Below are 54862 nucleotides of genomic sequence, written 5' to 3' on the forward strand. Positions count from 1 at the left end.
GCTGCTGGCCTCTTCTACGACTGTCGGGAAAAAGCGGAACATAACGGCCAGAGGAATTGTGATTTTCTGGCTCACGTGCATGCGTTCCATGGCGGCTATGAATTCGCTGACGGTGGTTGTGGAAACAACATACATACCAGTCATGATTCCCGGCATAAAACGAAGAACGATTCCGCACATGGCAAGAATCAGAAAGTTTAGAAGGCCTTTGCAGTGCGGCATGAGCAGCGTGGAAAAAGCATAGGCTAGTGAATAAAAGATTACCGAAAATAAAACCGGTTTCCATTTACCGGATGCCAGCAGCAGTAAAAGTGGCAGGTAATTTAGGGCTACACGGAATTCTGCGGCGGCATTTCCTCCTGCGTTTCCAAGAACGAAAACTGAAACAAAGACCAGCAGACATAATTTTGTTCTTGGATCTAATAGTGTTTTTTTATTTGATGATTTCAGGATTTCCATAGTGTTATACCGGGGGTGTTGCGGGGGTGTCCCCCGCTAGAAGGGGTAGGTGGCAACGAAGTGCCACCGAGGGGGATGCTTCCCCCTCCTTATTATACAATTCCGGCCTTAGCGAAATGTTTCTTCAAAATCTTACGGCCAAGAAGACCACCAAGAATTCCAAAGACAAAACACAAAAGAATATGAACCGGGAACATCCAGACTGGGAAAAGCTTTGTAAGAGCGTCAATGTACTCCTGACCAAAGTCCTGTCTTGTAGACCAGTATTTATCTGCAAAGAAGAAAAGCGGAATATAGTTGCTTACAATCCAGAAGCAGAAAACTGCGTGGCAAAGAACAGCACATTTTGCACTCTTGTATTCGCCCTTCTTCAAAATTAATTCTGCAATGAGGCCTGAAAAAATACCGATTACAAAAGCGTAATACGACATTCCTGTGAGCCACATAAGAAGGCCCATAATGATTGTCATAATCCAAACCATGCCGAACTTTTTTACTTTTGTAAGAAAGAGCATGAAAGGAATACCGCCGAGCAAAGGCATAAGAATTGAATATGATGGCATGAAGATTGGGATAAAGCCCAGCATTGCAAGAGCCATAATTACTACAAAATAAATTGCGGCAAAAATACCGATGTTAATAAGGTCTTTACCTTTAAGCTTTTTTGAATCGTCCATAAAAATCTCCTTTTATCATAAAGTTAGTAAAAACTAACAATATAGGTTAGTGTATACTAACAAAATATTAATAATTCGTCAATTCATTGTAAAATTGTGTTATTTACAAAAAGGGTGAAATTTGCTTGTGTTTTTGACACTATTCAATTTTTTAAATAAATTTGACAATTTTACTCGCTACTGTTATATTTAAGTTAACAAGCCCCCGCACACTTGCATTCGCAGTGACCCATGCGGGGTTATCTTTTTTAAAGGAGTTTTTCTTTGGCAAAACCAATTTACACTAAACCTGCACTTAAAATACAAGATCAGGCGAAACTCCTTTACAGTCGTAATCTATCTGGAATAAAGACTTCTGAATTATTAAAGGAACTTGAGCGTACAAGCTATTATCGTATTTCGGGATATGCATTCCCATATCAAGATAAATTAAATAATGATCGTTTTATTATTAATAATGCTTGGAAAACAATCTCAGCAGATTATAAACTTGATGAAAAAATAAGACATTTACTTTTTGCTTCAATTGGTAAGATTGAAATTACATTGCGAACACAACTTATTTATCAAATGTCTATTACTCATGGTGCAAACTGGTATAGTGATACATCTCTTTTTCGCGATACAACGAAGTTGTTAAAAGACCATGCTGATTTATTGAAAAACTGGAACCGTTCTAATGATTTATTTGTACAACATTACAAAAACAATTATGATACTTCAAAAGAGCCTCCTGCTTGGATGATTTTTGAAACGACAACCTTTGGTTCACTTTCACGTTATTTTGAAAATATCAAATATAAAGATATTGGAAAAAATGCAATCTGTAATTATTGGCACATAACAGACCGTAAAGATTACGATACGTTTTCAGGCTGGCTTAAGAATGTAAATACAGTTCGTAATATCTGTGCACATCATTCACGACTTTTTAGTAGAGTATTTCCATATAAAGCAATGCCACTTTTACGATGTGCAGATAAGTCTTTTGTGATGAGTTGGCCAAATAATACAAAGGTTTATGCATCAATTTGTATAATCAGAAATCTGCTATCGATATGTAATCCAGAATTCAAATTTGAAAAGAAGTTGAGAAAAATACTTCGAAACGTATCAAAAACACAACTTAATATGATGGGCTTTCCTTCAGATTGGAAAAAGTATTTTTGATTAAATCATCTCCAGAAAATTTTCCAGCGCCGCAATCTGTTCTTTAGTCAACTTTTCTGCCTTTTGGATTAATGTATGATATTTTTTATAAAGGCGAGCCTGGGCTTGTGTTTCATCTGAGAAATCTTTTTGATTTTTAGGATTAGTTTCTTTACCAGTTACAAGATATTCAACACTTACTCCGAGGGCGGCTGCAATCTTTACGGCGTTTTCGGCGGAAGGACTTGCAGATTTTTGAACAAGATAATGATTCAATGTATTAAGGCTGATTCCTGTTTTTGCAGCAAGCTCTTTTGTTTGAATATCTCTAAAAGTCAATTCATCTTTAAGATTTTCTCTAAATCCCATAAAAATTATTCTAACCTTTTTTGATTAGTAAACTGTGTTTAATTGCAAGATAAGATTAGTGATGATATAATAAATCAAATATGGTTAAGAGAAAAAAATCTAATCATTTATTTAATTAAAAAACTTGTTTTTATTATTTATCAATATAGAAATGCTATGTGGATAATTAAAATATTTGGTTTGTCCAAGAATCTTAATCTTAAAAAATTTGAAAACTAACTCCGGACAAACAAATATAGAAAAGTAAAGGAATTTTTGTATGTCAAAAAAAAGCATTGAAGAAAAAATTGAAGATATTGCTAAGAAACAATTAGCATCATTACATTATTATACAAAAACAGATTTTATTAATTCTGAAATTGAGAATGCCTTGAAATCAGCTCCCTCGAAATCAGGAGGCGATGGACCAAACTATCCAGATATAAAATTGCTTCTTGAAACAAAATCATTAAGACGTATTCCTGTCATGATTGAAGTAAAAGGTACTAAAGGCGTTTTAATAAAAGAGGCAAATGGAGTAATAGAAAATACGAAAAAAGATGGGACTCCGAATGTAAATAATATAAAAAAATTTGCTGTAAATGGTGCGGTTCATTATGCTAATGCAATTATTTCTTTTTCCAATTGCTATAATGAAGTGATTGCGATTGGAATGAATGGATACGAGGAATCGTCTGCTATAAAAACAGAATTTGGTGTTTATTATGTTTCTAAAGATAATTATGGGATTCCAAAGAAGATAGATGATTATTCTGATTTGTCTTTTTTATTAAAAGAAAATGAAGATTTGTTAATAGACAAAATTGATAATTTAAAGTTGACATCAAATGAAATAGAACAGAAATCGAAAGAGTTTGAAAACGAAATTGAAAAAAGATTAAATTCTTTAAACGAGATAATGCAAGGAGTTTTACAGATTTCTGTCGGTTCTAGGGTTGAATTAGTTTCAGGAATGATAATGGCTGGACTTGGCGTAGAAGGAAAAGTAATGCCGTTGGAAATCAATGAGTTAAAAGGTGAAACAGGAAAAAACAATAATGATGGATTTACAATTATAAATAAAATAGGCTCATTTTTAGAGGAAAAAAATCTTCCATCAGAAAAAAAGGCAATGATTATAAATGATCTTTCTAGAGTATTTATTTATTCTGATTTATGGAAACCAATTGATGGGGAAAGTAAATTAAAAAGTGTATATACTATTGTGAAAAATGAATTAATGCCTATTTTTACTTCTGCAAAACATTTAGATTTTACTGGAAAATTATTTAATGTTTTAAACAAATGGGTTGAAATACCTGACAGTGATAAAAACGATGTAGTTCTAACGCCTCGTTATATTACAGAATTAATGGCAAAATTGGCTCAGGTAAATAGAAAAAGTTATGTTTGGGATTATGCTGCTGGATCTGCAGGATTTTTGGTTTCTTCCATGAAGTTAATGATTAAAGATGCAGAAGAAAAAATTAAGAGCCCAAAAGAATTAAAGAAAGCAATAAAAAAAATTAAGGAAGAACAACTTTTAGGTATAGAAAAACGTTCTGATATATATCTTCTTGCAGTCTTAAATATGATTCTCATGGGAGATGGCTCATCAAATATTGTTCATAAGAATAGTTTAACAGAATTTGAAGGTAATTATGAACAGGGTGAATTGAAAGGAAAAGCGTTTCCTGCAAATGTCTTTTTATTAAATCCTCCATACTCAGAAGATGGAAAAGGCTTGAATTTTGTAAAAGCAGCTTTGGAAAAAATGAGTTCAGGAAAAGCTGTTATATTAATCCATGAGAGTGCAGGAAATGGACAGGGATTGCCGTATACAAAAGAGTTATTAAATAACAATACTTTATTAGCTAGTATAAGAATGCCAGATATTTTCAAGGGAAAGGCATCTGTACGAACAGCGATTTTTCTTTTTGATATTGGCATACCACATAATAAAAATCAGATTGTAAAGTTTATAGATTTTTCGAACGATGGTTATGCAAGATTAACAAAAAAGAAAGCAAAGAATCAAGATGTTAATCTACAAGACGTTGATAACGTTCAAGGTCGTTATGAAGAATTAGTAAATCTTGTTTTGTATGGAAAGCAATACTTAAATATTTATTCAGAAAATGAATATATCGAAGATACTATAACTTTTGAGGGAAATGATTGGTGTTTTTCTCAACATATAAAAGCAAAAGAAAAACCTGAGATTAAAGAATTTGAACGAGATATTAAAAACTATTTGACATGGAAAATTTCAAATATCATTCAAGGAAATATTGATGATAAATTAAAATTGTCACTTTTTTCAAATACTACACTTACAAGAGAGGAAAAGAATGCAATAGAATTGTATATGAATGAATCAGTTCATTTTGAATCTTTTGAAATTGGTAAAGATTTATTTGATATACATCCAACTGCGGCTTATAAATTTACTAATAGAGTTTTGCATAAAACATCTGGGACAGTACCTGTTCTTGCTAATTCTAGTGAAAATAATGGAATAGGAAAATTTGTCGATCTTTCTCCTACTGAAAAAGGAAATATGATAACATTTTCTGATACTACAGATACAAAAACAATTTTTTATCAGCCATATGACTTTATTGGTTATTCTCATGTACAAGGATTGTATGCTTTATATCCAGAAGAACATAAATGGAATGAGAATTCTTTATTATTTTTTGCGACAAGTTTTAGAAATCAAGCAGACAGAAAATTTGATTACGTTATGAAATTTAATAGAGATATTGCAAAAACTATGTGTGTCTTATTACCTTGTAAAAAAGATAATAAAATAGATTTTGATTTTATTGATAATTTTATGAATGGTTTGAGAAAAACAGTTATATCACAAGCTTTTTCAAATGATAAAACAAATTATCACCAAAATCCAAATTACGGTGTATTAAAAATCGCAGAATCATAACTTCTTATATTTGCAATTATGCGTTAGCGCTGTGCAGGGCAGCGAAGCTGGCCACCGCAAGCGAGGAAGTGAGCTTTGCGAACGGACGAGTGCGGAGGCTGGAGCGAAGCGGAACCCGGAACATAGCGACCGCCGTGGCTGAAGGACACGGCGGGAACGCCATATTTAATCTAAGCAGTTTGTTTACTAACCATCAGCGCATATTCGCCGTTGGCCGCAATCAGCTCATCGTGAGAACCACTCTCCACAATCTGACCATTCTTAATCACAAGAATTTTATTCGCATTTCGGATTGTGTTCAGACGATGTGCAATTACAATCAGAGTTTTGCCGCGGCAAAGTTCGGAAATTGCTTCCTGAATAAAGTGTTCGTTATCGGCGTCTACGCTGGCAGTAGCTTCATCTAGAATTACGATTGGCGCATTCTTGAGCATACAGCGGGCAATAGAAATACGCTGCTGTTCACCGCCACTCAAATCTGCTCCGCCTTCACCAATCACAGTATCAAAGCCGTTTGGCAACTTCATGATAAAATCATAACATCGGGCTTTTTTTGCAACTTCAATAACTTCTTCGCGGGTAGCGTTTGTTCTACCCATTGCAATGTTATTGAAAACTGTATCCTGGAAAAGATAGACTCTCTGGAATACCATTGAGATATTATCCATAAGATTTGCGACTGGAACATCGCGGATATCTGTTCCACGGATTTTTATAGAGCCATCTTTTACATCCCAGAAGCGGGCAAGAAGATTTGCGATTGTAGATTTACCGCCGCCGCTAGGACCAACAAGGGCAATCATCTGGCCTTTTTGTGCATCAAAATTAATACCGTGTAAGGCTTCCTTATCACCGTAGGCAAAACTAACATTCTGATAAGAGATTTCCGGCAGACCTTTGCGAGCTGCTTCTTCCGAAGACATCAAAGTATCTTTACCTTCATTTACAATTTCTGCCTTATCAAAAACACTTTCAATACGGTCCAGACAGGCATCAGTTACTGTAAGGCGGGCAATGTTTCCGTAGTAAGCTTTTATTGGCGCAAACAAATCAAAAGCAAAAAGCACCATTCCAAGAAAATATTCATTAGTCATCATACCCTTTGAAGAGAGCAGTGCGGAAACAAAAAGTGTAAGAGCAGTTACAATTCCATAAGAAATTAGAATAGACGCCCACCATGGAGCATAAGCCATTTCAAAACCAATTGAGTTTTTACAGCTTTCTTCAAAGCTCCTGCTCACTTCTTTTGATTTTTCTCCAAGCAGATTAAAGGTCTTGATAATTCCAATTCCCTCCGCAAACTCCAGAACTGCACTGGTCATTTTTTCTGCGGTTTTCTGCTTAAGCATAGAATGTGAAATTGAAATTCTTGTGGTAATGTTTCCAAAAAGAATTACGAGCAGGAGGCAGGCAAGAGCAGTGAGTCCCAGCTTCCAGCTCAAAAAGAACATAAAGGCAATCATAAGTCCCTGCGAAATCATAATGCCAACAAGCTCTTCCAGAACCATCATGCAGTTCTCTTCGATAAAGTTCATGTCGGTTGCAAGAACGCTGCTCACCTTACCGATGTTTCCCTCGGTAAAGAAGCCCATGGTAAGCTTACGGAAGCGGTCGCCCATTTCCATTCGCTTGTCTGCAAAAACCTTAAAGCCGGTAGCCGACTGAAGACGGTCCGTTATATTTTGCATTACAGCCTGAAGAATCACACAGGTGAGGATAATCAGTCCGTAAATAAGGCAGCTTTTTTTAGTCATTCTGCCAGCCATAAAATCACAGGCCAGAAAGAAAGAAGCCATAAGCGGCGACTTCATTACAAGGCCTTTTAGAAAGCCCGGCAGGTAAGACACGCGGATCGGAACCTTGTATTTTCCGCAAAATTCCACCAGCCGATGCATCATCGAAATCATAGATTTATTTTGTTTTTTCATTTTAAATCCTCCACTCAGCAGCTTGAGTGCTTGCGGCCCACAGCTTCTGGAACTCTTCGCAGTTCTTCATTAATTCTTCGTGTGTACCTTCGGCAATAACATTACCTGCTTTAAGAACACAAATCTTGTCTGCATTTTTGATTGAAGAAAGCCTGTGAGCAATTACGATTACAGTTTTATCTTTTACAATTTCTGCAATCGCAGCGTTCATCTTTTCTTCATTTTCTGGATCCATAAATGCGGTAGCTTCATCTAACACAATAACCGGTGCATTTTTCAAAATTGCACGGGCAAGAGAAATACGCTGTCGCTCTCCACCGGAAAGCTGCTTGCCGCTGTCTCCTGCCATTGTGTCAATTCCCTTTGGGAAGCGGGCAAGGAACTCGTCGCACTGGGCACGGTGGGCAGCGTCTAAAACTTCCTCGCGGGTGGCTGTTGGCCGGCCTATCAGAATGTTTTCGTAAAGGCTGGTATTAAAAAGAAACTGTTCCTGAGCTACATAAGAAATCTGATTGTTCAGGGCTTCGATTGACATGTCGGTAATGTCCTGCCCGCCGATTTTTATGCTGCCAGAATCCAGGTCGTAAAAATGAACAAGGAGTTTTGCAAGGGTAGACTTACCACTTCCGGATTCACCGATGAGAGCGGTGGTTGTGCCCTGCTTGAGGGTGAGATTGATTCCATGCAAGACCTCAGAATATACGGTGGTTGAGCTTGTCGAAACTACTGCAGACTTTTCTTCATTGGTGGTTTCGACGGGCTCAACCACCGCAGATTTCTTATAACTAAACTTCACATCCTTAAACTCAATATCATAATTCTTTCCTTCAAAGCCGTGAGTTCCCTGCTTTATTGCGTCGCCATTCATCATCTTTTCGAGCTCGGCAATTTTATAATCCAGCTGAGGAATCTTTCCGCCAAAGCTGAGGGCACGAAGAATTGAAGAACCAATCGAAAAGGACATGCACAAAACTAAAAGCAGTTGGCTCAAATCAATTGTACCGTTCAAAACAAGAAGGGCTCCAATCGGCAAGGTAAAAAAAGCCAGACAAGGAAGTGTTGAATTATAAACTGCCATCCATGGCCAGCAGACCTTATACCAGGCCAGCGTAAAATCACGATAGCCGCGAACTGCATCCCCAAATCGGCGGAAGGAATCTCCGTCTTTGTTGAAAACTTTAATGGCCTCCATTCCGTTTACATACTCGATGATTGTGTTGTTCATCTTTTTTGCAGACTCGTAATAAGCGCCCATTTTTGACATTCCGGCCTTCATCATCATGGACATTGCAAAAACGCCGACAGGAATAATTGCGAGAGTCAAAAGTGCAAGGCGCCAGTCAACTATAAACATTGCGATTATCACGATGAGGGGAACTAAAAGATTTGCAATTCCCTCCGGAATGGCGTGGGCAAGGAGAAGCTCAATCTGGTCGATGTCGTCTGTAAAAACGCGCTTTATCTGACCAGTTCCCATTTCCTTGATGTTTCCCAGAGGCTGATTTTCGAGCTTTGACTTTAGAGAGATGCGAATATTTTTCAGCGTGTTATAGGCACTCACGTGAGAAAAACATAAGCCTGTCGTGTAGGAGATTGCATAAAAAGCAAGGCAGGCAAAAATCAATAAAACACGAACCACCACAAAATGAAAGTCCGGCAGCTGATGTCTTGTAAGCGGAAGTATCAGCTGATACAAAAAGAAATAGGGTGCTACGTTGGCAATAATTCCAAGCGTTGTCAGCACCGACGCAATGACCGTATATTTTTTATATTTACCAATATACGGCGCTACAGATTTTAACATAGGGCCTCCGAAATAACTTTTTATTGTTAGTAGTGACTAACTTGTATAGAGTATAATTTATTGCAAATGTTGATTTCTACTAAAAATCGGGAGAAAACTAACAGTTTTCAGTAACAGGGGTTTTCATCATTGAATATTTTTTTGGTGAAAGCCCAAACTTTTTCTGAAACTCTTTTGAAAACCAGCCCATATTGGTGTAGCCGCTCTGCAGGGCTGCTTCCGAAACATTCACTTCTTTACTGGAAATAAGGCGGGCTGCATTTTCCAGACGCTGGTCTTGTATATATTGATGAATTGATGTTCCGTATAGAGAACGGAAAAGACGGGTAAGTTTGCTTTCGCTCATGGAAAGATTTATTGCGAGCTGGTGAACTTTGTAATCGTCTGCCGGATTAAATTGAATACGATGATGCAGGGCTTCTATCTGAGCAATATCAGACTGGCTTCCTTCTGCCATATCTTTATTGCGTTCTATCAGGGAAGTTTTGTTATAAAAGATTCCGTGCAGAACAAGTGCTATCAGTTCAATCAATTTTGCTTCGACGTAAACACCCTTGAACTCGTGATATTTTTCTGCACTGTCAATCTCTGAAAGAACTTTGAACATGTCTGCTGTTATTGCAGTCTTTGTTACATGGGTCAGAAAAAGAGATTTTCCCATTTCGATTTTATCCGATTCAAAATAGCGGGAAAGAAGAGTTTCAAAAAAATCAGTTGTCATCTGAAGACTCTTAAACTGAAATTTTTTATCTCCCTCATAATTCATAGAGGTTGCGTAATTCTTATTTCTGAAAACGCAAACCTCGCCCGGCAGCATGCTGACAGCTTCATGCGCGCTGTCTACCTGCCAGTCAATTTTTTGGTTGATGTTGAAGATAATCTGAATCTCATCTTTCCCGAAATTATCCGGACGACTTGCAAAAGTTTTATCCTTAAAACTTAGATTCCAGTCATAATAAACAATCTGATTACGACATTCCTTGCGTAACAGCTTAAGATCGCCTATCTCTCTTGGAATATAGGCGCTGCCATCAAAGAATTCATCTGGAGAAGAATTATAAACGTTTGGAACGATAATCTGATTGTTCATTCCGTAACCTTATTTTTTCTTTCCCTGATTTGCAACTGCATTCATCTTTGCGGCAATTGCTTCCTGGTCGCCAAGGTAGTAGTGTTTGATTACCTTGAAGTTGTCGTCGAACTCGTAAACAAGTGGGGTACCGGTTGGGATATTAACTTCGAGGATTTCTTCCGGTGTAAGGTTGTCCAGATACTTTACCAGAGCGCGGAGGCTGTTTCCGTGGGCTGCTATGATTACTCGTTTTCCGGCCTTCATCTGTGGTTTGATTTCTTCGAGGAAGTATGGAACTACGCGGGCAATTGTTGTCTCAAGACTTTCGTTTTGTGGAAGGAAGCTTGGATCTACATCGCGGTACATTGCCTGATTTTTAGCAGAGCGAGGGTCGTCATCTGCGAGTACCGGTGGCTTTACATCAAAAGAGCGGCGCCAGATTTTTACCTGATCTTCGCCAAACTTTTCTGCTGCTTCTGCCTTGTTCTTTCCCTGAAGGTCACCATAGTGGCGCTCATTCAGCTTCCAGGTTTTGATTACAGGAAGCCATTCTCTGTCCATCTCACAAAGGATTCCATTAAGGGTGTGGATTGCACGTTTCAAGTAAGAAGTGTAGCAGATATCAAAATCGTAACCTTCTTCCTTTAAGAGCTTGCCTGCTGCAGCGGCTTCACTGCGTCCCTTGTCGGAAAGTTCTACATCTGTCCAGCCTGTAAAAAGATTAAGCTTATTCCATTCACTTTCGCCGTGGCGAACTAAAACTAATTTTGTCATTTCTTTTGCCTCGAAAAATAATTTAAAAATTTTATGAGTTAGTATTGACTAACTTATAAATACAATATATATTCTGAAGCAGTTAGTCAATACTAACATACTGAATGATAAACGAGGTAATTTAATGAAAGTAGCAGTTATATACGCCAGTACAACTGGTAACACAGAAGCAATGGCAAATGCAATAAATGAAGCTTGTAAGGCATCGGGTGCAGAGGTAGTTTTTGGAACAGCAGACAGTGCTGATAAGGCAGCTGTTACAGGATGTGATGTAATTCTTCTTGGAAGTCCTGCAATGGGCGATGAAGTTCTTGAAGACACTATGGAAGAATTTTATACAGGAATCGAAGGTTCTCTCAACGGAAAAAAAGTTGGAATCTTTGGTTCATATGACTGGGGTGATGGTCAGTGGCTTCGCGACTGGAATGACCGCTTGACTAATGCAGGTGCAGTAAGTGCCGCAGAACCTCTTATGGTTCATCTTACTCCAGAAGAAGCAGATGTAGAACAGTGCAAGGCTTGGGCTGCAGCTGCAATAAAATAGGCTCTTATAAAATAAATATATTTTGAGCCGCCTGGTTTATGTCATGGCCAGGCGGCTTTTTCTTTTGAGGATTTAAAAATGAGTTTCGATCAGATAATAATACAATCAAGTTCACCAACCTTTTGTAATATAAAACCCGGAAATCTTTTCTTTGTAAAAAATGAAGATTTTGAAAATGATAAGTATGAGTCCTGGAAAAATACTTTTTTCAAACAGGGACTTATGTTTTTTTCGGCTCAAATATCAGAAACTTCCACAGCCATTCTTCTTCTGAATGTTTGCTGGTGTAGAAAGATTTTAGATGATGTCTTTGTTCAGGCTTATTTATCTGAAAAAGGTTATCATACAGGAAGCGTCTTTGAATTCGTAGAGGAACTGCTTTCCCGTATGATTGAGAATGAAGGTTTTCCTCATGAGGTAGGAGTAATTCTGGGATATCCTGTAGAGGATGTTATTGAGTTTGAAAATCACCAGGGGCACGACTGTAAATACTGCGGTTGCTGGAAATCTTATTCTGATGTAGACAAGGCCAGAGACTGTCACTGCAGATTTACTGAATGCAGCAGGCTGTGCAAAAAGTGGTACGACGAAGGCTATTCTATTAATCAGATTATTACAAAATATCAAACCTTAAAAACCGTAGCCTAAAAAAATCCGCCTGATTTCAACGAAACCGGGCGGATATTATAATAGGACTTAAAAATCTTTAGGGTGTTTATCTTAACTTCTTATAACCGTAAACTGCAGCCTCCCCCAGCTCTTCTTCAATGCGAATCAGCTGATTATATTTTGCCATACGGTCTGTACGGCTCATTGAACCTGTCTTAATCTGGCCAGAGTTTGTTGCAACTGCGATATCTGCAATTGTTGTATCCTCAGTTTCTCCAGAGCGGTGACTAGTTACTGTTGTGTAACCGTGGCGGTGTGCCATCTCAATTGCTTCAAGAGTTTCTGTAAGTGAACCAATCTGATTTACCTTGATGAGGATTGAGTTACCTGCTCCCATCTTAATTCCCTTTTCAAGGAACTTAACATTTGTTACAAAGAGGTCGTCTCCTACAAGCTGGCAGCGGTCGCCGATACGGGCAGTAAGCTTCTTCCAGCCTTCCCAGTCGTTTTCATCAAGACCATCTTCAATAGAATCGATTGGATACTTTGTGATGAGTTCTTCAAGGTAAGCAATCTGCTCGTCGTCAGAGAGTTCCTTTCCGTTTGGATCTTTTGGAGTTCCGTTTGAAAGCTGCTTGTAGTTGTAGAAGAACTTGCCGTCGCGCTCAACACTGAACTCGCTTGAAGCACAGTCCATGGCAATCTTAACATCCTTACCAGGCTTGTAGCCGGCGTCCTTGATAGCCTTAACGATGCTATCGAGAGCGTCATCAATTCCATCAAACTTAGGAGCAAAACCACCTTCGTCACCTACAGCAGTTGAAAGTCCGCGCTTTTTCAAAAGCTTAGCAAGAGCATGGAAAACTTCTGCACCCATGCGAATTGCTTCCTTTTCATTTTTAGCACCAACCGGACGAATCATAAATTCCTGGAAGGCGATAGGAGCATCAGAGTGAGCACCACCGTTGATAATGTTCATCATTGGAACCGGAAGAACATGAGCGTTTGCACCGCCAATATAGCGGTAGAGTGGGATGTTGAGAGCCTTTGCTGCAGCCTGGGCAGTGGCGAGGGAAACACCAAGAATAGCGTTTGCGCCAAGCTTGCTCTTTGTAGGAGTGCCGTCGAGCTTGAGCATCTTCATATCGATTTTGCGCTGTTCAAAAACGTTGTAGCCTTTGAGGGCTGGAGCGATAATCTTATTTACATTTTCTACAGCCTTGAGAACACCCTTTCCACCGTAGCGGTCCTTGTCGCCGTCGCGGAGTTCAAGAGCTTCGTTCTCGCCTGTGCTGGCTCCGCTTGGAACTGCGGCACGGCCAAGCACTCCGTTTTCAAGAATTACATCTACTTCAACAGTAGGATTTCCGCGTGAATCAATTATTTCGCGGCCAATTACATTTGCAATTGCAACTTTGTTTAACATGATATTACCTCGTTATATAATTTGACAGTTAGCAACAACTAACAGATTGAAATAATACCATTTTATTTTTATGTTAGCAACCACTAACTAACATGTGGCTTTTTGAAAAGCTTTAATTGCGCCTTTTGAGTGAATGCGGACAACCCGGTTGCTGTCGTTTTCAGAGATTTTTGAAAGAAGATCAATGTAAGGGGCTGCGAGTTCCGGCTTGCGTTTCCCGAGAACACGAAAAATTTCCGGCGCTTCCATACGCACTTTGTCGTCTGGGTCCGCAAGGAGTTCTGCGAAAATACCCATATAATCTTCGTAAATATCCGGTGTATTCGTAGCGATATTTTCTGAGGCCCAGATAAAGTTTAATCGGACATTCGGTGCCTCATCTTTTGCAAAACGGAATAAATCATTCCAGTAAGCTTTGATAAGACTGAAATCCGCACGACCGATTCTTCCCAGAGCGTTGAGAGCGCGTTCGCGGAGCAGCGGGACAGGGCTGTTCAGAAAATCAGAAATTGCCGGGACCCACTTCCCGATTTTCTCCGGATGCTGCAGTCCCATCTCGCCAAGCAGCCACAAGGCCTTAGCCTGGATTTTTGTGGAATCGTATTCCAGTAAGGCTGCGACATCAGAAATACTGTTCTCCCATGCTGCTTTGTTTTTTGTAAGTTCTCCGAGTTTTTTATAGAGTTCAGTTTCATCGTCATGCTGAACTTGTTTCAGCATCTTTACTTTAGATTCCGAATTATGTTCGGAAGGACAGTCCTTTATATTTTTCATAGCTTACTCAGTGTTTCTTTTTCCATTTGAATTATCTGAATCATCCGGTCGATTGCACAGATATCGATGTAGGGGACTTTTGAAGCTAGCATTTTGTCACGGTTTTCAATTGTTCCTTTTTCGTATTCATCAAGAAGTGTCGCTCTTTTCATTTTTTCTTCTTCAAGTTCTTTTTTCGTAAGAATTCCCGAATACATCACTGCAAGACAAAACCATACTGAATCAAAATCAACCCTTTCAAAAAGTTCGCAGATTGTAGCTTTCAATTCAGAGCGGCCGGCTTCGGTAAGGCAATAAACTGTTTTGTTATCCGCTTTGCCGGTGTCTTCAATATAGCCCTTCTTTTCCAGCCGCAGGCAGCTTTCGTAAAGCGTGGTCGCTCCAATTGGATGCCAGTACTGCATGTTCATATTGTCAATCATTTTGAGCATGTCGTAAGCATTCATATTACCCTGCAAAAGCATTCCACAAATTACGATTGAAGTTTTAGATAACATAATAATCGCTCCGAATATGTCATTATCGGGCTTGACCCGATAATCTCTTTTTAGAAATAAAAATCCATCCAACAGACAGAACTAAAATTATAAGCGCAATAATAAAAGATTCTAGATTTTTGATTTCCTCTCCCGCTTCCGATGAAACAATTACATCCCACAAGGCGCCCACACCCCAGAAGAAAGGAAATATAATCAACAGATTTTGGGTGATGTAATAAACTGAACAATACATGAGACCCACAAAAAAGAGATGCAAAAACTCCGGCTGGAAGCCCGCATGATGAAAAGAGTAAAAGGCCGCCGTCAAAAGAATCGCAGGAATAATTCCAAAGGCTTTTTCAAAGCTCGCCCGAAGGTAGCCGTAAATAAAAGTCATTTCAAAAATTCCCGCAACCAGAATATAAGTGGCGGCATAAAGATTTTTAATTTCGAGAATCCCCGCTGGTTTTTCATCTTTCAAAAACATGGCAAGAAGACCAGCCGCAAGAAGAAAATCAATCAAAAGGCTCAAGGCATTTTTTTGGCCTGTAAAACCAAGGGCTTTTAGGCTTCCGGCCTTTTTACCGACATAGAGCGAAACAAAAACGATCCCAAGACCAAAAATCATAAGCAAGTCGCGAAGAATAAAAGACATGGCTTTATCAATTAAAGAGTCCCCGCCAAAGAGAAGCATAATCAGGCTAAGAAAAATCATAACTGCACTCGCTCCAAAAGCGACAGCAGTATCTTTTGTGAAATTGAATCGGACAAATCTATTCATAGGAGTCTCCTGTGGGGTTAAAATACTACGTATACGTAGTAAAGTCAAGGCTTTATGCATGAAAGCGTCTTGAGTCGATGTGTTTATTCGAGAAAATCTGTATTCATACGGATAAATACTAATACCCACTTAATTTTATCCGTACGCAAAAAAGGGATTTTTACTAAAATTTCCCGCTATGTAATTAATAAATACGGATAAAAACATAGTTTGAGTGTAATTTATCCGTAAATAAAGCCGGAAACCAACACAAGAATGAATAAAAATCAAAAATTCTACGGATAAAATCCATCACTTACTGTATTTTATCCGTATGAATCTCAAAAAATAGCGTTAGTTTTGACTAACTATTATAAAGTGTATATAATACAAAACAGATGCTGAAACAAGTTCAGCATGACAAGTCGTTTACGAATGACAGCTCAGCATGTTAAGTCGCTTATGTGGAGGTCTTATGAAAGAATACGTCTGGCTTTTTCCGATTATTTTTATGTTTCATGACATGGAAGAAATAATCGGCTTTAAATACTTTTTACGACAGAACACCGCAGAACTCCAGCAGCGCTTTCCTTTTATCCTCCGCCGCTACAAAGATTTTTCGACAGAAGGCTTTGCCCTTGCTGTTTACGAAGAACTCATTTTATGCATTGCAATTTCCGCCCTCGCATATTTTATGGACCGCAATTTTCTCTGGTATCTCTGGCTGGGGGCTTTTCTTGGCTGCGACCTTCATTTTTTTATTCATCTGATTCAGGTAAGCATTTACCGCCGCTACATTCCGGCCTGCATCACAAGTTTAATTTGCCTTCCTGTAAACACCCTGATTATCTGCAAATGTCTTTTATGCATTGAAGATTCTGCACTCTTTGCCGGAGCCTTTATGGCACTCGGCGCAATCCTTGTTTTTGTAAATATTTTTATTGCCCAGAAGCTGATGGGCTGGTTTACAAAAAAGACAGCATAATTATAATATTTCCTATGGAAATCAGAGATAAGCGAATAGATGATGGGAAAGCCTTTGACTGGGGAAAGACCTCAAAGGAATATGCAAAGTTCCGCGACATTTATCCGGAAGAATTTTATAAGAAGATTGTGGACCGCGGCCTTTGTGTAAAAGGACAGAAGGTTTTGGACCTTGGAACAGGAACCGGTGTTGTGCCGCGCAATATGTATAAATACGGCGCTCAGTGGACCGGTACAGATATTTCTCCGGAGCAGATTGAGCAGGCAAAAGTTCTGGCGGCTGATGCCGGAATGAAAATTGATTTCATTGCCGCGGCAACAGAGCAGCTTAATTTCCCAAAAGAAAGCTTTGATGTAATTACAGCCTGCCAGTGCTTCTGGTATTTTGACCACGAAAAGGTTATGCCGGTTTTAGCTGATTTGCTTAAGCCAAAAGGAAAGCTTGTAATTCTTTATATGGCATGGCTCCCGTATGAAGATAAAATTGCCGGCAAGAGCGAAGAGATGATTTTGAAGTACAGCCCTAAATGGTCTGGCAGTGGAGAAAAGCGCCATGAAATCTGGATACCGGATGTTGCTTATAAATATTTTGATAAAATCGACCACGAAGAATACGACCTTAATGTTCCCTTCACAAAAGAAAGCTGGCACGGCCGAGTAAGAGCAAGCCGTGGAATCGGCGCTTCACTTAATCCGGAAGAGCTCGCCCGCTGGGATGCAGAACATCGTGCTCTCCTCGACGAAATCGCACCCGAAAAGTTTGATATTTTACACTACGGCGCAATCACAGTTTTGCAGAAGAAATAGTCAAAAATTCTGGAGGATTTAATAATGAGAAAAATTGGACTTGTTGGTGGCACAGGACCGGAATCTACTTTAATGTATTATAAGGAACTCAATTCTCGGATAGACAATTTGACTGGCGAAAAGGCAATGCCTGATATTGCAATTGAAAGCGTAAACTTTCGGCGTGCCTGGGAATATGTTTGTAATAAAGATTACGAAGCACTGTCTGATTATCTTGCAGAAAAGGTAAAATGTCTGGAAGCTTCTGGCTGCGAGGTTATTTCTCTTACTGCAGTTACAATGCATATTGTTTTTGATGAAATTGTGAGAAAGTCGGATACCAAACTATCGTTAGTTAGTATCCCAAAGACTGTCGCTGAAGAAACTGTAAAGCGTGGCATCAAAAAAATAGGCCTTCTTGGAACTATTTTCACAATGGAAGAAGACTATATGAAAAAGGATTTGCTTGAAGCCGGTGTAGAAGTTTTCGTTCCGGATAAATCTGAACGCGAGCTTATTGCAAAACGAATTTTCGAAGAACTCGAAAAAGGAATCGTAAATGAATCTACACTTGCCGAGTTTGTCCAGATAATCAATAAGATGAAAGAGCGCAACGGAATCGAAGGAATTATTCTTGGCTGCACGGAATTGCCGCTGATTTTGAATCAGAATAATTGCCTGCTTCCTTGTCTCGATGCAGTGGAAATCCATATCAAAAAACTCATAGAACTGGCTTTATAAAACAAGGAAGAACATTAATGAATATTGGAATTATAGGTTATGGAAGCATGGGGAGCATGCTTGTTGAAAAATTATCGAAAAACAAGGATAACAGACTTTATGTTTATAACAGAACTATTGAAAAACTGAAGAGTCTGCCTCCTGAAATTTATATCTGCTCAAGCAATTCTGAACTGGCATCTAAAGTTGATATTGTCATTATGTGTGTGCGTCCCCTTGATATCAAACTTGTGCTTTCTGAAATTGCTGAATCTGTACAAGCTGACACATTGATTGTCTCTTTAAATGGAAGTGTGTCTTTTGCATCTATGGAGAAAATCATAAATCATAAAATGGCAAAAGTCATTCCAAGCCTCACCGCTGAAATCGGTAAATCTCAGACTCTGGTCTGCTTTAATGAAAAGGCCGGCGAAGATGATAAAACAAATCTCAAGTCTCTTTTTAAATGCATGGGAGATGTGATTCTTCTTCCTGAAAATGAAATGGGAATGGGCTCAGAACTTGTTTCCTGCATGCCGGGCTTTATTGCTTCTATTTTTGATGTACTGTGTTCAAAAGCCCGCGAGCATACTTCTATTTCGGAAGACCAGATTGCTTCAATGGTTTTAAATACTCTTTGCTCAACCGGCGAATTAATGCTTATAAAAAAGATGTCCTTTAATGATGTGGTTACCAGAGTTGCGACAAAGGGCGGTATTACTGAAGAAGGAACTAAAGTTGTTTACGAAAAGTTCCCTGCAATTGCCATAGACCTATTTGAAAAAACTCTTGAGAAGCGCAGACAGACAGCCCTAAAAGCTGAAGAACTGTTTTTGCAGTAGGCAACACATTTACAAAAAGAAAAATCAACATTCTTCCGATAAAAGATAATTTATTTACGCGTTTATCGGAGACTTGCGTCTTCTTTTGTCCCTGATATTTTATTACAACCCGATAAAAGCATTAGAAAATCTATTTTTATCGGAACCATAGTCCGAATATTCAAATAATTTTTCTGAAAATCTTTTGTCTGCGTATGTTTTCTTATAAAATAATCCGATAAATACAGGAGATTTTTTATTTTTATCGGGAGTTAATATTTTTTCCCAAAATTTCAAAATATTTTCTTCCGATAAAAACAAAGATATTTACGTTTTTATCGGAATCCGGGACAATTATAACTTCAAAAATTCTAAAACTTAAAAGAAAAGCCCCTTCACAAAAATCTCAATTCCAATGCCAACAAGAATAAGTCCGCCCGCCAGTGTTGCTTTTGCGCCGAGTTTGTCGCCGGCCTTTTTGCCAATCAGCAACCCTGTCATACAGATTGCAAAAGTAACGCCGGCGATAAGCAGTGAGGCAACAAGTGCCATCAGTAAACCATAATCTGCAATTGTAAAGCCGACAGAAAGTGCATCAATTGAAGTTGCAACGCCCTGAATCAAGAGGGTAGAGATGGTGAGCTTTGCGGCAACTTCAGCAGCCTCGTCTTCTTCCCCATGCACCGCTTCCCAAATCATCTTGCCGCCAATCCACAAAAGCAGGGCCAGGGCAATCCAGGGAATCAAAACTTCAAATTTTGAAAAATACTCAACAATCGTGTGAACGCAAATCCAGCCAATCATAGGCATGGCAAACTGGAAAAAAGCATAAACGCCGGCAATAAAACACATGCGGCTTTTTTTCATTGCGGATTCACTTAAGGCATTTGCAATTGAAACTGAAAAGGCGTCCATGGCAAGACCAACGCCAAGCAGAACGCTGTTTACAAAAAAGATAAGATTCCATTCCATAGTAAGAGTCCTTAAACATGAGTCTCGCTATTTAAGGCAAGCCAGGATCGAAGTGCCAGCCGGCAATTCAGATTCCAGTATGTTGACTTGTTACGTTTCTGAAAATCAGAAACGCCAGCTACTCCCCCATGGAAGTTATTTGAAAGATGTTTTTGAATTATCGCAAAAATCAGCCGACAGGTCAACATTATATGAAAAGTAAATTGCAGAATAAGCAGGACACCCGCGAAATGTTAGTCAGCGGAAATGTCTTTAAGACAATGCTCACTCTGAGTGTACCGGCTGTGCTCGGTATGGTTGTTATAGGGCTCTATAATTTTATGGATGCCGTTTTCGTAGGCCAGATGGTTGGCCCTGTTGCAATGACAGCAGTAAAAGTTTCTTATCCTTTTACTCTCATCAACAGTGGAATTGCAACTTTGATAGGTCAGGGCTCTGCTTCGGTTCTTTCGAGAGCAATCGGTGAGCGCGACAAAGATACCGTTGACCGCATAATGGGAAATCTTATTTCATTTGTAACACTTCTTTCTGCAATCGTAATTGTAGTTGGTTTGATTTTTACACGTCAGCTTTTGACACTTGCCGGAGCAGAAGGCGAAGTTCTTGAGCAGGCAATCCGCTACCTCCGCATAGTATTCTGTGGTTCTCTTTTTGTAAACCTCGGACAGTCTACAAACATGATTATGCGCGGTGAAGGCAAACTCAAAAAAGCAATGATTATTATGGCAACCAGCGCCATCCTCAACATCATTCTTGACCCGATTCTTATCAAAGTGCTCGGTGCAGAAAATGGAGTTCTCGGAGCTGCCTTTGCAACAATCATTTCTCAGTTTGTTTTGATGTGCATGTCTTTCTTCTATTTTATCAAGAAGAGCGACACAGTCCGCATTCACAAAATCCGCTTTGAAGGAAAGCTTGTAAAGCCTGTACTGGGAGTCGGCGTTTCTGCAATGCTTATGCAGGTAATGTCCATGGTTCAGCAGACAATCCTTTACAATACAGCAGCAAAGTGGGGCGGCAGTGAATGGCAGACAATTTTGGGTGCAGCCCTCAGCCTTCAGGCTTTTGCCTTTATTCCTCTCTGGGGAATCAGTCAGGGCTTCCAGCCGGCAATCGGTACAAACTACGGTGCAAAGCGTTTTGACCGCGTTGGTGCCTTCACCCGCACCTTTATGATTTCTGCAACCGTCGTGGCTCTTCTCTTCTACGTTCCTATTATGTGCTTCCCAGTGAAGATGCTTTCAATGTTTATTACAGATGCAGCCATCGTTCAGACTGGTGCGCCAATGCTCCGTGTAATTTTTGGCGCCTACATCTGCTACGGTGTTCTGATTCTTTCGATTACTTTCTTTCAGGCAATCGGTAAGGCCGGAGGAGCTTCAATTCTGGCCCTCGCAAGACAGCTTGTTCTCTTCCTGCCACTCGTTGTGATTTTGCCGCATATCGCAGGCTTTGGTGTAAAGGGCGTCTTCTATGCCCAGCTGATTACAGACCTTGTAGTTCTTCTCCTTGCAATTATCCTGATGATAAAAGCCTTCGCCGGATTTAAGAAAAATTAGAAATATTTGGGCGCATCCCTACTTGGTGGTTTCGACAAGCTCAACCACCACTCCGGGTCGGGCGTTCCGCTGTTCCGCTGGCGCTCCAGCCTCCGCACTCGCTCACTAACTAACGTTAGTTCACTCGCTTGCGTGGGCCTCCTTCGGCGCAGCTCCATGCCCTTGCGCAGGAATCAATTAAACTTAAGAAATAACTGTATAGCCTGTGTCGCTGATAATTTTCGATAATTCAGATTCTTCCAAAGAATTCTTAGCCCGCACCAGTACACTTTTCTTTTCGAGATTAACTTTAGCCCACACTCCATCTTTCGAGTTCAATGCATTTTCGACCCGGCGGGCGCAGTTACTGCAGTGCATACCGTCCACGTTGAGATTGTAGGTGTAAGGGTAGTGGGCCTTGTTTTTATCTTTCACTTTGATTTTCTTTGGCGCAGCATCGTGGGTGCCACAGCAGGCTGAGCCGTATTTAATTCTTTTTCTGATGCTGAGGATTGCGCATACCACGATGATTGCTAAGACAAAAATTACGATTGCTGTTCCCATATTATTTTATAACCTCCCACATGATTCCCATATTCTTAAAGCCACCTTTTGGCATACAGGAATCGCAGTGTGATTTTCCCTTTCCGTGTGAGCAACCGGCGCAGGACGTACAGTGTCCCGAACAAACCGGTGCCGGCTTTTTGCCCGCCGTGAGCAGAGTCTCATCTTGCGGATAAGAGGTTGCAACCCGGCGGATTATTTTTGAACGTTCCAGAAAATCGATTTTGCGCAGAATGTCGTCAGTAGTTGTGCCTAACTCGCCGGCAAGCATTTCGATAGTTCGAGAACGTCCGTCAGTTAATAAGTTTAACAGTTCTTCCATGAAGACCTCAAGCGTTAGGGATTGTAGGGGCGCGAAGCGTTCTGGGGTGCCAACCCCAGAATGAAGCGAAAGCGGAACCCCGCAAAGCCCGACCGGCCGCCGAAGGCGGACGGGAACGCCCTACCAGATCAAAAGTCCAATATGATAAGCCACACAGGCAATGAGGAGGGCACCGAAAGTATAATAAAGAGCAATCAGACTTGTCCACTTTGCGGAGTGAGTTTCCTGATAAGTTGCGGCAAGGGCAACGATACAAGGCATGTTGAAAGTAATTGCAAAGATGAAGGCGAGAGCTTCAGGTTTAGAAACATTTGACACAAGCAGCTCGTTGATGTTTGCAACCGCACCGCCAGCAACTGTGCTTCCAACTGTAATCATGCTATGGTCTGTAAAGATCGTACTGAGAACTCCAATTGCACCTTCCTTACCAAGAGAAGAAACAATGAAGGCCATAAAGGTTTTCCAGCCAAGACCAAAGATTTTTGTAACTGGTTCTATTGCCTGTCCAATCTTATACATGATGGAATTATCCATCTTTCCAGAGCTTGTGTAAGTGAGCAGCCAGAAGACAAAGGAAACAAGAAGAATTACTTTGAGTACGCGGAAGAAGGTGTCCTTTGTGCGGCCAAGAACGTAGCGGAAAAGGCTTCCCCAGCGTGGCTTGTGATATGGAGGAAGTTCCATAATCATACCGCAACGGTCTTCTTTTTTAACGAGAGAACGGCCGAATACTTTTGAAGTAATCCACATGTGAAGAACCATTACTACAAGAATTGCAACAATTACGAGCGGTGCACCGGCACCAAACCAGACGGTAGAAAGCATTGGAACAACGGCCCAGGCAGCACCACAAGGAATTGCCCATGCAAGTGCGATGGTCAAAACCTTCTGACCCCAGTTATCAATTACACGGGCACCTGCGGCACCACCCATTGTACAACCAAAGCTTACGAGGAATGGCATAACTGATTTTCCCTGAAGTCCCAGTTTAGACATTGTGTTGTCGAATACGTAAGAGATTCGGGCCATAACGCCGACTTCTTCCAGCAGACCAAATACCAGAGTTACGCCAAATACAAAGCCCAGCATCTTAAAAATAAAGCTGAGAGAGTTGATGATTACATCGCAGATGATTGCAATGATAAAGGCAGGGCAGCCTATTGCATTCAGACCTGAGCTTATCGGACCTGCAAGTGCACCCACGGCGCTACCAATTCCCATAAATGGAAGCGCTGGTATAAACGACGCAATAAGTCCGAACAAAACTGTAAGAACTACAACAGGCTTTCCCCAGATGCGGTGAGTTATCATGCGGTCAAACTTACCGAGAGTTCGGGTTTTCTTTTCTGATTTTACAGATCCGTCAAGGAGAGAATCAATCCAGGCAAATTTCTTTTCGCCTGTAAGCAGAACTCCGTTTTTGATTTTTGCAACAGCAGTTTCGAATGCTGTTCGTTTTTCTCCAATAAGTGCATTTTTGATTTTTGCAGTTACCGGGGCATCTCCTTCAATTGCCTTTGCAGCCAGCCAGATTTCTGAATATCCAGGAATCACGTTTGCAGGAATCAGATTTTTAATTTCACTATATCCATCAATGGCTTCAAATTTAGAATCAATAAGAGAAGCGTCTAAAACTGTTTTATTTTCAATAGCACGTTCAAGAGCAGAATAAAAACTGTCGTATTTCTTTCTGTCTGGGGCAGAGAAGAGAACAACCGGAATGCCAAGCTTCTTTTCAAGAGCGGCGTAATCAATCTGCTTTCCCTGTTCTTCTGCAACATCATAAAGATTCAAAAGCAGGAAGCATGGAACTGTAATGCCGGAATAATCAGCCAGCATGTAAAGACTGCGCTCAAGCTGAGAAGAGTCTGCGAGAATACAAACTACATCTGCTTTTCCGCTTGCAATATAATCACGGGTAATGATTTCTTCATCTGAGTTTGCACTTAGACTGTAAGTTCCTGGAAGGTCGGCAACCAGGTACTTTTTACCGTTGTGCTCAAAAGTACCTTCTTTCTTTTCTACAGTTTTTCCAGGCCAGTTACCTACATGCTGCTTCATTCCAGTGAGAGCATTAAATAAGGTAGATTTTCCTGAGTTAGGCTGACCGAGCAGCGCAATTACTGTTTCTCCATTATCTGTCATACGGCTTCCTCCACTTCAATGTCTTCGCATTCATTACGGTTAAGAGCAATCATTGTGTCTCTTGAATAAACGAGCAGTGGACGTCGCTTTTCATTTTTTACTACGGTTACTTTGCAACCGGGAGTAAGCCCGATAGAAGTAATTCTGCTTACAAAACGGGTATCGCCATTAATACGGGTGATAATACCGCTGCCTTCTTTTTCAAGCTCTGTCAGCTTCATATCTTTTTGCCTCTCTTATTAGTTAGTACTAACATAGAAGTTAGTTGACAATAACATTACTATAAAATATTGTTATATTCAACTAACTAAAATAGGAAATAGTTATGAATACGATGCCTGCAGATAAACTTTTTCAAACCTATATGGATCTAATAAGCAAAAGAGAAAGTGAAGAAATCTATCGGTTGAATGAACCTATAGGCGAAGGCATAATGAGGCATACTCATATTGCCAAAGGTATAGAACTCGTTTATTCCGAACTTGAAAGTTATAGTCCGAATTATCAGGCAGAAAAAAAAGAAGTTGATGGTCTGGAAATCATGTATATTGTCGATGGACACGGTGAATTTGAACTGCAGAACAGACAGTTTGCCAGTGGTGAAAAAGGCGATGTTATGATTTTCAACTGCAAAAGTGCGGTAAAAAAAGCAATTCTTGGTAAAAGCGGAATGAATTGTATAAGTATTATTCTTTTTACCGAGGATACAATTTCATTCCTTAATACTTTTCTTGGAACCAGAGACTTCAGCTCTACTAATTTTTTTAATGACATAAGAAAGAGTGACAGTGCAGTATCTTTCCCTTGCGGTGAACTACTGGAAAAACTTTTTCTGGAAACTATCAGACTGCCTGGAGCCTTTTCTAAATATACTGTGAGGCTTGCTGTGATACATGCAATTATACTTTTAATTCAGAAATTCAGAGATAAAGATGGGGTAGATGTTCGTTTAAAAAATGATAATCCGGATGCATATTTCAGTGGCTCCACTGGACGTAAGGTTCAGAATGTCCGCCGTATTATTAATTCGAATCTGGAAAAAGAAATCTCAATTGAAGAGCTTGCCAGCAAGGTTAATCTAAACCGTACAACTCTTCAAAAAGTTTTTAAGGAAATCTATGGGCTTACTGTAAATGAATATCGTACCAAAGCCCGCCTTCAGTTTGCCAAAAATCTGCTGGCATCTACTGAGCTTTCAATAACAGAAATTGCCGGCCGGTGTGGTTATGCAAATGCAAGTAAGTTTTCAGAGGTTTTTAAGAAAAATGAAGGGGTACTTCCTAAGGATTGGCGAAAATAATTTTATGTTAGTTATAACTAATTTATTGACAAAATATCCGTATAATTATATTATCCTCCGCGTTAGTTATAACTAACACAGGAGTTAAAATGATTAAATCTAAAAAATTGGTGATTACAGCCGCTTTGTGTGCTTTCACCGCAGCTATTTCATTTGCACAGGAAGTGTCATTTGAAAACAAACTTTCATCAGAAATTGTAAATATCAACATTACAGAAGATGATACAGATTCCGCTTTTGCAGGTTTTGAAAACGAAACAAGTGCAGAATATTCTTCTGATAACCTTGATTTTGGACTTACTTTGAAGTTTAATCTTGCAAAGGAAGATGATGATTCATTCTCAATTGGTAGTGAAGATTTTATTGATGATTATTTTATTGAATTCCGCCCAATTGATTTGCTTGGAATTGGTTTTCATAGAGGATATTCAGTAGCAGGTTCATATCTTCCATGTCTTGATGCCGAAATTGAGGCAGCAAATATCGGAAGCGATTTTGGATTATTTGTACGTCCGATTGAAGGACTTGTTATTGCAGGTGGTATTGATTTCATTTCTTATTTCGGTAGAGATGGAGAAAAACCACTCTTCAATGCAGGTGCTGAATATACTCTTGGAGAAACAGTAGCATTTGGTGCTGCAGTACGAAATATAGCATCAGATGACCGCTCTTTTGGTGCCTATGCATCATTTACTGGTCTGGAAAATTTTACAATAAATGCTGGTTTTACATATAATGGTGCAATAGAAGATTATAATATTTCTGGAAATCTTGTAAATGCAGCACTTATTTATACAAACGATCCATTAAGTATTTCTGCTGATGCAGTATTTGCTGTAGGCGGAGATGAAGATGAAGCTAACGAACTTTACACTGCTGCAAATGTTACATATCAGATTACAGAACCTTTATCTGTAAATCTTTATGGATACTTTACAACAGACTTTGATAATGATGATTCATGGTGTGTAGGTGTAAATCCTTCAGTAGATTATCAGTTGACTGAACACAATACAATTGGTGGCGGTGTTTTTGTAAATGTTATGAAATCACTTAAATCAATTTCTTTCCCGGTTTACTGGAAATATGCTTTCTAACAATTCATAAATGATTAAGTCCTGACTTTTCCGGCTGTACCTCTCGTGCAGCCGGTTTTTTTTATAAAAAACTCCATTCTGCACAATTCACTCCAATCTGCAATTTAATTTTCTGAAAATAGATAAGTTAGTCTTGACTAATTTACAACAGATTTTTATCTTAATTTATTAAGTTAGTAAGTACTAACATTATAAGAGGTTTATATGTCTAATAACAAAAGTAATCGTCCTGTACCTAAAAAGACAGCAACCTTTAAGGCAGCTCACCGCGGTCTTATCAGCTGGATTTTTTATTTTGCAGGAAGTAAAAAAGGGCAGTACATCGTTAGTGTATTCTTTGCTCTTTTAAGTGTGGCCTGCTGTATTGCACCATATTTTATAATTGCACGAATTGTTCAGCAGCTTATGGCTGGGGTTCGTGACTGGCAGCTCTTTTTGAAGGAGTGTGGTATTACAGCTCTTTTCTGGTTTGGCAATGTGCTTTTTCATGCAATTTCTACAAGCATGAGCCATATCGCAACCTTTAATTTGCTTGGCAACATCAGAAAATCAATGTGCGACAAGCTCACACGTCTTCCGCTTGGAACTGTTCTTGATATGCCGTCTGGCGCGCTCAAGAGTACAATTATAGAAAGAATCGACAGTATGGAAACAACGCTCGCTCATATTGTTCCTGAATATACTTCGAACATCATTTTGTCAATTGTTCTGGTTGTTTATCTTTTTGTTCTGGATTGGCGTCTTGCCCTTGCCTGCATGGCGGTTCTGCCCGTGGGCCTTATTGCAATGTGCTTTATGTTGAAGGATGGTGATAAACGTTTTAAGTTTGCTCTGGATAAGACAAAGGCTTTGAACGATACTGCTGTTGAATATATTAACGGTATTGAAGTTATCAAGGCTTTTGGAAAATCTAAGTCCAGCTACGAGCGTTTTGTTGTCGCTGCTCAAGAAGGATCTGCCTGCTATGTTGAATGGATGCGTGACTGCATCTGGCCTCATGCCGTTGCAACCGTTGTGACTCCGACTTTGCTTTTCTCACTTCTTCCAATCGGCGGCTTTATGTTCCTGAAAGGTGCTATTGATGCTTCACTTTTTATCACAGTGATTGTTCTTGCAGTCAGCGCAATTCAGCCATTTTTGATTGCCTTTACCTATCATGATGATATTGCAAAAGCCGGCGCAATTTTCGGCGAGGTTGGTGCCATCATGACTCTGGATGAACTTGAGCGCCCGGAAGTTGATGTTAAGAAGCCTGCCGATAACTCAATCGTACTAAAAGATGTGCATTTTTCTTATCATAAACAAAATGAACCACACGGATTCGAAACGTCTAACGACGTTTCTGATAATAAAAAAGATTTTGCGTTAGCAAAATCCAATCCGTGTGGCAATGAAATATTGCATGGGGTTTCAATGAGTTTGCCACAGGGAAGTTACACCGCCTTTGTTGGACCAAGTGGTTCCGGAAAATCTACAATTGCCCGCCTCATTGCTTCACTATGGGATGTTGATTCAGGCAGCGTAGAAATTGGCGGCGTTAATATCAAAGATTTGTCTCTTCAGGAATACAACAGCCGCGTTGCTTATGTCAGCCAGGACAACTTCCTCTTTGATATGAGCGTTCGCGAAAATATCCGTCTTGGCCGTCAGAATGCGACAGACGCCGAAGTAGAAGAAATTGCCCGCAAGGCCGGCTGTTATGATTTTATCATGTCGCTTGAAAATGGCTTTGATACAGTTGTTGGCGGCAGCGGTGCTCACTTGAGCGGTGGCGAACGTCAGCGAATTGCAATTGCCCGTGCCATGATGAAGGATGCCCCAATCGTAATTCTCGATGAGGCTACAGCTTATACAGACCCTGAAAACGAAGCAATCATTCAGAAGTCTGTTGCTCAGCTCGTAAAGGGAAAGACATTGATCGTTATTGCTCACCGTCTTTCAACAGTAAAAGATGCAGATAAACTCTATGTAATCAAAGACGGCGTAATCGACAGCGAAGGAACTCACGAAGAGTTACTGGCTCAGAATGGTCTTTATAAAAAGATGTGGGAAGCTCATATCGAGTCTAAGGATGAATAATTATGTTTAGTACATTGATAAAATTTTTCAAATTCTGTGATGAAGAAAACCGTAAAAAGTTTACAGGTTCGATTTTTGTAGGAATCTTGAACTCGCTTTTTATGGCGTTTAGAATTGCTGCGGTAGCCGTTATGCTCCGCGGAGTTATTGGTACTGCTATCGAAGGTCAGCCTTTTGAAACAAAAACAATCTGGCTTTCCTTCGGCATTATGTGTGTTAGTATGATTGGTGGAATCATCACCCGTAAAATAACTGCAATGTGGCAGTGCGAAGGCGGCTACAGAACCTGCGCAAAAAAGCGTATCGAAATTGCCGAGCATCTGCGCTATCTGCCTATGGGTTATTTCAACGAAAACAGTCTTGGTGAAATTACGTCAGTTACAACTAACACGATGGAATCAGTTGGTGACGTAGCAACCCGCGCAGTTATGATGGTTTTCCAGGGCCTGCTCGATACTTCACTTATTATCGTGATGCTCTTTTTCTTTGACTGGAGAATTGCCCTTGTTGGCCTTGCAGGTTTTGCCCTTTTTGAGTTTGTAAACTTTTTCATGCGCTTTGCAGTAAAGAATATTTCTGCAGATAAGATTCGTGATGACGCTGCAGAAATCGGAAAGGTTCTTGAATATATTCAGGGAATCGCAGAAGTTAAGGCTTATAACCTTGTTGGTAAGCGTAGCCGCGAGCTTAACGACGTTATCAACCGCAGAAAAAAGACTCTTGTAAAAATGGAGATGCGCTGTATCCCGGTTTCAAATATTCAGTCTCTGGTTGCAAAGCTTAGCGGCGTTGCCATGATGATTACTTCTTTGTACTTTTATCTTGCGGGCAGTATGACCCTTGCAGACTGTGCAACAATGCTTGTTTGTTCTTTCATGCTCTTTAATGCTCTTGAAGCCGGCGGAAACTATTCTGCACTTTTGAGAACAATTGATCTTGGTGTTACTAAAGCAAGTGCTATACTTGCACTGCCAACTATGAACATTGACGGTACAACTGAAAATAATAAAAATGATTTTGCGTTAGCAAAATCCAATCCGTGTGGCAATCCTCTCATCCAGGCCAGCAATATCGACTTCGCCTACGACAAGCGCAAAATCATCGACAATATTTCCCTCTCAATTCCGGAGCACAGCACTACTGCCATCGTCGGTCCAAGTGGCGGCGGTAAAACAACCTTCTGTCATCTTCTTGCCCGCTTCTGGGATGTAGACAAGGGAAGTGTCACTCTGGATGGAAAAGATGTCCGCGATTACAGCATGGATAACCTTATGAAAAACTACAGCTTTGTTTTCCAGAATGTTTATCTCTTCCACGATACAATCGCAAACAACATCCGCTTTGGCCAGCCGGAAGCTCCGATGGAAAAAGTTATTGCCGCTGCAAAAAAGGCCTGCTGCCACGACTTTATCAGCCAGTTGCCGAACGGCTACGACACAGTAATAGGTGAGGGCGGTGCAAGCCTCTCTGGCGGCGAACGTCAGCGTATCTCAATTGCCCGTGCCATCATGAAGGATTCTCCAATCATCATTCTTGATGAAGCTACAGCAAATGTAGACCCGGAAAACGAGCGAGACCTCATGAAAGCCATCGCAGAACTCACCCGCGAAAAGACAGTTATCATGATTGCCCATCGATTAAAGACTGTTCGCAATGCAGACCAGATTGTCGTAATAGACAAGGGCCGCATAGCCGAGCAGGGTAAGCACGAAGAACTTGTCGCAAAAGGCGGAATCTACGCGAGATTTATCGACTCGCGTAAAGAAGCAGTTTCCTGGAAATTGTGATATAATTAATCTATGAATTATATTATTGCAAAAGGACTTTTAATTCCTTTTTTAGGAACAGCACTTGGTTCAGCTCTTGTTTTCTTTATGAAAAAGGAGCTGGACTCTCGTATTCAAAAAATGCTTTCAGGTTTTGCGGCCGGCGTTATGGTGGCCGCATCTGTCTGGAGCCTTCTCATTCCGTCAATGGAGATGTCCAGCGACTGCGGCAGACTGGCCTTTATTCCGGCAGCAGTGGGATTCTGTCTTGGAATGATTTTCCTTCTCATTCTGGATAAAACTGTTCCACATATGCACCTTGATGAAACTCAGGAAGGTGTAAAAAGCAATCTTCAAAAAACTACAATGATGGTACTTGCCGTTACCCTTCATAATATTCCGGAGGGAATGGCCGTTGGTATTTTGTATGCGGGCTGGGCTTCCGGTTCTGCCCAGATTACCGAGGCTGGTGCTCTCAGTCTTGCTTTGGGTATTGCGATTCAAAACTTTCCTGAAGGTGCTATCATTTCCATGCCGCTTCATTCAAAGGGGCTGTCTAAAGGAAAAGCCTGCTGGTACGGAGTTCTGTCTGGAGTTGTTGAGCCTGTAGCCGGCTTCCTCACAATTCTTCTTGCCAGCCTTGTTATGCCGGTGCTTCCATACTTCCTGAGTTTTGCCGCTGGTGCTATGATTTATGTCGTAGTAGAAGAGCTTGTGCCTGAAATGTCAGAGGGCGAGCATTCTGATTGGGGAACAATTGCCTTTATGCTTGGCTTTGCTTTGATGATGATTCTGGATGTTGCCCTTGGCTGATTAGTCCGGGCATCATTTTATTTCAAATGACTTTTAAGAGCCTCAATGTAAGCATTTGCATAGCGGGAAAGATTCATAGACTTTCTCGTGATGTAGCCTACGGTCATATGTTCCTTGCAGTCCAGAGGGCGGGCAATAATTTCAGGACCGTTAAGTTCATGGCTGATAATACCTGAACAAATAGTGAATCCATCAAGACCAATCAAAAGATTAAACAAAGTGGCGCGGTCTCGTACCTGTATGCTTTTCGGGCAGTCAAAATCAATTTCAGTAAGAGGCTCTTCTGCAAAATAAAAGGAATTAAAATCCCCCTGCTCATAAGTCAGATATGGAAAATCCACGAGGTCTATAAGTTTAATTTTTTTCTTTTTTGCAAGCGGATTTTTTTTAGAAATAAATACATGCAGTGGTGCAGTAAAAAGAGCTTCAAATGCAAGATTGTTCTTTTTAATTAATTTTGTGATTACGTTTTCATTTCGGCTTGAAAGATAAAGTACTCCGATTTCACTTTTCAAGTGTGCGACATCTTCAATAATTTCATGGGTCTGAGTTTCCCGTAAAGTAAAATTATATTCATTTCCGCCAAAGGTCCGTATCAGGTCTACAAAAGCATTTACAGCAAAAGAATAATGCTGGCAGCTTACAGAAAAAATTGTATTTCCTATGGATGCATTTTCAGATTTAAAGCGATCTTCCAGCAGGCTTGCCTGTTCAAGTACCTGTCGGGCATAAGATAAAAATTCATCGCCTTCATTTGTAATTGTAACACCTTTATTTGAACGGGAAAAAATAGTAATTCCCATTTCTGCTTCAAGCTCACGGATTGCGGCGGTAAGGCTTGGCTGTGAAACAAAAACTCGTCTGGAGGCTTCTGTTATGTTACGGCTGTCTGCAACTGCAACGACATATTTTAACTGTTGTAAGGTCATGGAAATATGATACCAAAATTGATAAAAAAGCGCCATAGTTAAAAACTATGACAAAGTGTTTGAAAATAGTATTTTTCTTGAGCAAAAAAAATCTATATACTTGCCATTATTAAACATAGTAAAAAGGTAGGTAAATCTATGGCAGCAAAAACATCAGTAATCGGTTTTCCAAGAATAGGAAAAAATCGTGAATTAAAATTCGCAAGTGAAAAATATTTTAAAGCAGAAATCTCTGCAGAGGAACTTGAAAAAACAGCAGAGGAGCTTCGTGCTTACGGCTGGAAAAAAATGTCTGAAGCAGGAATTACTTTTATCCCTTCAAATGATTTTTCTTTTTATGACAATATGCTTGATACAGCCTTTTTGCTGGGTGCGATTCCTGAACGTTATAAGGCTCTGGGCTTAAGTCCTCTTGAAACTTATTTTGCCGCTGCGCACGGTTACCAGGGTGGAGCAGGAGATGTAAAGGCTCTGCCTATGAAAAAATGGTTTAATACAAACTATCATTATATTGTTCCGGAACTGACTGATGATATGAATATTACAGTTAGTGAAGATAACAAGGCCCTTTCAGAATTTAACGAAGCAAAGTCGCTTGGAATAAAAACTGTTTCTTCTGTAATCGGTCCATATACTTTCCTACATCTTGCAACTTATACAGGAGAAAAGAAAGCTGAAGATTTTGCGGCAGACTTTGTTAATGCTTATGTTCAGCTGACAAAATACCTTTCTGCGGCAGGTGCAGAGTGGATTTCTTTCGCAGAGCCGGCTCTTGTTTTTGATGTTACAGATGATGAAAAGTCTTTGTTTGTATCAATTTATAAAAAACTTATTGCAAAACTTCATTCAGATGCAAAAATAAAAATCAGCCTGCAGACTTACTTTGGAGATATACGCGATGTGTATAAGGAAGTATGTCAGCTTGGCTTTGATGCAATAGGACTAGACTTTGTAGAAGGAAAGAAATCTTTTGAGCTTGCAGAGAGCAGCTTCCCTGAAAATACTCTTTTACTTGCAGGACTTGTAAACGGAAAAAATATCTGGCGTGCAGATTATCAGAAAAAAAATGAAGTGCTTGCAAAGCTTTCTGAAAAGATAGAGAAAGATAATATCGTTATTGGAACTTCATGTTCACTTCTGCATGTTCCTTATACAACTTCATCGGAAGAAAAACTTGAACAGAACATCCTTGAACATTTTGCTTATGCAGAAGAAAAAATCATTGAGTTGAAGGAACTTGCCTCTGGAGATACTTCGGCATTCGAAGCAAACAAAAAATTATTTACAGGCCAGCGTGTGGAAAAAGATGAGTCAGTTCAGAAAGCCCTTTCAGAAATTACAGAAGCAGATTTTGTGCGTAAACCTGATTTTGCAGAACGCGAAAAAATCCAGCACGAAGCATTTAAACTTCCTCTTTTCCCAACAACCACAATCGGAAGTTTTCCTCAGACAAAAGAGGTCCGTGCAAATCGTGCTGCCTATAAAAAAGGCAGTATTACACGCGAAGAGTATGTAAAGTTTAATCAGAAAAAAATAACAGAATGCATAAAGCTGCAGGAAGAACTTGGACTTGATGTTCTTGTTCACGGTGAGTTCGAACGTAACGACATGGTTGAATATTTTGGAAGTCAGCTTAAGGGATATATATTTACACAAAATGCCTGGGTTCAGTCTTATGGAACCCGCTGTGTAAAACCTCCTGTAATCTGGGGTGATGTTAGCCGTAACAAACCAATGACAGTTGAGTGGTCTGTATATGCTCAGAGTCAGACAAAGAAAATCATGAAGGGTATGCTTACAGGTCCTGTAACAATTTTGAACTGGTCTTTCCCACGTGAAGATATCAGCCTGAAAGAGCAGACACATCAGATTGCCCTTGCCATTCGCGAAGAAGTTTTAGATCTGGAAAAAAACGGAATCAAAATCATTCAGATTGATGAAGCTGCCCTCCGTGAAAAGCTTCCGCTCCGTCACTCAGACTGGCATACAGAATATCTGGACTGGGCTATTCCAGCCTTCCGTCTTGTTCATTCAAAAGTTCAGCCACAGACACAGATTCACACTCATATGTGTTACAGCGAGTTCAACGATATCATCCGCGATATAGACGCAATGGATGCAGACGTAATTACCTTTGAAGCAAGCCGTGCAGATCTCAAAATTCTTGATGCACTTAAAGAAGCAAATTTCAGAACAGAGGTTGGACCCGGAGTTTATGATATCCATTCGGCACGAGTTCCTTCCGTTGAAGAAATTACGGAAGCCCTCAAAAAAATGCTTGGTAAAGTTCAGAAAGAAAAGCTCTGGGTAAATCCGGATTGTGGACTCAAAACCCGTGGTGAAGAAGAAACTGTAGCAAGTCTTAAAAATCTTGTTGCTGCTGCAAAAGCATTGAGGGCAGAGGCATGAGAATATCTGATATTCTAAACAGCAAAAGAGTCTCTCTTTCTTTTGAGGTATTTCCGCCAAAAAAGAAAGAGGCTCTGGAATCAATCAAAAAAACGGCAGTGTCTCTTACCCAGCTTAAGCCAGATTTTATCAGCGTAACTTTTGGCGCAGGAGGAAGTACAAAGGGCTACACTGCAGAAATTGCAGAGGCAATAGAAAATAACGCTACTACTTCGCTGGCCCATCTTACCTGCGTGCGTTCTACAAGCGAGGCACTGAAAAATACCATTGATGATTTGAAGAGCAGGAATATAAAAAATGTTCTTGCACTGCGGGGAGATTTTCCAAAGGATGCAGTAACAGGTGAAAATATTTTTCCATCTGGTTATAAGCATGCTTCAGATCTGGTAAAGTTGCTCAAGCAGGAAGGAATGTGTGTCGGCGGAGCCTGCTATCCTGAAGGACATCCGGAAAGCCGCAGTCACGAGGCAGATATTGAACAGTTAAAATACAAGGTTGATGCCGGTGTCGATTTTCTGACAACACAAATGTTTTTTGATAATGACATGCTCTATTCATTTTTGTATCGTCTGCAGTCTGCCGGAATTCATGTTCCGGTGCTTGCAGGAATCATGCCGATTACAAATGCAAACCAGGTAAGCCGCATGATTGATTTGTCGAACGCCTTTATTCCCCGCAAGCTTCTGGCAATCTGCGACCGTTTCCGTGACTCTCCGGAAGCAATGATGCAGGCAGGAATTGCCTATGCGACGGATCAGATAATTGATTTGATTTCAAATGGGGTTCGCGGAATTCACATTTATACAATGAACAAACCGGAAATAGCGCAGGCGATAATTCATAATGTTGATGATATTATTAAAGCTATAAATGATTAATGCTCTTCGCAGGGAATGCCCATCATGTGCATCATTCCATAGCGGGTAAAGGCTTCAATATTTTCTATGTATTGGAAAGCAGCCTTTTTTGACATTTTATGAGTAATAATTTCTACAAAGGCATTGATGACGGTAGATGCAATAAAATGCACCGTCATCTTGTCTATTTTTTTTGAGGAAATCTTGTTCTTATACATCCAGCCAAAAGTTTCTTCGCAGTTTTTAGTGTATAGTTCGCAGATTTCTTCCTGAAAGTGTTCGTGAGTAGAGCCTGAAGCTTTTGTAAGCAAAAGAGTAAAGGTGTCGAAGTTATCAAAAATATAATTTAACAGTTCATTAGTTGATTCTTTTTCCTGATCAAAATGTTCCTGTGAAACCAGATTGTCCAGGTCAAGATGATGCGAAGAATCAGCCAGCATAACAGTTTGAGTCGTAAAAGCGATTGCCTGATCTACAAGGGCACAAAAGAGGGCATCCTTATCCTTAAAGTGGCGGTACATGGCGCCGGTAGTGAGGCCTGCATTCGCTGCAATTGTACGCAGGGAGGCATTTACAAAGCCCTTTTCGAGAAATTCATTTTTAGCGCTTTCCAGTATTTTTGCCTTTGTTTCAGCAGCCGATTCGCTCATGGGCCTATTCTATATCGGAAAATCAATAAAAGTCAACAAATTCTGATAACAATGTTATCAAAATTCACGAAATTCTATTGACAAGATAACACTGTTATCATTAATATCTGTTAACGATAACAGTGTTATCTAATAACGGTGTTATCAGAAGGAGAATAATGTGAAAGTCACTAAAATTAATGACTGGTTTGAAAAATTTGGACGCTTCGAAGTAAAGCACCGCTGGGGCTTTATTATCGGACTTTTGATTGTAACAATAGTATGTAGTCTTGGCCTTCCACGTCTTAAGCTGGACAATGGAGAAGAAGACTGGTTTGACGACTGGGAAACAACAAAAGTTAACCAGGATCACTTTGAAAGTATTTTTGGTTCAACCGACAGCCTTCTGGCTCACATTAAAGCAAAAGACGTTTTTGACCCGGAAGTTTTACAGATGATAGACGAGCTTGGTGATGAGCTTTTGAACAAGGTTCCTTATGCGGGAAGTATTACTTCTTTGATGGAACTTTCTCTTCCAATTGGAACAGAAGACGGCTTTGAAGTAACAAGTCCTTTTGAAGACGGCGTTCCATCTGATCCGGCAGAGCTTGCAGAAAAGAAGGCCTTTATTATGAGCCGCGAGTCTATCGTAAACAACCTTGTAAGCGATGACTGCACGGAGACCTGGCTTATTGTAAATCTCGAGCAGTATTCAGAAAACCTTGATCAGGCAATGAACAAAATTGCTCCACCGGCAATGGCAATCTTTAATGACCCTAAATACAAATCAGATAAATGGGAAATCCGTCCGGCAGGTCTTTCTTACACAGAATATGAAGAGGAAAAGGCAATTGTATGGCAGTGTGTAAGCCGAATTGCCTTAGGCTTTATCGTAATGCTGATTTTTCTGATTGTATTTATTCGCTCTTTGCGTGGTGTTGTGGTTCCTTCAATTGCAACACTCGGAGCCCTTTGTACAACTCTTGGTGCCTCTGCCTGGATGAATATCAAAGGTAATAACACAATGATTCTTGTAACAGTTCTGCTTTCTATGGCACTTGCAGTTGGTTATGCAGTTCATTACATCAACTCTTTTAAGATGCACTTTAGAAAAACTGGTCAGCGCAAAGAATCAATTGTTATGGGAATCAGAGATTCCGGCTGGGCTTTGTTTTTTACGGTAGTCACTACAATGGCAGGTATGCTTTCCTTCCTTTCTGCAAACATCAGACCAATGCGCTGGGTTGGAGGAATTACCGCTGCTGCCGTTTTTGCAGTTTTCGTTTTTGAAATGATCCTGCTTCCATGTCTTTACAGTTTTGGAAAAGATCAGGAGCCTGACCCTGACTTCGTAAAGAATGAAGGCTCTACAAACTCAGACCTCCGCGTTGAAGCAATGGGAAAATCAATTCTCAATAAAAAGTGGATTACAGTTGTTGTTGGAACTGCGGTAATTCTTGCTGTAATTCCTGGCATTTTCAAAATCAGGGTAAATATGAATTATGCTGATATGATGGGTGAGCGAACCCCTTACATTCACCGCCTTATGGAAATTACCCGCAGCCAGCTTGGAAGCCAGTATTCTTATGAAGTTCTTGTTGAGTATCAGGAAGAAGACGCACTTAAAAATCCAGATGTTCTTAAGAATATGGATGAAATGGCAGCCAGAATTGGTACTTTGAGTTCTACAAAGGTTTCTAACGGCAAGCCTCGCGTTTCTTCTGTCACAAAGGTTGTAAAGGAGATGAACCGTACTTTGAATGGTGACGATCCTGCGGCTTATGTTATTCCTGATGATCAGGACCTGGTAAGCCAGGAAATGTTCCTTTATGAGATTTCCGGCGGCTCAGATTTGTACGACTATGTAAGCGAAGATTTTAAGGCCGGCTACCTTCACATAGAGCTCAACGGCTATGACGGAGAAGAAATTGTCCGCAATCTTGAGGATGTAAAAAAATGGTGTAAAGAGCTTTTCCCTGATGCATCAAATGCAGGTGTAGTAGGTGAGGTTGTTCAGTATGCTCAGATGAACGGTAAACTGGTTCGTGGTTCCATCAAATCAATTGGAACTTCGCTGCTGGTAATTTTATTTCTTCTGATTCTTGCTTTCACTTCTTTCCGTACAGGCTTTATCGCAATGATTCCAAACGTTGCGCCAATTGTTATTATCGGTGGAATTATGGGATATGCCTCTGTAAATCTGGATATGATTACTGCAATGATTATGCCTATGATTCTTGGTATTGCAGTAGATGATACAATCCACTTTACAAATCATATCAAGTATCACTTTGAGCTTACAGGAAACTATCGTTCGGCAGTTTTGAACTCATACCGTGAAATCGGAAAAACAATGATTATGACAACAGTCATCCTCTGTGCAATGTTCGGAATCTTCCTTACAAGCACAATGACAGTTCTCGTAAATATCGGCTGGCTCTCAATCGTAGGTCTTGGCAGTGCTTTGATTGCTGACTATACATTGACACCAGTGCTCTTGTTCATTACTAAGCCATTTGGCAAGGAGACTAAATAAATGAAAAAACTTATCACAACAATTTCGACAATTTTACTCGTCGGAGCTCTCTTCGCAGAGACCGGCTACGACATCATGAAAAAAGCAGATGAGGTTGCTGAACCAAAAACTTCCTCTTCAACTGCAACTCTTACAATCCACTCAAAGAAAGGTTCAGACCGAATCCGCGAAGTGATTATGAAGAGCAAGGACTACGGTGACGTTGAAAAAAGCGTAATCGTTTTCACAACACCAAAGGACGTTGCTGGAACCGGCTACCTTACCTTTGATTACGCAGAAGAAGATAAGGATTCTGATAACTGGCTTTACATGCCTGCAATGAAAAAGACCCGCCGTATCGCAAGCAGCGGCAGCGAAAGCGAAGGAAGCTTTATGGGAACAGACTTCACCTATCAGGATATGGGAGACCGTAGTCTCAACAAATACGACTATAATTTGTTAGGCGAAGATAACGTAGACGGAGTTGCCTGCTACAAGGTTGAATGCATCAGCAAGGCTCACACAGAAAAAGATCCGCGCTACATCAGCTACATCGGTAAGGCAGATTACATTCTCCGTAAGTGTGAGTTCTACGACCGCCAGAATACACTTCACCGCGTTCTCACCTGCACAGACTTTACAACAATCAAAGGCTTTACAACTGCCCAGAAAATGAAGATGGAAAATGTTCAGAGCGGTACCTGGTCTCTCATCGAAAGCAAAAACATTCAGTACGATGAGGGAGATATCGATGATTCACTCTTTACTGTAGCTGCACTTGAAAAGGGTAGAATTCGTTAATTGTCATTGCCGGGCATGACCCGGCAATCTCGACATAACTGGAGTTCATATGAAAAAAATAATATTACTATCAATACTCGGAGTTCTCTCCGTCAGCCTGCTCTCTGCCGATGGCGGTATAGACTTTTCAGGCGAAGTTTCAACCCGATGGGGTGCTGCAGCTCCATGGACAGACAGTGACACTGCAGCCGGCCGTTTTACAATAGGTGACCTGTCTTTTACAGGTTCAATAGATGCATATTACGATAATAGTTCAGCACTTGCAGAAGGTACTGTTTCTTATGATGCAATTAATAATCAGCTGGACTATTCTATTGATGAACTGTGGCTGGATTACACCAATTCCTTCTGGGGCCTTCGTATTGGACGCCAGAAAGCAGCCTGGGGAAAAGCTGATGGAGTTGACATCACAAATGTTTTGTGTCCGTCAGATATGAGCAGCCTTTCCGCTATGACAAATGATGATTCAAAACTTGGAGTAGATGCAATTCGACTTTCCTTAAACGGAAATCAGTTTACGGCAGATGCTTACTGGATTCCTTTTTTTACTCCCGCAGTACTTCCTGAAGAAACCGCGGGTCAGCTTGTAATTGAAAAGCCAGAACTTGCAATCTGGAATGGAGAATACGGCTTAAAGCTTTCCGGATATTTTTCTGCATTCGATCTTTCCCTTTACGGCTTTTACGGCTGGGACGATATGCCTCTGGTAGATTATACAGTGGATTTTCAGAACATGAGTCCTCTCGTTATTCCAAATGGAAAATATGAACGCATGGCAATGATTGGAGCAGATGCTGCCCTGCCTATAGGTGAAACTGTGCTTCGACTGGAAGCTGCTTTTTTTCCACAGAGAAATTTTCAAAAAAATGCAGAAGGTGTAGTTGAAGAAAAAATAACAAATCTCACAAAGGCAATGCTGACAGGCACAGAGGCTGCTTCTGTAGACAGCTTTGAAAAACATAATCAGCTTTCTGCACTGGCAGGAATAGACTGGATGCCGGAAGGCTGGACACTCACTGCACAGTATTACTGCGACTTTTTGTTTGGAGATATTGATTTGCTTGAACGTTCAGATGCCTATATGCACGGAGCAACAATAAGTCTTTCTAAGAATCTGCTAAACGAAACACTTGAGCTGTCCTTTGCTGGAATGCTTGGCTTTAATGATTTTGACAGCCTGATTTCTCCATCAGTTAAATACAGTCTTTCAGATCAGATTTCTCTTGGAGCAGAAGCATATATCTTTATTCCGGGACCAGATAATGATGGAAAATACGGAGCATATAAAGATCTTTCAAGCATCTGCATAAAGGCTAAATTCAGTTTCTAAAAGAGGTAAAAAGGCAACCGGTTGCCGTAGATATATTGACAGTTTAGTGATACAATAAGTGTAGTTTTTTTTATGGAGGATAAAGCACATTATGAAAACTGTTGCAGGAATTGACCTTGGTACTCAGAGTATGAAGGTTGTAATTTACGACTACGAAAAGAAAGAGATTATCGAAAAAGCAAGCTGCCCTATGGAGCTGATTTCTGAGGCAGACGGAACTCGCGAACAGAAGGCTGAATGGTTCGACAAGGGACTGGAAGTTTGTTTTGGAAAGCTTTCTGCAGAAAATAAAAAGACTATCGAGGCAATTGGTGTTTCTGGTCAGCAGCACGGTTTTGTTCCGCTCGATAAGGATGGTAAAGCTCTTTATAACATTAAGCTCTGGTGCGATACTGCAACTACAAAACAGTGTGCCGAGATTACTAAGAAGGCTGGCGGTGACAAGAAGGTTGTTAAGCTGCTCGGCAATTTGATGCTTCCTGGTTTTACTGCTCCAAAGATTCTCTGGCTTAAAGAAAACAAACCTGAAGCTTTTAAGGCTTTGAAGTATATTATGCTTCCACACGACTACCTCAACTGGAAGTTGACCGGCGAATATGTAATGGAGTACGGTGATGCTTCTGGTACTGCTCTCTTTGATTCTGCTAACCGCTGCTGGTCTAAAAAGATTTGTGACATTATTGATGGCAACCTGCTTGGTCTTTTGCCAAAGTTGATTGAGCCTAGCGCACCTGCCGGTAAAGTGTCGGCTGAGGCAGCTAGCGCTTATGGCATTCCTGAAGGAATTCCAGTTTCTGCCGGTGGTGGAGACAACATGATGGGTGCTGTAGGAACTGGTACTGTTGCTGATGGCTTCCTTACAATGTCTATGGGAACTTCAGGTACACTTTACGGATATTCTGATAAGCCTATTAATGACCCTGCAAATGGTTTGAGCGGCTTCTGTTCGTCTACAGGCGGATGGCTGCCTTTGCTTTGTACAATGAACTGTACAGTTGCAACTGAGTTTGTTCGCGGACTTTTCCAGATGGATGTAAAAGAGCTTGATGGAGAAGCTGCTAAGGCTCCTTGCGGATCTGAAGGTGTTCTGGTTATGCCATTCTTCAATGGAGAGCGAACTCCAAACCTGCCAAATGGACGCGCAAGCATTACAGGTCTTACTTCGGCTAATACAAACAGAGCAAATATTGCACGCGCTTCACTTGAGTCTGCAGTATTTGCAATGCGCGGTGGTCTGGATGCTTTCCGCAAACTCGGCTTTAAGCCTCGCGAAATCCGCCTGATTGGTGGTGGTTCAAAGTCTCCGCTCTGGCGCCAGATTGCAGCAGACATCATGAACCTGCCAATCCGCGTTCCAGCACTGGACGAAGCAGCTGCCCTCGGTGGAGCAGTTCAGGCCCTCTGGTGTCTCAAAAACATGAACGGCAAGTGCGACATCGCAGAACTCTGTGCAGAACACATCACACTCGATACATCAAAGAGTGCAGATCCTATTCCTGAGAATGTTGCAGCATACGATAAAGCATACGCTGAGTACAACAAGGTGCTCGACCAGGTTGCTCCATTGTACGTGTAATTAAACCGGTGGTTGAGTACCCGCGAAGCGGGTGTATCGAAACCACCTTCAGTAGGCTTCTCGCTGTCTGGCCTCGTGCTTGACGGCTTGAACTTCCACTCAGTTGTAGCAAAGCTCCTGAGTGATTACATATATCGTCCCGCGTGACTACGTGTTGCGCGGGATTTTTTTTTGCATTTATTACTTAAGTACCAAAGTTTGTTTTTTCTGTAATTGTGCTAATAATGGTTTATAGATAGATGTATCATCTATTTTTGTGATTGTCGTTACTTTTCTGCCCCCATCTTTTGATGATGAACCGCAATGGTAGATTTTTTCGTCGCTGGTATTGTAGTCAAGAATGATATAACGGTCATGAAAAATATTATCTGCCTTTTTGATATCAATTTTCAAACCAGAATATTCTTTGCAAAAGTCATCAAATTCAACTTTATGAAGACCATTATTTGTATTATCTGTGTAGATTGTTACAGATACATTTTGCTTGGCATGTCTAAATAATACGAGAGTTTTTAGAGAAATATAATTATCAATAATTGAGATGGATTTATTTGCGAGAGTGTAAATTTGCTGATAAGCTAAATCACTTTCTACAGGCTGTCCGTTTAAGATAAGCCATCCGGGAGGAATTTCTGGCTTTCCAAGATTCAACATTATAGGTGAAAGTTCAGATTTTCTTACCATGTCACCAAGATTGCTTACAACATTTTCAACCTTATCATCAATTTCTGTGAGTTTTTGGCGGAATTCAACAATATTTTGAGCATTTTCAGCAGTTTGCAGCGAAAGGCGCAGGAAATCTCGCTGATTTATCATTTGTTGATTATCTACGATATAATCTTTCATTTGCTTAAAAAGGCGGACAAGAGCCTTACTCTGTTTTGTTGCAAGTTCGCCTTTCAGGACAGTCATAAGCATGTACACACCTTGTTCGGTGAAGGCGTAGGGAGTATATCGGGTACCACCCCAACTTGAGGTCAAAATTTTTGACCTCAAGTTTAAGTTTTCTTGTTCTAAGGTCGAATTATTCGACCTTAGATTTAACTTATCTTCGTTCAAGGTCGAAAATTTCGTCCTTGAAGAATTAGGTGTATTTTCTAAACTTGAGGTCGAAAATTTCGACCTCAAGTTGTATTCTTCTTGTTCTAAGGTCAAAATTTTTGACCTTAGAATTGTTTCTGCTTCTTCCTTTGTTAATTGGAACATTAAATCTTCTTCATCAAATTTTTCAATATTATTCTTTACTTGTTGATTAAAAGCTTTTGTTGTATATCCATAGATTTCTGCCAGATCAGAGTCTATCATCACTTGTACACCGCGGATAATGTAAATCTTATCTTTGAGTAATTTTTCATCAATAATTGCTTCATTTTTTTCATTCATAGCTTAATCTCACTCTTTAATTATTTAGAAAAATCCTACATACTTTATTTATGCAGAATCAGATTCAAATCAACTTTGAAGAAATAGACTCATACATCCAACAAGAATTTTGTTACGAGTCAAATAAAGCGTCGTTTGTTATAAAAGAACCAACACCCAATTACTCTTCAATCAATGACTTTATAAAACAGTCTGACGAAATTCTGCAGGATAATATCCGTAACCTTATTCTTTCAAAGCAGCTTGATGAAGTTGAAGTCTACAAAAAGGCCGATGTAGACCGCAAACTTTTCTCAAAAATCCGAACCCAACCAGATTACCATCCGAATAAAAGCACTTTGCTAAAATTGTGCCTTGCAATGAATCTAAACACAGATGAAACAGAAAATCTGTTGAAATCTGCCGGTTATTCTCTTTCAAAAAGCCTGCGGTCAGATCTGATTTTGCGTTATTGCTTTGGACATAAGATTTTTGATGTCATAACCGTAAATCAGATATTGGACCATTATGGAGAAAAGGTTATTTAGACTATTTTATTCCTTCTTCTTTGAAGAAAGAATACAAGAGGTTGAATGGGAAGTGGTCGCTTTGAAAGCGACAAATTGATTTTATAAACGAGCTAAAAGTTCTATAATTTCGGATTTGATTTCATTTTTTACATTTATATCTGATTCAGTAGTACTTTCAGGGAAGAACTCGCGAGGGCTTACTTCCAGGGCTTCGGCGATGCGAATTAGTGTCATTGCGGAAGGCTCTTTTTTGCCGGTTTCGAGATTTGCTAAAAAGCTTTGAGACATGTTTGCCCGAATGGAAAGATCCAATTGAGACATATTCTTTGCTTTACGAATTCTGCGGATAGAGGAAACAACATACTCCAGCATTTCTTCATTTGTCATAAAGAAATAATAATATCCTAAAGAGCAAATTAGAAATTCTCTATAGAGCAAAGTAATGCTTTACAGAATATTATAACAGAATTATAATACTCTATAGAGTAATAATATATTATGGAGAAAATAAAGTATTCCATTTCTGAAGACTTTAATGGAGATGTTATTTGTAGTCCAAGCGATTTAGAGATTAATTAAACAAGATTGGAGTTTCTTATGAAAACAATTCTTTTTATTTTGTCAGTTTTGGCAATGATGGTTGTAGTAGGATGTTCAACACCTACTACAGATAACTCGGTTGAAGAGGAAACTGTAGTAACTGCTACAGAAACTCCTGTAGAACCACAGGAACCTGAAACACCGGCTGTTCAGGAAGATAAAAGCCCTTATGAGTATGTAAAGCCGGATTGCGTAAATCTTGATGATTATACTTATGTTGGTGATTATATCTTTGCTGATACAATGAACTTTGCAGAATGGAAGTACAGTAATTCTGAAACAAATTACTTACTTGCTTTTGAAAAGATTGCTCGTGTAAAGAATGATAATCCTGATACAAGAATTCGTAGATGTAATCATAATGACCCTAATACGGAGATTCCAGTTATTAAAGCAACAAAGTATAAGATTTACGTTAATAACGAAAGAATGAATGAAACCATTATATTCAGTAATGTAACAAGTGGTTTTAATGATACCTATGATGGTACTAGATTTAGAATTGTAAAGAGAAATGACGGTACAATTTTTATCGGAAATGCAAGTGAAGATGTTTCAGGTTATGTAGAATATTAATTCAATTCTAACATAAAAGAAGGTAGTCTTAATTGGCTACCTTCTTTTTATTCTATTTTCTAGGAAACTTTACTCGTAAATGAGTAAAGTAATAATCAGACATACCCTGTGGTAATACTGTCTTTGGTGTAAAGACAATATCTTTCAAATCAGTTGTGGCAAAATAAATCATGTATCGTAGAGCTATCTGGTTGAAAGTTTGTTCATCCAATTGAATACCACATTCAGGATAACTACGATAAACAGCCGGAGCGGTTTCGTAAATCAGAAGCTAGTTTCTGCAATTTTTTCAAAAAATGCATATAAAATCAATATAAACTGGTTTTTATATGCACGATTTTGGAAAATTCAGGGTTCTGCGTACGAAATAAAGTGAATTTTTAGCGGATTTTGGGGATGCGTACGGATAAAATGGACTCATAGTGCTGTTTTATCCGTATTTTTTTTTGGTGAGAAGGGTGGTTATGAGTTTTTCGTGCATATAATTTTACGAATTTTATGATTTTATATGCATTTTGGACCAAAAATTCTGCGTTTGAGGCAAAATAATTGTAACTGGCGGAGGGGGTAACGAGAATTCTACGGATAAAATGAACTCAAAACATTTTTTTATCCGTAGCAGGAGACTATTTCACATCCCTCAAATGCCGGTCGTCATTCAAAAGTTCCAGTACTGGCATTGCGAGGCTGCCGGGATTTTTGTCGAAGCGGAGAACGCTGATTCCTGTGTGGGAAAAATGGCAGAGGGCGCACATGTAGGGGAAGGTCTGGTTCAGGGTGCGGGCGAGGAAGGCTGATGAGGCTCCGCCGTGGCAGAAAATGGCAAGAGTTCTTTGCTGGTCGTCGGGCCGCTTGTTGCGGTAATAGAGGCCTTCGCGCACATAGCCTAAGCCCGCCAGCCACTTGTCTGTTTCTTCGCCAATTTTGTCTGCGTCGACCGTGGCGAAGTTACCTTTGTAAACGGGGTAGTCTCTCCAGCTTTCGCTTTGCAGGTTCTGGCCTTCTAACATAAGCTGGTCGGCACCTTTCCAGGGATGCCATTTGTCGTCGTAAAGTTCGCCTTCGCGGCCGTAGCGGATTTCGCGGATAAAATCCAGAATATGGATGTCTTTTATGCCAGATGCTTTTGAAAAATATTCGGCGGTCTGCAGAGCTCTTCCCTGAGGTGAAGAGTAAATCTCATCAATTCCCTCCTTCAAAAGTCTCTGGGCTGCGGCTGCGGCCTGTTTGTGGCCTAGTTCTGTAAGGCAGTCTTTTTCATAATTAGGATCGCCGTGGCGAATAAGTATAATTCTCATAATATTCCTTCCAATTTCTCAAAGCCTTAAAAGCTTTCTGTAATCAGAATTGGTTTTTCTATAAACACTCTTCGAAGCATCTCTTCATTGCCATTTATCGTTACGTCAGAACGCAGGGCTGCTTCATCTATATTTGTGCAGCCAACAACAAGCTGACTCAGGGCGCGGATATCAAGTTCTATATCTGACTTACTAACGTTAGTTAGTCCTGCGGCGGTGCCAGTCTCCGCGCCTACGCCCGCCAGCACTTCAACCTTATCCGCCAGAACTCTAAGGGTCAGATTATTTTCCTTTATTAAATCATCTTCTACTTTAATTGTAAAATCACAATCAGCCGGTTTTCTGATAACTTCAAAAAGTCTTAAAGCATTCATCACCCTTACCATAAAATGCTGGCAGGCCTGCTTTTCAATTTCATAGGCATTAGGCGCGTGAATGATTTTAAGCAGGTCTAAACCTTTTGGAAGAGGCAGCACAATAGAACCATAGTCAGCAGAAAAGCGGGCAAGAAAATTCAAAATTGAATTAAAGCCGGCACGACTTGTCCAGGCACATTCTTCAACCTTCAGTACCGCTGCCTGTGGATTAAACTCATCCTTGAAAATCAGATAGGCCACTGGCTGGCCGTCGCGAGAGAATATATAGGAGAACTTACGGTCAACGTATTCCTTTTCAAACTTCAAGTGCTCCATCATCATTTCTTCCGTTCGAAGAGCTGAAAGATTAAAGGCCGAAGCGAACTTGCTGTAAACATCCAGAAAATCTTTAACATCCTCTCCTGTCTGCCATCTGCGAACTTCGCACTTTTCTTCTGCGACTAACGAATGGTAGTCTTTAAGAACGTTTGGATGCATTTTGTATTCATTTCTAAAAGGCACAACCTCATAGCCAAACTTTCTGTAAAAATTATGATTAAAAGGATAAAGGGCAGAAAGCACCTCTCCATTTTTATAAGCCTCTAAAAGCAGGGCCTTAAAAATCTCGCGAATTGCACCGGTCTCTCTGTATTCAGGGTAGGTTGCAACTCCGCCAATTCCACCTGTTTTAACAGTCTTTCCATCCAGGTAAAAATCATAATGATTATTTATTATGCGGGCCATCAGTTTGCCATCATCATCAAAAGCACCCCAGTCTTCCTGAGTTTCTGCTTCCTGCTTCTCGCGATCGGCCTCAATATTTTCTGGTCTCTGGTGAAAGCAATACACAAAAAGCTTGTGGGCTTCAAAGCGTTCCTTTCCTTCTAGTTTTTTAATTGTCATTTTTTTTCTCCTATTTAATACTATATTTTACTATATCTTTACATTTATTTATATATTCAGTTAAATAGTCGCATTATGGATAATACAGAAAACAAAATGGGCACAATGCCCGTCGGCAAGCTTTTATTTCAGATTTCGCTGCCAATGATGATTTCGATGCTGGTTCAGGCACTCTACAATATTGTAGACAGCATCTTTGTTGCACAGATTTCGGAAAATGCACTTACTGCAGTTTCTCTTGCATTCCCTATTCAGAACCTGATGATTTCTACTTCGGTTGGTACAGGAGTTGGAGTTAATGCCCTGCTTTCACGCCGCCTTGGAGAGCAGAACGAAAAGGGTGTTACAGACAGTGCCCTCAACGGTATCTTCCTTTATGCAGTTACAATGATTATTTTTGCTGCACTTGGGCTCTTTTTGCCACGTCTCTATTTTGAAACACAGACTAACAATCCGGAAATTATTGAATACGGTGTTCAGTATCTTTCTATTTGTATGATTGTAAGTATTGGTCTTTACGGAGCGATTCTTTTTGAGCGCCTACTTCAGTCTACAGGCCGCACTGTTCTTTCTATGATTTCTCAGCTGGCCGGTGCAATCACAAATATCATTTTTGATCCTCTTTTGATTTTCGGATTCCTCGGCTTTCCAAAGCTTGGAATTGCGGGTGCTGCCTGGGCAACTGTTTTTGGCCAGATTGTTGGCTTTGTAATTTCTTTTACCTTAAATCTTACAAAGAACAAAGAAATTAAATTTACGGCAAAGGGCTTCCGTCCTCATGGCAAAACTATTGCCGACATCTACAAAGTAGGTGTACCTTCAATTCTTCTCGGCTCAATCGGTTCGGTGCTTACTTACCTCATCAACCTGATTCTCGGTGCCTTTACAATGACTGCGGTTGCGGTTTACGGTGTTTACTTTAAGCTGCAGAGTTTTATCTTTATGCCTGTATTTGGCCTTAACAACGGTATTGTTCCAATTGTTGCCTACAATTACGGCGCTAAACGCAAGGACCGAATCATGCGTTCTATTAAGCTTTGTGCTATCGCCGCAGTTGTGATTATGGTTGCCGGCCTTTTGCTTTTCGAGTTTTTCCCACGTCAGCTGCTTGCCATGTTCAATGCATCTGAAGAGATGTACGCTATAGGTGTACCGGCCCTTCGTCGCATAGCCATTCACTTCCCGGTAGCCGCAGTTTCTATCACTTTGATTTCAGTTTTCCAGGCGCTCGGCAAGGGCTTGTTGAGTATGATTGTTTCTTTCGTTCGTCAGATAATTGTTTTGCTTCCTGCAGCATATCTTCTTTCTCTTACTGGTGATGTAAACAATATCTGGTGGGCCTTCATAATTGCAGAAGGTGCATCTGCAATTGCCAGTTTTATTGGAATGAAGATGACATACGATAATGAATTGAAGAATCTATAGAATAGATCCTCGGGTCAAGCCCGAGGATGACACTTTTATTAACAATCTTTTTTTGACAAATTCATATTTTCAGGGTTAAAATCTAATTTACGATAAAAGTTGTGGAGAAGAGATATGAATTTGTTCCAAATCTACATGTTATTTTTTGGCATCAGTACGGTTATTGGGGTACCTTTGCTTTCATCCTTTCAGGTAACCCAGATTAAGGGTTCTACCTGGGGAGACTGGGTAAGCAGCCTCGGAGCCTCCCTTGGACCTGCTGCCGGAATCTTTGTTGTTATTACAATCATCAGTTACATGATTATGAAGCCGCTTTTGAACCTTATTAAAAAGGCAGAAACAGAGTCTATTTCAGAAGCGGAACAAAAGAGTGTAGATAAAATCCTTAAAAAAATCAGAATACTTACTACGATAGCTCTTATGGCCGGCTACCCTGTTGGTAATGGTGCTACAATTATCATTAAAACTATGGCCGGAAAGGTTAACTATAATACGGTTGATCTTATTGTCATTATGATTCTGATTCTCGGCTATGGTTTTACTGCTGTTCAGTATTCAGTAAACTGTTTTGCAACTGTTTCGCGCCGTCAGCTTTATAAGCTTAAGTTGGTTACAACTGATGGTTTTAAAACCTCTAAGGTTTCATTGAATCTTGGACAGGGCATTTTGATTGCAGGACTTACAGTTGCATGGCATGTTTTCTGTTCCGGTTATAGTGCTGTTCGCCACGGCTGGTCTATGGATTTATTTGCTCATAAGGCTATTTTTGGAATTGTACAGTCTGTAATTTTCTGTGGACCGCTTATTCTTATCACTCTTATACAGCTTAGACATCGTTTTGCAATTTCAATTAATCAGATTCGTATGCTCCGCACAGAAGGTGATCTTCAGAGCCGTATTTATGTTGGTACTTTTGATGACTTTGGAATTATGATGTCGGAAATGAACCTTTTGATGGATTCTCTCCGTAATTCGCTTGTAAATCTTAAGAACGAAGTTACTTCGGTAGATTCTAGTGCTGAGGAGCTTATGGGACTTACAGAGTCTTCTTCGCAGGACGTTAAACAGATTGTTGAACGCTTCCAGGCTATGAGCTTTGAATCTACTAACCAGGCAGAGCTGCTGGCTTCTGTAAATGATGGTGTTGCAAAGCTTAATGTTGATGCTACTAAGGTCAGTGACTTTACCGGCTTTCAGTTTAAATCAGAAAAAGAAAACGAAAATTCAATGTCCGAAATGGTAAACAACTTTAAGTCTATTACTTCGCTGATTGAACGTGCACAGGCTCTTTCTAATCAGCTTACAGATGAATCTGTTTCGGGAAGTGCCGAGGTTAAAAAGACTCAGGATGTTATCAACGGAATTACCGAAATGTCTAAGCGCATGATTGAAGTAATTAAGGTGATTCAGGCTGTTGCTTCACAGACCAACCTTCTTGCTATGAATGCTGCAATTGAGGCGGCTCATGCGGGCGATGCAGGTAAGGGATTCTCTGTCGTTGCCGATGAAATCCGTAAGCTTTCTGAGTCTACTCAGAACTCTACAAAGGATATCAGTAATCTTATCAACGAAATTGCCAAGGCTATGGAATCTGGTTCTTCTAACATGGAGCTTACAAGTAATGCCTTTAATAAGATTCAAAAGGAAATTGAAGAGCAGAGTCAGGTTGTTGCAGAGATTTCCAAGACGGTTGGTGAGCAGTCTAAGGATGCAAACTCAATTCTTTCAAGTACAAATATAATTGTAAAGCAGATTGAAGATGTAAGCGGCCTTGCAAAGAATCAGGCAAATTCTACATCGGAAATTATGAATAATTTGAATGAAGTTGTTAATCTTGCCGGTCAGGTAAATGATTCGGTTGTTCAGTCAGAAAGTGTTGTAAAGAACTTCTCTGAATCTTTCTCTACAGTCCGAGCAAAGGCCGAAGCAAACAAGCAGTCTGTTCGTGCCATTACTGCCGAACTGGATAGATTTAAGTTGTAGATTGTCGGGTCAAGCCCGACAATGACGATGTTAATCAAATTCAATTTGTGTGCGGAGGTCGCCGCTTTTGCCGTAAATACAGCAGATGTGGCGGCCTTCAACATTTGCATACTTGCAGATAATTTCTTCGCCGGCCTTAACTGCCAGCTTGTAGCTTATGCGGAGCTTCTTGAAGTCACGGTTATCAAAAACTTCCTGAGGCAGACCTTCGAGGGCATAATCAAGATAAGTAAGATTGTGAACGTGATCATTAAAATCAATGTCCAGGCGTCGGATTGCGATTGGTGTTTCGCGGCTAAAGCTTTCCGGCACAACAAGCTTAGGAAGTTTTGAATCCTCATAAGTGTGTTTGTCTTCCGGCTGGTATTTGTCTATAATTTCCTGAGTGATTTTGCAAGGGCGGTTGGTAGTAAGGTCGAGAAGAATCCATTTTGTAGTTCCCTTTACAGAAAGCTCGCCGTTACAGTACATTTCAAAGTTACGGGTACAGATCAAAGGATGATTTACCGGCTCAGACCAGGTGCGTGCCATAATCTTGTCGCCATATTTTGGATAGGTAATAACATCAATCATCCAGTCGGTAAGTACCCAGGCTTTTCCGTTATTTGAGCCTTTGAGAATTGCGTCTCCGGCTGTGTCAGAATGTTTGTTTCCTGAGTTTTCAAGAATCTTTAGTATTGAGCCAAGCTTCATGTCGCCGTTCTTTTTATAATCTTCAAGAACAGGTTGATATTCAAAATCTACTATCACTTTTTTCTCCTTAATGACAGATTTTAAAATGACAAATTTACCTATTTTTGTCAATTACCGGCGGACTGCAGAGATTTCTGATATGCGGAATAATCAACTTTAACCGGGGCTGCCCCTGGGAGACTTACAAGATAATAGCCTTCGCCGGGTGCTCCTTTTTTTAAGAGGACATTATCGTAACAAACTTCGAGTTCTGGAGTGTCGCTGCCTTCCGGTGTTTTCATTTTTACAGTTCCGGTAAAGGTCCCGTTCTGTGCCATATTTGAGTCTGTGATGATTTCGCCATCGAAAATCCAGCCTTCTTCATCGCAGTAATTTGTGTAGCGCAGGGTAACATGGCCGCCTGCTCCTTTGATTTTTACATCATAGAAGCAGGAGCCTGAAATATTGCCGGCAACGGTTTCTGTTCCTACCTTTGCAAGAGCACTTTTTTTGTTCATGTAAGTCAGCTTCTTCTGTGTTTCGTTGAGTTTCTTGAAGAAGGTGAGGGCATAGTCTTCTGCCGCCTCGGAGTTTGCGGAGCTGGCCTGCTGGGCAAAGGCGGCGGAAGCGGCTGAAAGAATCAAAAATATAAGAAAAAAGGTAAAAAACTTTTTCATGCGAACCTCTTGCAAATTACTGCAAGCGGGGGCGGATTCCCGCTTGCTGCGGATTATATTTACCTGCTCATTTTATAAATCTCGTACATGTCTTCTTCTTTCAGGAAGCGGGCAGAACCTTTACCACCGTTTACACCGACAGCGCATTTGTGAGCCATAAGCTTAAGGTCTTCTTCTGTGGCCTCAACGCCAAGCTCGCGGAGATTTGTAGGCATTTTGATTTCGCGGTAGAAATCTTCCATTGCTTCGATTCCCTTGAGGGCGATTTCTTCATCTGTGCCGGCCGAAGCGGAGATTCCCATAACATTGATTGCATAGCGCTTAAATCGTGGCAGGCAGTTCTTATAAACATAGCGGGCCCAGCTTCCCCAGATGGCTGCGAGACCGGCACCGTGAGCTACGTCGTAAAGGCCGCCGAGTTCATGCTCAAGCTTGTGAGTCATCCAGTCGCCGCCGTCGTTACCGCAGCCTGTGAGCCCGTTGTGAGAAAGACTTCCGGCCCACATAACCTCTGCGCGGGCATCGTAGTTTTTAGGATCTTTTGCGAGAATCAGGGCATTTGTTTTTACAGTGCGGAGCAGGGCCTCTGCCATTGAATCTGTGAGCTCCATATTTCCGCCGTTTGTAAAATAACGCTCCATTGTGTGCATCATGATATCAGTACAACCACAGGCAGTCTGATAATCGGGCAGAGTCATTGTCAGCTCCGGATTGAGGATTGCAAACTTAGGGCGGCCGAAGTCGCTTGAATATCCGCGCTTTACAAGTCCTTCTTCTTTAGTAATAACAGAAGAATCGCTCATTTCACTTCCGGTTGCGGCAAGAGTCAGAATTACACCAAGAGGCATGCTGGCCTTTGCCTGTTTTTTGTAATCATATAAATCCCAGACATCACCTTCGTTCATAAGGCCGTAGCCAATTGCCTTAGCAGAATCGATTGCAGAACCGCCGCCTACAGCCAGCAGAAAATCAACTCCTTCTTTTTTACAAAGCTCGATTCCTTCATAAACAAGACTCAAACGAGGGTTAGGAACAGCACCGCCGAGTTTCACGTAGGCAATGCCTGCAGCGTCGAGCTTTTCTGTAACGCGCTGCATCAGTCCCGAGCGGATAACACTTCCTCCACCGTAGTGAATCAAAACTTTTTTACCGCCAAACTCCTGAATGAGGTCGGCAACTTTATCTTCGGTATTTTTTCCGAACAAAACCTTAGTAGGTGTAAAATATTTAAAATCGAACATTATAACTCCTTGCGAGATTCCGCGATAATAATTAATCGTAAAGCGAAAAATCCAAAATCACAAGGAGTAATATATTTAATAATTGTATGTTTCTTCTATATATTTAGAATTATTCTTACGAAATCAAAAATATAACAAAAAATTATTAAAATTTCCCTAAAAAATCCCCGTGAAACACACTTTCGTGAAACACCTCTCTCCGAAAAAAAGGGTCATTTAAATCGAATAAAAAAAACTTTTCATATAAGGAGAAAGGAAAGTATGAAAAAAATTACTTTAATGCTTTGCGCTTGCGCAATGGCGTTCGCTGGACTTCTGGTGTCATGTAGCAATGGCACTGAGAAATGGATTGATGGAACAAAAGGTGGCAGCTACTATGCATATGCCATCAGTGGAACTGTAACAGAGAAATTCGAGGACAGTACAACAACACAGACTACTGTATATACCCTTGCAAAGGGAACAGGTGGAATCAGTAATAGTATTAAAGATAGCAGAGACCAGAATAAAGATAATGTTTATTATGGATATATTAACTT

The 54862-nt window shown here is 40.4% G+C and carries 51 protein-coding genes (1 of these 51 cut by a window edge); 25 read left to right on the plus strand and 26 right to left on the minus strand.

The features are described 5' to 3' along the window. Positions 1-459, minus strand: the 5' portion of a protein-coding gene (locus tag G626_RS0112095; protein WP_022933048.1) for an energy-coupling factor transporter transmembrane component T. The gene continues 267 nt to the left of window position 1, outside the view; the window shows 459 of its 726 coding nt (coding positions 1-459); it begins with the start codon at positions 457-459; its stop codon lies beyond the left edge, outside the window. A gap of 92 nt (positions 460-551) precedes the next feature. Continuing rightward, positions 552-1136, minus strand: coding sequence for an MptD family putative ECF transporter S component (locus tag G626_RS0112100; RefSeq protein ID WP_022933049.1), 585 nt, complete (start codon positions 1134-1136; stop codon positions 552-554). Positions 1137-1400: 264 nt separating this feature from the next. On the opposite strand from G626_RS0112100, the gene G626_RS0112105 reads away from it, so the two are divergent. Then, positions 1401-2306, plus strand: coding sequence for an Abi family protein (locus G626_RS0112105; protein ID WP_022933050.1), 906 nt, complete (start codon positions 1401-1403; stop codon positions 2304-2306). Here the strand turns inward: G626_RS0112105 and G626_RS17670 are convergent, their stop codons facing one another. Beyond that, entirely contained in the window at positions 2307-2654 is a 348-nt protein-coding gene (locus G626_RS17670) for a helix-turn-helix domain-containing protein (protein WP_022933051.1), read from the minus strand. 259 nt (positions 2655-2913) lie between these two features. Here G626_RS17670 and G626_RS16595 point away from each other — a divergent pair, with 259 nt between their 5' ends. Continuing rightward, the gene (locus G626_RS16595; protein ID WP_022933053.1) at positions 2914-5577 is read left to right on the plus strand and encodes an N-6 DNA methylase; all 2664 of its coding nucleotides are present in this window, start codon (positions 2914-2916) and stop codon (positions 5575-5577) included. Between the two features lie 170 nt (positions 5578-5747). On the opposite strand, the gene G626_RS0112125 is transcribed toward G626_RS16595, so the two are convergent. The 4 genes from G626_RS0112125 to gpmA all read right to left on the minus strand — a co-directional run bounded on the left by G626_RS0112125 (position 5748) and on the right by gpmA (position 11155). After that, on the minus strand, positions 5748-7505 hold the full coding sequence (locus tag G626_RS0112125) for an ABC transporter ATP-binding protein (protein WP_022933054.1): 1758 nt from the start codon (positions 7503-7505) through the stop codon (positions 5748-5750). A gap of 1 nt (position 7506) precedes the next feature. Further along, a complete protein-coding gene (locus G626_RS0112130; protein ID WP_022933055.1) occupies positions 7507-9309 on the minus strand; it encodes an ABC transporter ATP-binding protein in 1803 nt (600 codons plus the stop codon). Between the two features lie 97 nt (positions 9310-9406). Further along, positions 9407-10399, minus strand: a complete 993-nt coding sequence (locus G626_RS0112135; protein WP_022933056.1) for a helix-turn-helix domain-containing protein — start codon at positions 10397-10399, stop codon at positions 9407-9409. Positions 10400-10408: 9 nt separating this feature from the next. Then, positions 10409-11155, minus strand: coding sequence for a 2,3-diphosphoglycerate-dependent phosphoglycerate mutase (gene gpmA / locus G626_RS0112140; RefSeq protein ID WP_022933057.1), 747 nt, complete (start codon positions 11153-11155; stop codon positions 10409-10411). A gap of 124 nt (positions 11156-11279) precedes the next feature. On the opposite strand from gpmA, the gene G626_RS0112145 reads away from it, so the two are divergent. Further along, positions 11280-11699 (plus strand): flavodoxin, encoded by a 420-nt coding sequence (locus tag G626_RS0112145; RefSeq protein ID WP_022933058.1) that lies wholly within the window; start codon positions 11280-11282, stop codon positions 11697-11699. Between the two features lie 78 nt (positions 11700-11777). After that, positions 11778-12347, plus strand: a complete 570-nt coding sequence (locus G626_RS0112150; RefSeq protein ID WP_022933059.1) for a DUF3793 family protein — start codon at positions 11778-11780, stop codon at positions 12345-12347. A 67-nt stretch (positions 12348-12414) separates the two neighbouring features. Here G626_RS0112150 and eno read toward each other — a convergent pair whose 3' ends face one another. The 4 genes from eno to G626_RS0112170 form a co-directional block, all read right to left on the minus strand. After that, on the minus strand, positions 12415-13734 hold the full coding sequence (eno, locus tag G626_RS0112155) for a phosphopyruvate hydratase (RefSeq protein WP_022933060.1): 1320 nt from the start codon (positions 13732-13734) through the stop codon (positions 12415-12417). An 87-nt stretch (positions 13735-13821) separates the two neighbouring features. After that, positions 13822-14508, minus strand: a complete 687-nt coding sequence (locus G626_RS0112160; protein ID WP_022933061.1) for a sister chromatid cohesion protein PDS5 — start codon at positions 14506-14508, stop codon at positions 13822-13824. After that, positions 14505-15005: a PadR family transcriptional regulator gene (locus G626_RS0112165; RefSeq protein WP_022933062.1), complete on the minus strand. Its 501-nt coding sequence runs from the start codon at positions 15003-15005 to the stop codon at positions 14505-14507. The genes G626_RS0112160 and G626_RS0112165 overlap by 4 nt, the downstream gene beginning before the upstream one ends. Positions 15006-15027: 22 nt before the next feature. Continuing rightward, entirely contained in the window at positions 15028-15897 is an 870-nt protein-coding gene (locus G626_RS0112170; protein ID WP_156003326.1) for a CPBP family intramembrane glutamic endopeptidase, read from the minus strand. Between the two features lie 325 nt (positions 15898-16222). Here G626_RS0112170 and G626_RS0112175 point away from each other — a divergent pair, with 325 nt between their 5' ends. Genes G626_RS0112175 through G626_RS0112190 form a run of 4 tightly spaced genes read left to right on the plus strand, consistent with a single transcriptional unit; the run spans position 16223 to position 19079 of the window. Next, the gene (locus G626_RS0112175) at positions 16223-16732 is read left to right on the plus strand and encodes an HXXEE domain-containing protein (protein WP_022933064.1); all 510 of its coding nucleotides are present in this window, start codon (positions 16223-16225) and stop codon (positions 16730-16732) included. 14 nt (positions 16733-16746) lie between these two features. Next, positions 16747-17538 (plus strand): class I SAM-dependent methyltransferase, encoded by a 792-nt coding sequence (locus tag G626_RS0112180; protein WP_022933065.1) that lies wholly within the window; start codon positions 16747-16749, stop codon positions 17536-17538. 24 nt (positions 17539-17562) lie between these two features. Continuing rightward, positions 17563-18258 (plus strand): aspartate/glutamate racemase family protein, encoded by a 696-nt coding sequence (locus G626_RS0112185; protein ID WP_022933066.1) that lies wholly within the window; start codon positions 17563-17565, stop codon positions 18256-18258. A 17-nt stretch (positions 18259-18275) separates the two neighbouring features. Then, a complete protein-coding gene (locus G626_RS0112190; protein ID WP_022933067.1) occupies positions 18276-19079 on the plus strand; it encodes an NAD(P)-binding domain-containing protein in 804 nt (267 codons plus the stop codon). A gap of 102 nt (positions 19080-19181) precedes the next feature. Here the strand turns inward: G626_RS0112190 and G626_RS18145 are convergent, their stop codons facing one another. Both G626_RS18145 and G626_RS0112195 read right to left on the minus strand, forming a co-directional pair. Further along, positions 19182-19355 carry a hypothetical protein gene (locus G626_RS18145; RefSeq protein WP_022933068.1) on the minus strand — a complete coding sequence of 58 codons (174 nt, stop codon included), beginning with the start codon at positions 19353-19355 and terminating at the stop codon, positions 19182-19184. 81 nt (positions 19356-19436) lie between these two features. Next, a complete protein-coding gene (locus G626_RS0112195; protein WP_022933069.1) occupies positions 19437-20030 on the minus strand; it encodes a manganese efflux pump MntP in 594 nt (197 codons plus the stop codon). 191 nt (positions 20031-20221) lie between these two features. Here G626_RS0112195 and G626_RS0112200 point away from each other — a divergent pair, with 191 nt between their 5' ends. Further along, complete coding sequence (locus tag G626_RS0112200; RefSeq protein ID WP_196800491.1) at positions 20222-21589, plus strand: MATE family efflux transporter; 1368 nt, start codon at positions 20222-20224, stop codon at positions 21587-21589. A gap of 183 nt (positions 21590-21772) precedes the next feature. On the opposite strand, the gene G626_RS0112205 is transcribed toward G626_RS0112200, so the two are convergent. The 4 genes from G626_RS0112205 to G626_RS0112220 all read right to left on the minus strand — a co-directional run bounded on the left by G626_RS0112205 (position 21773) and on the right by G626_RS0112220 (position 24820). Further along, positions 21773-22132 carry a heavy-metal-associated domain-containing protein gene (locus G626_RS0112205; RefSeq protein ID WP_022933071.1) on the minus strand — a complete coding sequence of 120 codons (360 nt, stop codon included), beginning with the start codon at positions 22130-22132 and terminating at the stop codon, positions 21773-21775. A 1-nt stretch (position 22133) separates the two neighbouring features. Further along, positions 22134-22454, minus strand: a complete 321-nt coding sequence (locus G626_RS16600) for a hypothetical protein (RefSeq protein ID WP_022933072.1) — start codon at positions 22452-22454, stop codon at positions 22134-22136. A 120-nt stretch (positions 22455-22574) separates the two neighbouring features. Beyond that, positions 22575-24599: a ferrous iron transport protein B gene (gene feoB / locus G626_RS0112215; protein WP_022933073.1), complete on the minus strand. Its 2025-nt coding sequence runs from the start codon at positions 24597-24599 to the stop codon at positions 22575-22577. Continuing rightward, positions 24596-24820 (minus strand): FeoA family protein, encoded by a 225-nt coding sequence (locus G626_RS0112220; RefSeq protein ID WP_022933074.1) that lies wholly within the window; start codon positions 24818-24820, stop codon positions 24596-24598. The genes feoB and G626_RS0112220 overlap by 4 nt, the downstream gene beginning before the upstream one ends. A gap of 104 nt (positions 24821-24924) precedes the next feature. Here G626_RS0112220 and G626_RS0112225 point away from each other — a divergent pair, with 104 nt between their 5' ends. The 5 genes from G626_RS0112225 (at position 24925) to G626_RS0112245 (ending at position 31654) form a co-directional block, all read left to right on the plus strand. Beyond that, positions 24925-25899: a helix-turn-helix domain-containing protein gene (locus G626_RS0112225; RefSeq protein ID WP_022933075.1), complete on the plus strand. Its 975-nt coding sequence runs from the start codon at positions 24925-24927 to the stop codon at positions 25897-25899. An 89-nt stretch (positions 25900-25988) separates the two neighbouring features. Continuing rightward, positions 25989-26996: a hypothetical protein gene (locus G626_RS0112230; protein WP_022933076.1), complete on the plus strand. Its 1008-nt coding sequence runs from the start codon at positions 25989-25991 to the stop codon at positions 26994-26996. 204 nt (positions 26997-27200) lie between these two features. Beyond that, the gene (locus G626_RS0112235; RefSeq protein ID WP_022933077.1) at positions 27201-29075 is read left to right on the plus strand and encodes an ABC transporter ATP-binding protein; all 1875 of its coding nucleotides are present in this window, start codon (positions 27201-27203) and stop codon (positions 29073-29075) included. Between the two features lie 2 nt (positions 29076-29077). Further along, on the plus strand, positions 29078-30862 hold the full coding sequence (locus G626_RS0112240) for an ABC transporter ATP-binding protein (protein WP_022933078.1): 1785 nt from the start codon (positions 29078-29080) through the stop codon (positions 30860-30862). Between the two features lie 12 nt (positions 30863-30874). Then, a complete protein-coding gene (locus G626_RS0112245; RefSeq protein WP_022933079.1) occupies positions 30875-31654 on the plus strand; it encodes a ZIP family metal transporter in 780 nt (259 codons plus the stop codon). A 17-nt stretch (positions 31655-31671) separates the two neighbouring features. Here G626_RS0112245 and G626_RS0112250 read toward each other — a convergent pair whose 3' ends face one another. Beyond that, a complete protein-coding gene (locus tag G626_RS0112250; RefSeq protein ID WP_022933080.1) occupies positions 31672-32583 on the minus strand; it encodes a LysR family transcriptional regulator in 912 nt (303 codons plus the stop codon). A gap of 138 nt (positions 32584-32721) precedes the next feature. Here G626_RS0112250 and metE point away from each other — a divergent pair, with 138 nt between their 5' ends. Then, a complete protein-coding gene (gene metE / locus G626_RS0112255; RefSeq protein WP_022933081.1) occupies positions 32722-34992 on the plus strand; it encodes a 5-methyltetrahydropteroyltriglutamate--homocysteine S-methyltransferase in 2271 nt (756 codons plus the stop codon). After that, on the plus strand, positions 34989-35870 hold the full coding sequence (gene metF / locus G626_RS0112260; protein WP_022933082.1) for a methylenetetrahydrofolate reductase [NAD(P)H]: 882 nt from the start codon (positions 34989-34991) through the stop codon (positions 35868-35870). The genes metE and metF overlap by 4 nt, the downstream gene beginning before the upstream one ends. On the opposite strand, the gene G626_RS17675 is transcribed toward metF, so the two are convergent. Beyond that, positions 35867-36499 (minus strand): TetR/AcrR family transcriptional regulator, encoded by a 633-nt coding sequence (locus tag G626_RS17675; protein WP_022933083.1) that lies wholly within the window; start codon positions 36497-36499, stop codon positions 35867-35869. The genes metF and G626_RS17675 overlap by 4 nt on opposite strands. A 160-nt stretch (positions 36500-36659) precedes the next feature. Here G626_RS17675 and G626_RS0112270 point away from each other — a divergent pair, with 160 nt between their 5' ends. From G626_RS0112270 to xylB, 4 genes are all read left to right on the plus strand, one after another. Then, complete coding sequence (locus G626_RS0112270; RefSeq protein ID WP_022933084.1) at positions 36660-39014, plus strand: efflux RND transporter permease subunit; 2355 nt, start codon at positions 36660-36662, stop codon at positions 39012-39014. Continuing rightward, complete coding sequence (locus tag G626_RS0112275; RefSeq protein WP_022933085.1) at positions 39015-39794, plus strand: outer membrane lipoprotein-sorting protein; 780 nt, start codon at positions 39015-39017, stop codon at positions 39792-39794. A gap of 49 nt (positions 39795-39843) precedes the next feature. After that, complete coding sequence (locus tag G626_RS0112280; RefSeq protein WP_022933086.1) at positions 39844-41124, plus strand: DUF1302 family protein; 1281 nt, start codon at positions 39844-39846, stop codon at positions 41122-41124. A 91-nt stretch (positions 41125-41215) separates the two neighbouring features. Further along, on the plus strand, positions 41216-42700 hold the full coding sequence (xylB, locus tag G626_RS0112285; protein WP_022933087.1) for a xylulokinase: 1485 nt from the start codon (positions 41216-41218) through the stop codon (positions 42698-42700). A 180-nt stretch (positions 42701-42880) separates the two neighbouring features. Here xylB and G626_RS0112290 read toward each other — a convergent pair whose 3' ends face one another. Continuing rightward, a complete protein-coding gene (locus G626_RS0112290; RefSeq protein WP_022933088.1) occupies positions 42881-44083 on the minus strand; it encodes an ORF6N domain-containing protein in 1203 nt (400 codons plus the stop codon). 50 nt (positions 44084-44133) lie between these two features. Here G626_RS0112290 and G626_RS0112295 point away from each other — a divergent pair, with 50 nt between their 5' ends. Then, positions 44134-44610 carry a hypothetical protein gene (locus G626_RS0112295; RefSeq protein WP_022933089.1) on the plus strand — a complete coding sequence of 159 codons (477 nt, stop codon included), beginning with the start codon at positions 44134-44136 and terminating at the stop codon, positions 44608-44610. 81 nt (positions 44611-44691) lie between these two features. Here the strand turns inward: G626_RS0112295 and G626_RS16610 are convergent, their stop codons facing one another. After that, complete coding sequence (locus G626_RS16610; RefSeq protein WP_022933090.1) at positions 44692-44979, minus strand: helix-turn-helix domain-containing protein; 288 nt, start codon at positions 44977-44979, stop codon at positions 44692-44694. A gap of 210 nt (positions 44980-45189) precedes the next feature. Between G626_RS16610 and G626_RS0112305 the strand changes: the two genes are divergently transcribed. After that, positions 45190-45768, plus strand: coding sequence for a hypothetical protein (locus G626_RS0112305; protein WP_022933091.1), 579 nt, complete (start codon positions 45190-45192; stop codon positions 45766-45768). A 626-nt stretch (positions 45769-46394) separates the two neighbouring features. On the opposite strand, the gene G626_RS0112310 is transcribed toward G626_RS0112305, so the two are convergent. Continuing rightward, entirely contained in the window at positions 46395-47066 is a 672-nt protein-coding gene (locus G626_RS0112310) for a histidine phosphatase family protein (RefSeq protein ID WP_022933092.1), read from the minus strand. A gap of 26 nt (positions 47067-47092) precedes the next feature. Continuing rightward, positions 47093-48325, minus strand: a complete 1233-nt coding sequence (locus tag G626_RS0112315) for a GNAT family N-acetyltransferase (protein WP_022933093.1) — start codon at positions 48323-48325, stop codon at positions 47093-47095. Between the two features lie 75 nt (positions 48326-48400). Between G626_RS0112315 and G626_RS0112320 the strand changes: the two genes are divergently transcribed. After that, positions 48401-49750: an MATE family efflux transporter gene (locus G626_RS0112320; RefSeq protein WP_022933094.1), complete on the plus strand. Its 1350-nt coding sequence runs from the start codon at positions 48401-48403 to the stop codon at positions 49748-49750. Between the two features lie 114 nt (positions 49751-49864). Continuing rightward, positions 49865-51733, plus strand: coding sequence for a methyl-accepting chemotaxis protein (locus G626_RS0112325; protein WP_081647547.1), 1869 nt, complete (start codon positions 49865-49867; stop codon positions 51731-51733). A 30-nt stretch (positions 51734-51763) separates the two neighbouring features. On the opposite strand, the gene G626_RS0112330 is transcribed toward G626_RS0112325, so the two are convergent. Genes G626_RS0112330 through G626_RS0112340 form a run of 3 tightly spaced genes read right to left on the minus strand, consistent with a single transcriptional unit; the run spans position 51764 to position 54323 of the window. Further along, positions 51764-52483 (minus strand): acyl-[acyl-carrier-protein] thioesterase, encoded by a 720-nt coding sequence (locus G626_RS0112330; RefSeq protein WP_022933096.1) that lies wholly within the window; start codon positions 52481-52483, stop codon positions 51764-51766. A 50-nt stretch (positions 52484-52533) separates the two neighbouring features. Further along, complete coding sequence (locus G626_RS0112335; RefSeq protein WP_022933097.1) at positions 52534-53082, minus strand: hypothetical protein; 549 nt, start codon at positions 53080-53082, stop codon at positions 52534-52536. A 59-nt stretch (positions 53083-53141) separates the two neighbouring features. Beyond that, positions 53142-54323, minus strand: a complete 1182-nt coding sequence (locus tag G626_RS0112340) for an iron-containing alcohol dehydrogenase (protein ID WP_022933098.1) — start codon at positions 54321-54323, stop codon at positions 53142-53144. A gap of 261 nt (positions 54324-54584) precedes the next feature. On the opposite strand from G626_RS0112340, the gene G626_RS0112345 reads away from it, so the two are divergent. Next, positions 54585-54862: hypothetical protein (locus G626_RS0112345; RefSeq protein ID WP_027727168.1), on the plus strand; the 278-nt coding region annotated here is incomplete at its 3' end.

Origin of the sequence: Treponema bryantii NK4A124, assembly GCF_000421345.1 — a bacterium.
Classification (GTDB): domain Bacteria; phylum Spirochaetota; class Spirochaetia; order Treponematales; family Treponemataceae; genus Treponema_D; species Treponema_D bryantii_B.

Excerpts from the sequence above, each read along its gene's own strand:
- G626_RS0112100 (WP_022933049.1), bottom strand. The coding sequence starts at position 1,136 with ATGGACGATTCAAAAAAGCTTAAAGGTAAAGACCTTATTAACATCGGT.
- G626_RS17670 (WP_022933051.1), bottom strand. The coding sequence starts at position 2,654 with ATGGGATTTAGAGAAAATCTTAAAGATGAATTGACTTTTAGAGATATT.
- G626_RS16595 (WP_022933053.1), top strand. The coding sequence starts at position 2,914 with ATGTCAAAAAAAAGCATTGAAGAAAAAATTGAAGATATTGCTAAGAAA.
- G626_RS0112125 (WP_022933054.1), bottom strand. The coding sequence starts at position 7,505 with ATGAAAAAACAAAATAAATCTATGATTTCGATGATGCATCGGCTGGTG.
- G626_RS0112130 (WP_022933055.1), bottom strand. The coding sequence starts at position 9,309 with ATGTTAAAATCTGTAGCGCCGTATATTGGTAAATATAAAAAATATACG.
- G626_RS0112135 (WP_022933056.1), bottom strand. The coding sequence starts at position 10,399 with ATGAACAATCAGATTATCGTTCCAAACGTTTATAATTCTTCTCCAGAT.
- gpmA (WP_022933057.1), bottom strand. The coding sequence starts at position 11,155 with ATGACAAAATTAGTTTTAGTTCGCCACGGCGAAAGTGAATGGAATAAG.
- G626_RS0112145 (WP_022933058.1), top strand. The coding sequence starts at position 11,280 with ATGAAAGTAGCAGTTATATACGCCAGTACAACTGGTAACACAGAAGCA.
- G626_RS0112150 (WP_022933059.1), top strand. The coding sequence starts at position 11,778 with ATGAGTTTCGATCAGATAATAATACAATCAAGTTCACCAACCTTTTGT.
- eno (WP_022933060.1), bottom strand. The coding sequence starts at position 13,734 with ATGTTAAACAAAGTTGCAATTGCAAATGTAATTGGCCGCGAAATAATT.
- G626_RS0112160 (WP_022933061.1), bottom strand. The coding sequence starts at position 14,508 with ATGAAAAATATAAAGGACTGTCCTTCCGAACATAATTCGGAATCTAAA.
- G626_RS0112165 (WP_022933062.1), bottom strand. The coding sequence starts at position 15,005 with ATGTTATCTAAAACTTCAATCGTAATTTGTGGAATGCTTTTGCAGGGT.
- G626_RS0112175 (WP_022933064.1), top strand. The coding sequence starts at position 16,223 with ATGAAAGAATACGTCTGGCTTTTTCCGATTATTTTTATGTTTCATGAC.
- G626_RS0112180 (WP_022933065.1), top strand. The coding sequence starts at position 16,747 with ATGGAAATCAGAGATAAGCGAATAGATGATGGGAAAGCCTTTGACTGG.
- G626_RS0112185 (WP_022933066.1), top strand. The coding sequence starts at position 17,563 with ATGAGAAAAATTGGACTTGTTGGTGGCACAGGACCGGAATCTACTTTA.
- G626_RS0112190 (WP_022933067.1), top strand. The coding sequence starts at position 18,276 with ATGAATATTGGAATTATAGGTTATGGAAGCATGGGGAGCATGCTTGTT.
- G626_RS0112195 (WP_022933069.1), bottom strand. The coding sequence starts at position 20,030 with ATGGAATGGAATCTTATCTTTTTTGTAAACAGCGTTCTGCTTGGCGTT.
- G626_RS0112200 (WP_196800491.1), top strand. The coding sequence starts at position 20,222 with ATGAAAAGTAAATTGCAGAATAAGCAGGACACCCGCGAAATGTTAGTC.
- G626_RS0112205 (WP_022933071.1), bottom strand. The coding sequence starts at position 22,132 with ATGGGAACAGCAATCGTAATTTTTGTCTTAGCAATCATCGTGGTATGC.
- G626_RS16600 (WP_022933072.1), bottom strand. The coding sequence starts at position 22,454 with ATGGAAGAACTGTTAAACTTATTAACTGACGGACGTTCTCGAACTATC.
- feoB (WP_022933073.1), bottom strand. The coding sequence starts at position 24,599 with ATGACAGATAATGGAGAAACAGTAATTGCGCTGCTCGGTCAGCCTAAC.
- G626_RS0112220 (WP_022933074.1), bottom strand. The coding sequence starts at position 24,820 with ATGAAGCTGACAGAGCTTGAAAAAGAAGGCAGCGGTATTATCACCCGT.
- G626_RS0112225 (WP_022933075.1), top strand. The coding sequence starts at position 24,925 with ATGAATACGATGCCTGCAGATAAACTTTTTCAAACCTATATGGATCTA.
- G626_RS0112230 (WP_022933076.1), top strand. The coding sequence starts at position 25,989 with ATGATTAAATCTAAAAAATTGGTGATTACAGCCGCTTTGTGTGCTTTC.
- G626_RS0112235 (WP_022933077.1), top strand. The coding sequence starts at position 27,201 with ATGTCTAATAACAAAAGTAATCGTCCTGTACCTAAAAAGACAGCAACC.
- G626_RS0112240 (WP_022933078.1), top strand. The coding sequence starts at position 29,078 with ATGTTTAGTACATTGATAAAATTTTTCAAATTCTGTGATGAAGAAAAC.
- G626_RS0112245 (WP_022933079.1), top strand. The coding sequence starts at position 30,875 with ATGAATTATATTATTGCAAAAGGACTTTTAATTCCTTTTTTAGGAACA.
- G626_RS0112250 (WP_022933080.1), bottom strand. The coding sequence starts at position 32,583 with ATGACCTTACAACAGTTAAAATATGTCGTTGCAGTTGCAGACAGCCGT.
- metE (WP_022933081.1), top strand. The coding sequence starts at position 32,722 with ATGGCAGCAAAAACATCAGTAATCGGTTTTCCAAGAATAGGAAAAAAT.
- metF (WP_022933082.1), top strand. The coding sequence starts at position 34,989 with ATGAGAATATCTGATATTCTAAACAGCAAAAGAGTCTCTCTTTCTTTT.
- G626_RS17675 (WP_022933083.1), bottom strand. The coding sequence starts at position 36,499 with ATGAGCGAATCGGCTGCTGAAACAAAGGCAAAAATACTGGAAAGCGCT.
- G626_RS0112275 (WP_022933085.1), top strand. The coding sequence starts at position 39,015 with ATGAAAAAACTTATCACAACAATTTCGACAATTTTACTCGTCGGAGCT.
- G626_RS0112280 (WP_022933086.1), top strand. The coding sequence starts at position 39,844 with ATGAAAAAAATAATATTACTATCAATACTCGGAGTTCTCTCCGTCAGC.
- xylB (WP_022933087.1), top strand. The coding sequence starts at position 41,216 with ATGAAAACTGTTGCAGGAATTGACCTTGGTACTCAGAGTATGAAGGTT.
- G626_RS0112290 (WP_022933088.1), bottom strand. The coding sequence starts at position 44,083 with ATGAATGAAAAAAATGAAGCAATTATTGATGAAAAATTACTCAAAGAT.
- G626_RS0112295 (WP_022933089.1), top strand. The coding sequence starts at position 44,134 with ATGCAGAATCAGATTCAAATCAACTTTGAAGAAATAGACTCATACATC.
- G626_RS16610 (WP_022933090.1), bottom strand. The coding sequence starts at position 44,979 with ATGACAAATGAAGAAATGCTGGAGTATGTTGTTTCCTCTATCCGCAGA.
- G626_RS0112305 (WP_022933091.1), top strand. The coding sequence starts at position 45,190 with ATGAAAACAATTCTTTTTATTTTGTCAGTTTTGGCAATGATGGTTGTA.
- G626_RS0112310 (WP_022933092.1), bottom strand. The coding sequence starts at position 47,066 with ATGAGAATTATACTTATTCGCCACGGCGATCCTAATTATGAAAAAGAC.
- G626_RS0112315 (WP_022933093.1), bottom strand. The coding sequence starts at position 48,325 with ATGACAATTAAAAAACTAGAAGGAAAGGAACGCTTTGAAGCCCACAAG.
- G626_RS0112320 (WP_022933094.1), top strand. The coding sequence starts at position 48,401 with ATGGATAATACAGAAAACAAAATGGGCACAATGCCCGTCGGCAAGCTT.
- G626_RS0112325 (WP_081647547.1), top strand. The coding sequence starts at position 49,865 with ATGAATTTGTTCCAAATCTACATGTTATTTTTTGGCATCAGTACGGTT.
- G626_RS0112335 (WP_022933097.1), bottom strand. The coding sequence starts at position 53,082 with ATGAAAAAGTTTTTTACCTTTTTTCTTATATTTTTGATTCTTTCAGCC.
- G626_RS0112340 (WP_022933098.1), bottom strand. The coding sequence starts at position 54,323 with ATGTTCGATTTTAAATATTTTACACCTACTAAGGTTTTGTTCGGAAAA.